Annotated in this window: 55 protein-coding genes and 1 tRNA gene (2 of these 56 only partly in view); 35 read left to right on the top strand and 21 right to left on the bottom strand. The window is 65.9% G+C overall.

Going from position 1 to position 55331, the window contains the following annotated elements; translation table 11 throughout:
* From ACQR1Y_RS25210 to ACQR1Y_RS25200, 3 genes are all read right to left on the bottom strand, one after another.
* Positions 1-525: the 5' end (the start) of a transporter substrate-binding protein gene (locus tag ACQR1Y_RS25210; RefSeq protein WP_434856751.1), read on the bottom strand. Its footprint begins 732 nt before the window's first position; 525 of the gene's 1257 nt are visible here — the first part of the coding sequence; the start codon lies at positions 523-525; the stop codon falls past the left edge of the window.
* 250 nt (positions 526-775) lie between these two features.
* Positions 776-1384, bottom strand: coding sequence for an ANTAR domain-containing response regulator (locus ACQR1Y_RS25205; RefSeq protein WP_434856752.1), 609 nt, complete (start codon positions 1382-1384; stop codon positions 776-778).
* 32 nt (positions 1385-1416) lie between these two features.
* Positions 1417-2583 carry a transporter substrate-binding domain-containing protein gene (locus tag ACQR1Y_RS25200; protein WP_434878693.1) on the bottom strand — a complete coding sequence of 389 codons (1167 nt, stop codon included), beginning with the start codon at positions 2581-2583 and terminating at the stop codon, positions 1417-1419.
* Positions 2584-3026: 443 nt separating this feature from the next.
* Between ACQR1Y_RS25200 and ACQR1Y_RS25195 the strand changes: the two genes are divergently transcribed.
* The gene (locus ACQR1Y_RS25195; protein WP_434878694.1) at positions 3027-3821 is read left to right on the top strand and encodes a Crp/Fnr family transcriptional regulator; all 795 of its coding nucleotides are present in this window, start codon (positions 3027-3029) and stop codon (positions 3819-3821) included.
* On the opposite strand, the gene ACQR1Y_RS25190 is transcribed toward ACQR1Y_RS25195, so the two are convergent.
* Both ACQR1Y_RS25190 and ACQR1Y_RS25185 read right to left on the bottom strand, forming a co-directional pair.
* Complete coding sequence (locus ACQR1Y_RS25190) at positions 3793-4698, bottom strand: hypothetical protein (protein WP_434878695.1); 906 nt, start codon at positions 4696-4698, stop codon at positions 3793-3795. The genes ACQR1Y_RS25195 and ACQR1Y_RS25190 overlap by 29 nt on opposite strands.
* Before the next feature lie 47 nt (positions 4699-4745).
* Positions 4746-5021: a hypothetical protein gene (locus ACQR1Y_RS25185; RefSeq protein ID WP_434856757.1), complete on the bottom strand. Its 276-nt coding sequence runs from the start codon at positions 5019-5021 to the stop codon at positions 4746-4748.
* Positions 5022-5341: 320 nt separating this feature from the next.
* On the opposite strand from ACQR1Y_RS25185, the gene ACQR1Y_RS25180 reads away from it, so the two are divergent.
* The 15 genes from ACQR1Y_RS25180 to ACQR1Y_RS25110 all read left to right on the top strand — a co-directional run bounded on the left by ACQR1Y_RS25180 (position 5342) and on the right by ACQR1Y_RS25110 (position 20979).
* Positions 5342-6451, top strand: a complete 1110-nt coding sequence (locus ACQR1Y_RS25180) for an inositol-3-phosphate synthase (RefSeq protein WP_434878696.1) — start codon at positions 5342-5344, stop codon at positions 6449-6451.
* Between the two features lie 11 nt (positions 6452-6462).
* Positions 6463-7059, top strand: coding sequence for a histidine phosphatase family protein (locus tag ACQR1Y_RS25175; RefSeq protein WP_434878803.1), 597 nt, complete (start codon positions 6463-6465; stop codon positions 7057-7059).
* Positions 7056-8156, top strand: coding sequence for a CgeB family protein (locus tag ACQR1Y_RS25170; protein ID WP_434878697.1), 1101 nt, complete (start codon positions 7056-7058; stop codon positions 8154-8156). The genes ACQR1Y_RS25175 and ACQR1Y_RS25170 overlap by 4 nt, the downstream gene beginning before the upstream one ends.
* Position 8157: 1 nt before the next feature.
* Positions 8158-8958 (top strand): nucleotidyltransferase family protein, encoded by an 801-nt coding sequence (locus ACQR1Y_RS25165; RefSeq protein WP_434878698.1) that lies wholly within the window; start codon positions 8158-8160, stop codon positions 8956-8958.
* Positions 8955-9719, top strand: coding sequence for a TIGR04290 family methyltransferase (locus ACQR1Y_RS25160; protein ID WP_434878699.1), 765 nt, complete (start codon positions 8955-8957; stop codon positions 9717-9719). Before ACQR1Y_RS25165 ends, ACQR1Y_RS25160 begins: the two co-directional genes overlap by 4 nt.
* Complete coding sequence (locus tag ACQR1Y_RS25155; RefSeq protein WP_434878700.1) at positions 9716-10660, top strand: beta-xylosidase; 945 nt, start codon at positions 9716-9718, stop codon at positions 10658-10660. Before ACQR1Y_RS25160 ends, ACQR1Y_RS25155 begins: the two co-directional genes overlap by 4 nt.
* Complete coding sequence (locus ACQR1Y_RS25150; protein WP_434878701.1) at positions 10648-11859, top strand: phosphopentomutase; 1212 nt, start codon at positions 10648-10650, stop codon at positions 11857-11859. Before ACQR1Y_RS25155 ends, ACQR1Y_RS25150 begins: the two co-directional genes overlap by 13 nt.
* A gap of 133 nt (positions 11860-11992) precedes the next feature.
* A complete protein-coding gene (locus ACQR1Y_RS25145; protein WP_434878702.1) occupies positions 11993-13105 on the top strand; it encodes an NAD-dependent epimerase/dehydratase family protein in 1113 nt (370 codons plus the stop codon).
* Entirely contained in the window at positions 13102-14166 is a 1065-nt protein-coding gene (locus ACQR1Y_RS25140; RefSeq protein WP_434878703.1) for an NAD-dependent epimerase/dehydratase family protein, read from the top strand. The genes ACQR1Y_RS25145 and ACQR1Y_RS25140 overlap by 4 nt, the downstream gene beginning before the upstream one ends.
* Positions 14163-15452, top strand: coding sequence for a TIGR04295 family B12-binding domain-containing radical SAM protein (locus tag ACQR1Y_RS25135; RefSeq protein ID WP_434878704.1), 1290 nt, complete (start codon positions 14163-14165; stop codon positions 15450-15452). The genes ACQR1Y_RS25140 and ACQR1Y_RS25135 overlap by 4 nt, the downstream gene beginning before the upstream one ends.
* Entirely contained in the window at positions 15449-16573 is a 1125-nt protein-coding gene (locus tag ACQR1Y_RS25130) for a glycosyltransferase family 4 protein (protein ID WP_434878705.1), read from the top strand. The genes ACQR1Y_RS25135 and ACQR1Y_RS25130 overlap by 4 nt, the downstream gene beginning before the upstream one ends.
* Positions 16570-17697, top strand: coding sequence for a CgeB family protein (locus ACQR1Y_RS25125; RefSeq protein ID WP_434878706.1), 1128 nt, complete (start codon positions 16570-16572; stop codon positions 17695-17697). The genes ACQR1Y_RS25130 and ACQR1Y_RS25125 overlap by 4 nt, the downstream gene beginning before the upstream one ends.
* Positions 17694-18782, top strand: a complete 1089-nt coding sequence (locus ACQR1Y_RS25120; protein ID WP_434878707.1) for a CgeB family protein — start codon at positions 17694-17696, stop codon at positions 18780-18782. The genes ACQR1Y_RS25125 and ACQR1Y_RS25120 overlap by 4 nt, the downstream gene beginning before the upstream one ends.
* On the top strand, positions 18779-19924 hold the full coding sequence (locus ACQR1Y_RS25115) for a CgeB family protein (protein ID WP_434878708.1): 1146 nt from the start codon (positions 18779-18781) through the stop codon (positions 19922-19924). Before ACQR1Y_RS25120 ends, ACQR1Y_RS25115 begins: the two co-directional genes overlap by 4 nt.
* Positions 19921-20979 (top strand): UDP-glucuronic acid decarboxylase family protein, encoded by a 1059-nt coding sequence (locus ACQR1Y_RS25110; protein ID WP_434856771.1) that lies wholly within the window; start codon positions 19921-19923, stop codon positions 20977-20979. Before ACQR1Y_RS25115 ends, ACQR1Y_RS25110 begins: the two co-directional genes overlap by 4 nt.
* Positions 20980-21055: 76 nt before the next feature.
* Here the strand turns inward: ACQR1Y_RS25110 and ACQR1Y_RS25105 are convergent, their stop codons facing one another.
* Together ACQR1Y_RS25105 and ACQR1Y_RS25100 are read right to left on the bottom strand one after the other, a co-directional pair.
* Entirely contained in the window at positions 21056-21223 is a 168-nt protein-coding gene (locus tag ACQR1Y_RS25105; protein WP_434878709.1) for a hypothetical protein, read from the bottom strand.
* A 336-nt stretch (positions 21224-21559) separates the two neighbouring features.
* Positions 21560-21634, bottom strand: a tRNA-Gln gene (locus ACQR1Y_RS25100).
* A 292-nt stretch (positions 21635-21926) separates the two neighbouring features.
* On the opposite strand from ACQR1Y_RS25100, the gene ACQR1Y_RS25095 reads away from it, so the two are divergent.
* The gene (locus tag ACQR1Y_RS25095; protein ID WP_434878710.1) at positions 21927-23705 is read left to right on the top strand and encodes an acyl-CoA dehydrogenase; all 1779 of its coding nucleotides are present in this window, start codon (positions 21927-21929) and stop codon (positions 23703-23705) included.
* Between the two features lie 1033 nt (positions 23706-24738).
* The gene (locus tag ACQR1Y_RS25090) at positions 24739-25032 is read left to right on the top strand and encodes an HdeA/HdeB family chaperone (protein ID WP_434856883.1); all 294 of its coding nucleotides are present in this window, start codon (positions 24739-24741) and stop codon (positions 25030-25032) included.
* A gap of 125 nt (positions 25033-25157) precedes the next feature.
* Here ACQR1Y_RS25090 and ACQR1Y_RS25085 read toward each other — a convergent pair whose 3' ends face one another.
* Positions 25158-25850 carry a phytanoyl-CoA dioxygenase family protein gene (locus tag ACQR1Y_RS25085; RefSeq protein WP_434878711.1) on the bottom strand — a complete coding sequence of 231 codons (693 nt, stop codon included), beginning with the start codon at positions 25848-25850 and terminating at the stop codon, positions 25158-25160.
* A gap of 166 nt (positions 25851-26016) precedes the next feature.
* On the opposite strand from ACQR1Y_RS25085, the gene ACQR1Y_RS25080 reads away from it, so the two are divergent.
* Entirely contained in the window at positions 26017-26382 is a 366-nt protein-coding gene (locus tag ACQR1Y_RS25080) for a hypothetical protein (protein WP_434878712.1), read from the top strand.
* Between the two features lie 200 nt (positions 26383-26582).
* Complete coding sequence (locus tag ACQR1Y_RS25075) at positions 26583-26840, top strand: hypothetical protein (protein ID WP_434878713.1); 258 nt, start codon at positions 26583-26585, stop codon at positions 26838-26840.
* A 342-nt stretch (positions 26841-27182) separates the two neighbouring features.
* On the opposite strand, the gene ACQR1Y_RS25070 is transcribed toward ACQR1Y_RS25075, so the two are convergent.
* The gene (locus tag ACQR1Y_RS25070; protein ID WP_434856887.1) at positions 27183-28451 is read right to left on the bottom strand and encodes a DUF892 family protein; all 1269 of its coding nucleotides are present in this window, start codon (positions 28449-28451) and stop codon (positions 27183-27185) included.
* Positions 28452-28849: 398 nt separating this feature from the next.
* Between ACQR1Y_RS25070 and ACQR1Y_RS25065 the strand changes: the two genes are divergently transcribed.
* Together ACQR1Y_RS25065 and ACQR1Y_RS25060 are read left to right on the top strand one after the other, a co-directional pair.
* The gene (locus ACQR1Y_RS25065) at positions 28850-29257 is read left to right on the top strand and encodes a hypothetical protein (RefSeq protein ID WP_434856888.1); all 408 of its coding nucleotides are present in this window, start codon (positions 28850-28852) and stop codon (positions 29255-29257) included.
* Complete coding sequence (locus ACQR1Y_RS25060) at positions 29257-29628, top strand: hypothetical protein (RefSeq protein WP_434878714.1); 372 nt, start codon at positions 29257-29259, stop codon at positions 29626-29628. The genes ACQR1Y_RS25065 and ACQR1Y_RS25060 overlap by 1 nt, the downstream gene beginning before the upstream one ends.
* A 5-nt stretch (positions 29629-29633) precedes the next feature.
* Here the strand turns inward: ACQR1Y_RS25060 and ACQR1Y_RS25055 are convergent, their stop codons facing one another.
* Entirely contained in the window at positions 29634-30443 is an 810-nt protein-coding gene (locus tag ACQR1Y_RS25055) for a hypothetical protein (RefSeq protein WP_434878715.1), read from the bottom strand.
* Positions 30444-30673: 230 nt separating this feature from the next.
* Between ACQR1Y_RS25055 and ACQR1Y_RS25050 the strand changes: the two genes are divergently transcribed.
* Both ACQR1Y_RS25050 and solA read left to right on the top strand, forming a co-directional pair.
* On the top strand, positions 30674-31438 hold the full coding sequence (locus tag ACQR1Y_RS25050; RefSeq protein WP_434856890.1) for a crotonase/enoyl-CoA hydratase family protein: 765 nt from the start codon (positions 30674-30676) through the stop codon (positions 31436-31438).
* Between the two features lie 21 nt (positions 31439-31459).
* Positions 31460-32641 carry an N-methyl-L-tryptophan oxidase gene (solA, locus tag ACQR1Y_RS25045; RefSeq protein ID WP_434878716.1) on the top strand — a complete coding sequence of 394 codons (1182 nt, stop codon included), beginning with the start codon at positions 31460-31462 and terminating at the stop codon, positions 32639-32641.
* A 3-nt stretch (positions 32642-32644) separates the two neighbouring features.
* On the opposite strand, the gene bla is transcribed toward solA, so the two are convergent.
* Entirely contained in the window at positions 32645-33532 is an 888-nt protein-coding gene (bla, locus tag ACQR1Y_RS25040) for a subclass B3 metallo-beta-lactamase (RefSeq protein WP_434878717.1), read from the bottom strand.
* Between the two features lie 147 nt (positions 33533-33679).
* Between bla and ACQR1Y_RS25035 the strand changes: the two genes are divergently transcribed.
* From ACQR1Y_RS25035 to dxs, 4 genes are all read left to right on the top strand, one after another.
* Complete coding sequence (locus tag ACQR1Y_RS25035) at positions 33680-35356, top strand: bifunctional metallophosphatase/5'-nucleotidase (RefSeq protein ID WP_434878718.1); 1677 nt, start codon at positions 33680-33682, stop codon at positions 35354-35356.
* Between the two features lie 112 nt (positions 35357-35468).
* Complete coding sequence (locus tag ACQR1Y_RS25030) at positions 35469-36398, top strand: histone deacetylase family protein (protein WP_434856894.1); 930 nt, start codon at positions 35469-35471, stop codon at positions 36396-36398.
* Positions 36399-36497: 99 nt separating this feature from the next.
* Positions 36498-36749, top strand: coding sequence for an exodeoxyribonuclease VII small subunit (locus ACQR1Y_RS25025; RefSeq protein ID WP_434856895.1), 252 nt, complete (start codon positions 36498-36500; stop codon positions 36747-36749).
* A 979-nt stretch (positions 36750-37728) separates the two neighbouring features.
* Complete coding sequence (dxs, locus tag ACQR1Y_RS25020; protein WP_434835187.1) at positions 37729-39654, top strand: 1-deoxy-D-xylulose-5-phosphate synthase; 1926 nt, start codon at positions 37729-37731, stop codon at positions 39652-39654.
* Between the two features lie 101 nt (positions 39655-39755).
* On the opposite strand, the gene ACQR1Y_RS25015 is transcribed toward dxs, so the two are convergent.
* The gene (locus tag ACQR1Y_RS25015; protein WP_434878719.1) at positions 39756-40508 is read right to left on the bottom strand and encodes a hypothetical protein; all 753 of its coding nucleotides are present in this window, start codon (positions 40506-40508) and stop codon (positions 39756-39758) included.
* A 62-nt stretch (positions 40509-40570) separates the two neighbouring features.
* On the opposite strand from ACQR1Y_RS25015, the gene ACQR1Y_RS25010 reads away from it, so the two are divergent.
* The 3 genes from ACQR1Y_RS25010 (at position 40571) to ACQR1Y_RS25000 (ending at position 43451) form a co-directional block, all read left to right on the top strand.
* Positions 40571-41128 (top strand): nucleoside 2-deoxyribosyltransferase, encoded by a 558-nt coding sequence (locus ACQR1Y_RS25010; RefSeq protein ID WP_434878720.1) that lies wholly within the window; start codon positions 40571-40573, stop codon positions 41126-41128.
* 357 nt (positions 41129-41485) lie between these two features.
* Positions 41486-42223 carry a TlyA family RNA methyltransferase gene (locus ACQR1Y_RS25005; RefSeq protein ID WP_434878721.1) on the top strand — a complete coding sequence of 246 codons (738 nt, stop codon included), beginning with the start codon at positions 41486-41488 and terminating at the stop codon, positions 42221-42223.
* The gene (locus ACQR1Y_RS25000) at positions 42216-43451 is read left to right on the top strand and encodes a class I SAM-dependent RNA methyltransferase (protein WP_434878722.1); all 1236 of its coding nucleotides are present in this window, start codon (positions 42216-42218) and stop codon (positions 43449-43451) included. Before ACQR1Y_RS25005 ends, ACQR1Y_RS25000 begins: the two co-directional genes overlap by 8 nt.
* Before the next feature lie 210 nt (positions 43452-43661).
* Here ACQR1Y_RS25000 and ACQR1Y_RS24995 read toward each other — a convergent pair whose 3' ends face one another.
* Positions 43662-44153, bottom strand: a complete 492-nt coding sequence (locus tag ACQR1Y_RS24995; RefSeq protein ID WP_434878804.1) for a septal ring lytic transglycosylase RlpA family protein — start codon at positions 44151-44153, stop codon at positions 43662-43664.
* 109 nt (positions 44154-44262) lie between these two features.
* Here ACQR1Y_RS24995 and ACQR1Y_RS24990 point away from each other — a divergent pair, with 109 nt between their 5' ends.
* Complete coding sequence (locus ACQR1Y_RS24990; RefSeq protein ID WP_434878723.1) at positions 44263-45267, top strand: nucleotidyltransferase domain-containing protein; 1005 nt, start codon at positions 44263-44265, stop codon at positions 45265-45267.
* A 22-nt stretch (positions 45268-45289) separates the two neighbouring features.
* On the opposite strand, the gene ACQR1Y_RS24985 is transcribed toward ACQR1Y_RS24990, so the two are convergent.
* A complete protein-coding gene (locus ACQR1Y_RS24985; protein WP_434856902.1) occupies positions 45290-46141 on the bottom strand; it encodes a DUF1194 domain-containing protein in 852 nt (283 codons plus the stop codon).
* Between the two features lie 226 nt (positions 46142-46367).
* On the opposite strand from ACQR1Y_RS24985, the gene clpS reads away from it, so the two are divergent.
* Entirely contained in the window at positions 46368-46673 is a 306-nt protein-coding gene (gene clpS / locus ACQR1Y_RS24980; RefSeq protein ID WP_434856903.1) for an ATP-dependent Clp protease adapter ClpS, read from the top strand.
* On the opposite strand, the gene ACQR1Y_RS24975 is transcribed toward clpS, so the two are convergent.
* From ACQR1Y_RS24975 to fabI, 4 genes are all read right to left on the bottom strand, one after another.
* Entirely contained in the window at positions 46637-47860 is a 1224-nt protein-coding gene (locus tag ACQR1Y_RS24975) for an adenylate/guanylate cyclase domain-containing protein (protein WP_434856904.1), read from the bottom strand. The two genes, clpS and ACQR1Y_RS24975, sit on opposite strands and share 37 nt — an antisense overlap.
* A gap of 70 nt (positions 47861-47930) precedes the next feature.
* Positions 47931-49016 (bottom strand): chorismate synthase, encoded by a 1086-nt coding sequence (aroC, locus tag ACQR1Y_RS24970; RefSeq protein ID WP_434856905.1) that lies wholly within the window; start codon positions 49014-49016, stop codon positions 47931-47933.
* A gap of 208 nt (positions 49017-49224) precedes the next feature.
* Positions 49225-49824, bottom strand: a complete 600-nt coding sequence (locus ACQR1Y_RS24965; RefSeq protein WP_434856906.1) for a histidine phosphatase family protein — start codon at positions 49822-49824, stop codon at positions 49225-49227.
* Positions 49825-49837: 13 nt separating this feature from the next.
* Positions 49838-50671 (bottom strand): enoyl-ACP reductase FabI, encoded by an 834-nt coding sequence (gene fabI, locus ACQR1Y_RS24960; protein WP_434856907.1) that lies wholly within the window; start codon positions 50669-50671, stop codon positions 49838-49840.
* A 219-nt stretch (positions 50672-50890) separates the two neighbouring features.
* Between fabI and ACQR1Y_RS24955 the strand changes: the two genes are divergently transcribed.
* Together ACQR1Y_RS24955 and ACQR1Y_RS24950 are read left to right on the top strand one after the other, a co-directional pair.
* Positions 50891-51379: a sigma-70 family RNA polymerase sigma factor gene (locus tag ACQR1Y_RS24955; protein WP_434856908.1), complete on the top strand. Its 489-nt coding sequence runs from the start codon at positions 50891-50893 to the stop codon at positions 51377-51379.
* 100 nt (positions 51380-51479) lie between these two features.
* Positions 51480-52253 carry an anti-sigma factor family protein gene (locus tag ACQR1Y_RS24950; RefSeq protein ID WP_434878724.1) on the top strand — a complete coding sequence of 258 codons (774 nt, stop codon included), beginning with the start codon at positions 51480-51482 and terminating at the stop codon, positions 52251-52253.
* A 680-nt stretch (positions 52254-52933) separates the two neighbouring features.
* Here ACQR1Y_RS24950 and ACQR1Y_RS24945 read toward each other — a convergent pair.
* The 3 genes from ACQR1Y_RS24945 to ACQR1Y_RS24935 form a co-directional block, all read right to left on the bottom strand.
* On the bottom strand, positions 52934-54061 hold the full coding sequence (locus ACQR1Y_RS24945; protein WP_434862474.1) for an integrase core domain-containing protein: 1128 nt from the start codon (positions 54059-54061) through the stop codon (positions 52934-52936).
* Positions 54062-54252: 191 nt separating this feature from the next.
* Positions 54253-55218 carry a DnaJ C-terminal domain-containing protein gene (locus ACQR1Y_RS24940; protein ID WP_434856910.1) on the bottom strand — a complete coding sequence of 322 codons (966 nt, stop codon included), beginning with the start codon at positions 55216-55218 and terminating at the stop codon, positions 54253-54255.
* Positions 55219-55330: 112 nt separating this feature from the next.
* Position 55331: a 1-nt sliver of an RT0821/Lpp0805 family surface protein gene (locus tag ACQR1Y_RS24935; RefSeq protein WP_434878725.1), read on the bottom strand. It continues 404 nt past the right edge of the window; a 1-nt sliver of its 405-nt coding sequence is all that appears in the window; the start codon falls outside the window, past its right edge — the gene reads right to left on this strand; its stop codon straddles the right edge of the window (only 1 of its three bases is visible, at position 55331).

Below are 55331 nucleotides of genomic sequence, written 5' to 3'. Positions count from 1 at the left end.
GACGATGAAGAACTTCTTCTTGCCGAGCGTCTTGATGATCCAGGGGATGAAGTTGGACAGCTGCTGGTTCGGAACGGCGCCGGTGTAGACGACGTTCTTCGAACACTCGAAGCCTTCATAATAGGTCGGATAGAAATACAGATTGTTGCGCTTCTCGAACACCGGGAGCACGGCCTTGCGGCTGGCCGAGGTGTAGGAGCCGAACACGGTCGGGACCTTGTCCTGGATGACGAGCTTGGAGGCCTTCTCATTGTAGGTCTTGGGATCGGAGGCGCCGTCCTCAGCGATCGCCGAGATCTTCATGCCCTTGACGCCGCCGGCGGCATTGATCTCGCTGATCGCCATCATCGTGGCGTCGTGCAGCGACTTCTCCACGATGGATAGCCCGCCCGTCAGCGAGAACAGCACGCCTACCTTGATCTCACCGGCCGCCTTGGCGCCGGTCGAGAACACCCATGGCGAGGTAATCAGTGCGCCGCCCGCCAGGGCGCCGCTCTTCAAGAATTTGCGTCGATCGACTGCCATACCGCACACTCCCCGTTGTCCAGGCACACGTCCTCGTTCGCGCCGAAGCACGTTGCTTGCTGCCAAAATTCGCCCAGAGCGGTTCGAGCTCCGACGACGCGCGGAGCGCCGGCGGTCAAACTCGAGCCCAAAAACAAAAAAGCCCGACGAACCCTTCACGGGTTCTTCGGGCTACCTAGCCGATGCCAGACCAGCATCCTTGATGGTCCGGCGGCGCTGAGATGGATCTTCTCCCCTCAACTAACAAAAGCTAATCATTCTTCGCGCGGTATTGCAAGAGCTCGTTTGCATGAATGATTGCCGCAGCCATGTCGTCCATCGACAGCCGCTTGGACATCGCCTGCTTGCGAATGCTCTCATAGGCATCAGCCTCGCTCAATCCCTGGCCATCCATCAGGATCGCCTTGGCTTTCTGGATCCGCTGGATGCCGGCGAGCTTGCGCTCCAGCTTGCGGACGCGCTTTTCGGCCTCGCGCCGCTCCAACCACAGGCTGCGCGCAATCGTCAGATTCGTGAGCAATCCGAACGGCCGGATCGGCCGCTCGATGACGGCGACCGCACCGGCCTCAAGTACCAGTTGCAAGGTGGATGGATCCTCATAGGAGACGACGGCGATGAGGGTCGGCCGATGGTTTGCATCCGATTTGAGCAGCCGCTGGATCTCCAACCGCATGTCGTGCTCGATCGCGAGCAAGACGACGTCGGCGCCATCCGCCCATCCATCCGGCACCGGCCACTGGATCTCGACCATGCAGCCGATGCGGCGCAGATGCTCGACGAGCTTGGTCCGCTCGCTGTCCGGCGGGTGCACGACATGGACCCGCAGGCCGCGCAGATCACGAAGAATTTGGATCGCCACGCCCGATTCTCCGCCACGCTACCGCTGGACCATCAGGACCGAATGAGCTGCTGCTCGTCGACCGACCAGTCGTCGAGGCTCTGCACCACGCAATAGGGATCAGGCTTGACGCGCACGCCGGGATTCCAGACGATCTGAAAACGGCCCTGACCATCGACGCGCGCGATCCGCGGCCACAGATAGGTGTGGTTGTTCTCGGGATCGACCCGAACGCGTCCCTGCGGCGCATCGAACTCGAAATCCCGCATGTTGCCGAGCACCTGCTCCGGATCGTCCGAGCCGCATTTGGCGACCGCGCGCATCGCCAGATGCACCTGGAAATAGGCCGCTTCCGCGCAAGCCGTCACCGGCGCATCGTCGCCATATTGCGCCTTGAAGCTCGCAACGAAGCGCCGCGCCGCCTGCGAGGACAAGGTCTCGAAGAACGGTGCCGCGGTAATGTGGCCTTCCGCGACGTCCGCCCCCATGTCGGCAACCTCCGCTTCGCTGGTGCTGAGGCTTGCAATCGGCATTTTCGTCGGATCGAACCCCGCCGCGCGATAGGCGCGATAGAATTCCGCGGTCCCGCTGCCGACCACGGTCGAAAAGATCACGTCCGGCGACGTTTTCTTGATGCGGGCGATGACCTTGTCGAAATCCTTGGCCTGCGCATGCAACGGCACGTAGATCTCGTCCAGCACCTTGCCCTTGCCCTGCACCACGAAATCCGCCATCAGCCGGTTCGACTCGTAGGGAAAGACGTAGTTGGAGCCGACGAACAAGAAGCGGTTGCCGTAGGTCGAGAGCAGGAAGCGCGCGAGCTGCAGCGAATTCTGGTTCGGTGCGGCCCCGGTATAGATGCAATTACGGGAGTACTCGAAGCCCTCATACAGGGTCGGATAGAACAGCAGGCCGCGATGGCCTTCGACCGACGGCAGAACCGCCTTGCGCGTGCTCGACATGTAGCAGCCGAACAGCAGGCGGATGCGGTCGACCTGGAACAGGCGCTCTGCAAACGAGCGAAACTTTTTCGGCTCGGAGCCGGGATCGTAGATGATGGGCTCCACCGGACGCCCGAGGATGCCTCCGGCGGCGTTGATCTCGGCGATCGCAAGCAGGGTTGCGTTCAGTTGTGTCCGTTCGATCCCCGAGGTCACGCCGGTCTGCGAAAACAGCACGCCGACACGCCAGCTTTCGAGCTGCCTTTCTGATGATCCCATCTGACGACTGCACCACGCCCCGATTGACCGTCTCCCGACACCGCTGATCGGCATCGGAGACAACCGCCTCTCGCATTCTGTGTAGGATGACTGTTCGCGTGGCGTCAACTCATCGGCCACGTCGCTGCCGACGGGCGGGCCGTCAACCGGCGCTCGAAATTGCCCCCGGATCGGTTTCGACGATGTCGGAATGGTGGGTCAGGCGGTCCAGCACTGTGCTGACCGATGGCCTGCCGGCGGTCGAGGCCGCCTGCACCGAGGCGATCGCCGCGGGCGTTGACGCTAGCGCAAACGCAGGCGCGAGCGCGATCGTTTCCGCGCGGGGAACACGCACAGACACCCGCACCTGGAACCATAGGAACGATTCGCCGTGCCGATCTTGAGTTGATTGCAGAAGGAGACCGGGCTCGCCGGCGACGGATGGCCCATGAGGACGAGAGCGGATGCAGGCAGGTTTTGCGTTTACGAAGCTGGTTGACCGCCTGACGAGTCTGACGGAATTGTCGATCGATGATCTCGAGCTCCTCAGGCGAATGCCAAGCACGATACGAAGCTTCGCCCCGCATGAGGAGGTCTGGCGCAAAAGCGAGGAGCCTTCGACCTGCTGCTTGCTGCTGCAGGGCTATCTCTGCTGGAAGGATGTCGATGCGGGCGCTGGCCAGATCACCGCAATCTACGTTCCGGGGGATGTGCCGGATCTGTACACGACCATCGTCCCGCAAGTCGCGGGACACCTCTGCGCTCTGACTCCGGCCGTCGCGGCCTTCGTGCCGCATGCCTTCTTTCGCGACGTGCGCGCTCACTCCGAACGGCTGGCAACGGCCCTCTCGCTGCTGATGCTGGCCGACGCGGCGGCGCTACGAACCTGGCTGACCAATCTGGGGAGCCGGGACTCGCTGAGCCGCGTGGCGCACCTGATCTGCGAGATCACCGTGCGGCTGCGGGCCGTCGGGCTCGGGCACGAGTTGCGTTTCCCGTCGCCGTTCACCCAATCGGATCTCGCGGCGATCTGCGGCATCTCCCCTGTGCATGCCAACCGGACCATCCAGGACCTCCGCCGCCGGGCCCTGCTGCATTGGCATTCGCGGACGATCACGGTCACGGATTGGAAGGGGCTGACGCGACTGGCTGGCTTTCGGCCGGATTATCTGATGCTGCGCCAACCGCCAGCACTTCACCCTGCCACGGCTGGGCCGCTGGGCCCGGAGCCTAGGCTGGGCCTGGACGCGGCGAGCTGATCGCGGCGACCCGGTCGCACAGGGCTTGCCTCACCTGGGCGACGACACCGATCCAGTCTCCCGGCGACTGCTGGTGAAACAACCTTGTTCGCGGATACCAATAGGTTCGCGTTCCGGCCGCGGGCCAACGCCAGTCGGGGTCTGCGTGCAACATGATCCAGGTTTTGCAACCGAGCGCACCGGCCAGATGCCCCACCATCGTATCCACGGTGATGACGAGATCGAGAGCGATCAGCGTGTTCGCAAGCACATCCATGTCGCCCGAGCTGATGTCTCGGGCACCGATTTCGGCGACCTCCGCCGGGCGGAGGTCGGCTTGCAGCGAGAATGCAGCGATGCGCGGGATCAGCAGCGTTCGAACGAGGTCGGCGGGCAGCTCCCGCCGCTTGTCCCAATTTCCGACGCGCCACACCAATCCGACCGTGAGGCCGTCATGCGCCGGCAGCGCCACCGGCGGCCCTGCGGGCGCGAGATAAGGCGTTCTCATGCCGGCATCGTCGCCATCAACCCGCAGCGCATGCGCGATCTCCATGATCTCGATATCCACCTCGAAGGCCACATCCGGGGTACCGTCATGCAAAGGAAGCACATGCCGGACGCCCGGCACCCGCGCGATCAGGCCGCACAGCGCCGGCTGGCACCACACGATCACGTCGCGGGCGATGCGGGCAAGCGCCGGCAGGAACCGGGCAAACTGGATCGTGTCGCCGAGCCCATGATAGCAGCGCACCAGCACGACCCTGCCGCCGAGGTCCTCGCCACGCCAGATCTTCTGCAAGTGACGCGGGCCCTCATGTTTCGCGGGGCCGGTCGACCGTACCGTCAACAGGTCGCGGTCGGCGATCGTCCAGGCGCGCGCGAAATCCTGCGCGCGCATCGCGGCGACCCAGTCGGTTTGCTCGCTGCTTTGGCCGCCCTCTCCGCTCACGCGTCGCGGCGGACGAATTTGTGGAAGCGGCTGATCTTCCCGTCCTTGGTGCGGTCCTGATACAGGAACGCGAGTTCGGCCTCGTCGAACTTGCGGAAGAACTCGTCCCAATCGATCTCGTCCAGGGACTTCTCCTTCGGCCCGAAGTCGATGCGCAGGATGCCTGCGTGCCCCTCCTGCTCCGTCGACGCGACGGTGGACGGACGACCGTCGCGCTCTTCGGCCCATTTGCGGATCTTGCCATGATCGGTGGTGGTTGCGCTCTCGCTCATCGCGGACCTCCTCACAAGACGGACGAGACGGATCGTGCCTCGCTGCTGCGATCAAACGCGAGAGCACCCGATTCGTTCGTAAAACGGGCCGGGACAGGTGTGCTGCCAGGCTTCTTGTTCTTCATCATTGAAGAAGATCGTTCCTGCCCTCCGAGCACGGAATCTAATCTAGATCAGCCTTTCCCGCCTTTTCAGGCGAAAACGACTGGGGCCGCAGCGTCGCCGGAGGCTCCAACAGGAACGAACATATCCCGGGCACGTTCGCCGACGTACTTAGGTTTCGCTCATGCCGCGTGGCCAATTCCGGAGGACGACACTCGATGCACTCCCGTCTTCAAGACCGACATCGTGTTCGTGTCGGAGTCGTCGGAGTCGGCAATTGCGCCAGCTCCTTCATCCAGGGCCTCAGCTACTATCGTGATGCGAAGTCCAACGAGCCCGTCCCGGGGCTGATGAACGCGGACATCGGCGGCTATCACATCGGCGACGTCGAGATCGCCTCCGCCTTCGACGTACATGCCGACAAGGTCGGTCGCGATGTCGCCGACGCGATCTGGACCCGGCCGAACAACACTTTCCGATTCGCGCCGGTCGAGGAAACCGGGGTCATCGTCGCGCGCGGGCCGGCGCTCGACGGCATCGGAAGATATCTCGAGGACGACGTGCCGCTGGCACCGGGACCGGAAGCAGACGTGACCGATGTCCTGAAGCGGTCGCGCACGGACATCGTCGTCTCCTATCTGCCCGTCGGCGCGCAGAAAGCAACGGAGTACTATGCCGCCCGCGCCATCGAGGCCGGCTGCGGCTTCGTCAACTGCATCCCGGTCTTCATCGCGTCCGATACGTCCTGGCGCAAACGCTTCGAGGACGCGGGTCTGCCGATCGTCGGCGACGACATCAAGAGCCAGGTCGGAGCCACCATCATTCACCGCATGTTGGCCAACCTGTTCCGCGAGCGCGGCGTCCGGCTCGACCGCACCTATCAGCTCAACGTCGGCGGCAACACCGACTTCAAGAACATGCTGGAACGTGAGCGGCTGAGCTCCAAGAAGATCTCCAAGACCCAGGCGGTGACCAGCCAGTTCGACGTGCCGCTGCCCGTCGACGACGTGCACGTCGGCCCGAGCGACCACGTGCCGTGGCTCACCGACCGCAAGCTCGCCTACATTCGCCTCGAGGGCACGACCTTCGGCGGCGTACCATTGAGCGCCGAGCTGAAGCTCGAGGTGTGGGATTCGCCGAACTCCGCAGGCGTGGTGATCGACGCCGTGCGCTGCGCCAAGCTGGCCATGGACCGCGGCATCGGGGGGGCCCTGACCGGGCCGTCCGGCTATTTCATGAAATCGCCGCCCCGGCAGTTCACCGACGAGGAGGCCCGACGCAGAACGCGCGCCTTCATCGACGACGTGCCGCTCGACGACGCCGGCTGAAGGCCTTGATGATGACCATCACGATTCACCTGATCCGGCACGGGCATCATCCCCTGCTCGGCCGCACCCTCTGCGGCCGCATGGCCGGCGTCGCGCTCGATGACGAGGGACGCCGCGAGGCCGAAATCTGCGCCCGGCTGATCGATCCCATTCCGACGCTGATCCAGTCGAGCCCGCAACAGCGGGCGCTGCAGACAGCCGACATCATCGCGCGCCAGCACGAGCTACCAGTCGAGATCGTGCCGGCCTTGGACGAGCTGGATGCCGGCGACTGGACTGGCTGTAGCTTCGCCGAGCTCGATGCCGATCCGGCGTGGCAGCAATGGAACGCCAAACGTGCCTCGTCCGCGCCGCCCCATGGCGAGAGCATGTCCGCGGTGCAGCAGCGGATGATGTCGCACGTGGCCCAACTCTGCCGAACCCATGGCAGCGCCAGCATCGTGCTCGTCAGCCATGCCGAGCCGATCCGGGCCGCCATCATGCAGGTCGCGAGGATCGCCCTCGATGAGTTCGCTTCGGTCGATGTCGCGCCAGCCAGCATCAGCACGCTGGTCGCGGATTCCACCGGCTTGAAGCTGATCCAGGCCAACATGAAGGTGCCGGCGTGAAGATCGTCATTTTCGGGCTGACCATCTCGTCGTCCTGGGGCAATGGCCATGCCACGCTGTGGCGTGGGCTGTGCAAGAACCTCATCCGTGCTGGCCATAGCGTGGTGTTCTTCGAGCGCGACGTGCCCTATTACGCCGACAATCGCGACATGGCCGAGCTCGCAGGCGGTCATCTGATTCTCTACGGTGGCTGGCAGGATGTCGCGAGGCAGGCCAAGGCCGCCTTGGCCGACGCGGATGCCGCCATCCTGACGTCCTATTGTCCCGATGGACATGACGCCACGACGTTGATTCTCGACAGCCGCTGCGGATTGAAGGTGTTCTACGACCTCGATACGCCGGTCACGCTGGAGCGGCTGCGAAGCGGCGAGCCACTTTCCTACATCGGCCCCCGCGGGCTCGTCGATTTCGACCTCGTGCTCAGTTTCACCGGCGGGCCGCGCCTGTTCGACGAATACCGCAATCAGCTCGGGGCGCGCATGATCGCGCCGCTTTACGGCCATGTCGATCCCGACGTGCATCGGCCGGTCGCGCCGCAGTCGCAATATCGGGCCGCGCTGTCATATCTCGGGACCTATTCGGCGGATCGCCAGGCCGCGCTCCAAGACTTGTTCGTCGAGCCGGCGCGCGGCCGTCATGACCTGCGCTTCCTGATCGGCGGCGCGCAATATCCGCGGGATTTTCCCTGGTCGTCGAACATCTACTTCGTGCGCCATCTGCCGCCGGCAGAGCACGCCGCCTTCTTCGCCTCGTCGCGACTGACCCTGAACGTCACGCGCCGCGCGATGGCCGAGATGGGCTGGTGTCCCTCGGGACGGCTATTCGAGGCGGCCGCCTGCGGCGTCCCCCTGCTCAGTGACACCTGGGACGGGATCGCGGATTTCTTCGCGCCCAATGAGGAGATCATCCTGGTCAATCGCTCCGAGGATACGCTTGCGGCATTCGCCCGCGACGACGGCGAACTGGCGCGCATTGCGGCCAGCGCCCGACAGCGCGCGCTCGACGAACACAGCTCGCAGACGCGTGCGAACGAGATGATCGGTCTGTTCGAACGGTCGATCCGGCGCACACCGACGCTGACGACACAGGAGGCCTGACATGTGGGGCATCGTGCCAGCCGCCGGCCGCGGGAGCCGCATTCAACCGCTGGCGTTTTCCAAGGAGCTGCTCCCGGTCGGCAGCCGCAGCGACGGTGGCGTCGAGCGGCCATGCGCCGTGTCGGAATATCTCGTCGAGCGGCTGATCCTCGGCGGCGCCGACAGGATCTGCTTCGTCATCTCGCCGGGAAAATCGGACATCCTCGAATATTTCGGCGATCGCTACGGCGGCGCTCGCCTTGCTTATGTCGTCCAGCCCGAGGCCGCTGGCCTGTGCGACGCCGTCTTCCGCGCCTCGACCGTGATCGGCGACCACCAGGACGTGCTGGTCGGGCTGCCGGATACCGTGTGGTTTCCGAAGGCGGGGCTCGCCCGGCTGCCCGCTGCCGATCTGTCGTTTCTGCTGTTTCCCGTCGAACATCCCGAATTCTTCGACGCGGTCGTGCTGGACGGCGACGCCGTCAAGGAAATCCAGGTCAAGCAGCGCGACGCAACCTCGAACTGGATCTGGGGCGCATTTCGCATGTCGGCGCGAGGCTTCCATGACCTCAACACCCTGTGGGAGGCCCGTGGCCGCAGCGACGAATACTTCGGCACGCTGGTGAACGGCTATCTCGCCGCCGGAGGCGCTTGTGTCGGCGTCAAGGCCGGCGAGGCCTATGTCGATGTCGGCACCATCAACGGCTACCGCACGGCGATCGCGCTGCTCGCGGCCTCGCAGGACGGCCACGAGCCGCGTCCCATGTTGCGCGCGGCCGCCGGCGCTTGCGTCGCCGCGCCTTTCCCGGGAGGACGCGCATGACCGGCGCCCTGTTGTCCCGGGACGAGATCCGCCGCCGCGTCGATGCACTCGGCCCGTGGTTTCACAACCTCGACCTCAACGGCGTCGCGACTGCGCCGACGCATTTCCTCGGCGACTATCCCGCCGTGAAGTGGCGAGGCTTCGCCGACATCGTTCCGGATGACCTCACCGGAAAGTCCGTGCTCGACATCGGCTGCAACGCCGGCTTCTACGCCATGGAGATGAAGCGGCGCGGCGCCGATCGCGTGCTCGGCCTGGATACGGATGACGACTATCTGGCACAGGCGCGCTTTGCTGCCGACGTCAACGGGCTCGACATCGAGTTTCGAAAGCTCTCGACCTACGATGTCGGGCAGCTCGGTGAGACCTTCGATCTCGTGATCTTCATGGGCGTACTCTATCATCTACGTCATCCGCTTCTGGCGCTCGACCTCATTCGCGAGCATGTCGTCGGCGATCAACTGCTGTTCCAGTCGATGCAGCGCGGCTCCCAGGAAGTCGACGAAATCGCCCGCAACTATGATTTCTGGACGACCAGTCCGTTCGACAGCCCGGGCTATCCCAGGATGCATTTCATCGAGCACAGCTATGTCGATGATCCCACGAACTGGTGGGCGCCGAACCGTGCCTGCGTCGAGGCCATGCTGCGCAGCGCCGGCTTCGTGATCGTCGCGCATCCCGAAGCCGAGGTCTATCTGTGCCGCAAGGCGCAGCGCCCCCAACCGGACGGCCCGGTGTATCCGGCGCGAGGTGTGCGATGATCGAGGCTGCCAAGATCTGGAACGAGCCGAACAACAAGTCGCATTGGGACCTTCAGCTCGATCCCGACTGGGCGCGCTTCGCGGACACCGCGATCGCGGCCGGCAAGGCAATTCGCTCGGTGCACACGACGTTGCCGCGGGTGCTCGGCGGCATCTCGCCGATCGATCCCGCCTTCATCAACAACATGAAGGCGCGCGGCGTGCTGGATCACGTCGATGCCGTCGCAGTGCACGGCTTTCCGCTGGATTGGAATCTCTGGAAGATCGACGAATGGCCGGCCAGGCTTGCCGAGATCCAGGCGCTCGTCTCTGTGCCGGTCTGGGTCACCGAGGTCGGGGTGTCCTCGTTCGGCGCCGACGAGGTGCAGGCCTGGGGCTTGCAGCGCACCGCCGAGCTGCTCAACGGGCGCGCGCCGCGCATCCACTGGTACAGTCTGTACGATCTGCCGATGGCATGGGAGGCGACGACCCGGCACAAGGAGGCCGAAGGCTCGTCCTACTATCGACACTTCCACATGGGTCTGCTGCGCGAGGATGGCGCGCCGAAGCTGGCGGCGGAGCTGTTTCCGGAGCATGCCCACGGCATGGGCCTGTGCCAATGGTTTCATTTCGAGGACCATCGCCTGAATGATACGGTGCTGTGGTTGCGCCGGCTCGGCGTCCGCCACGTCCGCACCGGGCTGTCCTGGGCCGACAGCTTCCGTCCCGGCGCGCTCGACTGGTTCGATCGCCAGATGGAGGCGCTGGCCGAGTTCGACGTCACCGTCACATTCTGCTTTACGCCGGAGCATCGCGGCCTTGCCGCGCACCACACCAGCCCGCCGCTCGACGCCAACGAGTTCGCCGACTTCTGCGCCAGCATGATCATGCGCTATTGCGCACGGACAGGGTCTGCGGCCGCTCGGTCCGACCTGCCGGAGCCGTTGCCATGCGTGCCCTGATCCTGGTGTTGGATTCCGTCGGCGTCGGCGGCGCCCCCGATGCCGCCGATTACGGCGATGCCGGCGCCGACACGGTCGGCCATATCGCCGAGGCGTGTGCAGCCGGCCGCGCCGATACCGACCGGCGCGAGGGACCGCTGCGTCTCCCCTATCTGGTGGCGCTCGGCCTCGGCGAGGCGTGCGAGCTTGCGACCGGCCGGCGGCCGCCCGGCTTGGATGGCCCGGCGAGCGCGGGCGCGGCGTTCGGCTGTGCCAGCGAGCGATCGCGCGGCAAGGACACACCGTCGGGACATTGGGAGATCGCCGGCGTGCCCGTGTTGTTCGACTGGGGCTACTTTCCAAGGAGCAGTCCCGCCTTTCCGCCGGACCTCATTCGGCAGCTCTGCGCGACGGCGGACCTGTCCGGCATTCTTGGCGATCGTCACGCCTCTGGCACCGAGATCATCGCCGAGCTGGGCGAGACCCATATGCGGACCGGACAGCCGATCTGCTACACGTCCGCGGACTCGGTGTTCCAGATCGCGGCCCACGAAGGGACCTTCGGCCTCGACCGGCTCTATCGCCTGTGCGAAGCAGCGCGGCTCCTGACGGATCCCTTCAACATCGGACGTGTGATCGCACGTCCCTTCGTCGGCGACACCGCCACCACATTCCGCCGTACCGCCCATCGCCGCGACTACGCCGTCCCACCGCCGGAGGCGACCATCCTCGATGTCGCGACCGCGGACCGGCGGCCGGTTCTGTCGATCGGCAAGATCGACGATATCTTCGCGCACCGCGGCACGGGCCGGAATCTGAAGGGCGACGACAACGATGCGCTGTTCACCCGAACGCTCGATGCTCTCGACGTCCTCGGCGACGGCGGCCTGCTGTTCGCCAACTTCGTGGACTTCGATACGCTCTACGGTCATCGTCGCGATGTCGCCGGCTATGCGCGCGCGCTCGAAGCCTTTGACGCGCGCCTGCCCGAGCTGTTGGGCCGGCTCCGCAATGACGACCTCCTGGTGCTGACCGCCGATCACGGCTGCGATCCGACCTGGAAGGGAAGCGACCATACGCGCGAGCGCGTGCCGATTCTGGTCGCCAACGGCGCCAGCGCCGGCCCCATCGGCCAGCGCGCGAGCTTCGCTGATGTGGGCGCCACCGTCGCACGACATCTTCAGCTTGCTCCAGGGCCCAACGGTGCACCCTTCTGGTAAACCGCAACTAGATGTGGGTTATTGATCCAAATTAGGGAAATTATTGTTTGTACGTCGCGGAGGAACGAACATTCGTTGCGCTGCTTCTCACCTCCAGAAGTTCATTCACGACGCTGCGATGGAGTAGCCTGGCATGACACGTGTCCTTATCACCGGAGGCGCAGGCTTCATCGGCTCGCACACGGCCGACGCACTGATCTCCGCAGGCCACGAGGTCCGGCTGCTCGATTCGCTCTCTCCCCAGGTGCACGGCCCGCACCGTCAACGCCCTTCCTACTTGAACGCGGATGCCGAACTGATGGTCGGCGAGATCACCGACGCCGTCATGGTCGAGCGCGCGCTGCGCGGCGTCGACAAGGTGCTGCATCTGGCCTCCAGCGTCGGCGTCGGCCAGAGCATGTACGACATCGAGCCCTATGTCCGCACCAATGAGCTCGGGACCGCTGTGCTGCTGCAGGCTTTGGCCAATCGCCCGGTGACGCGGCTGGTGGTCGCGTCATCGATGAGCGTCTATGGCGAGGGCGCCTGCCGGACCGCGGACGGCGCAGCGGTCGCACCTGAGGAGCGTTCGCTCGCGCAGCTCCGGCGCGGCGACTGGGAGCTTGCGGATTCGGAGGATCGCCCGCTCGAGCCCATCCCAACGCCGGAAACCAAGCAGCCCACGCTGAGCTCGATCTACGCGCTGAACAAATATGCCCAGGAGCGGATGTGCCTGATCACCGGCAAGGCGTATGGCATCCCGACCCTGGCGCTGCGGTTCTTCAACGTGTTCGGGCCGCGCCAGGCGCTCTCCAATCCTTACACCGGCGTGCTCGCGATCTTCGCAGCCCGCCTCCTGAACGAGCGTCCGCCGCTCGTCTTCGAGGACGGCCTGCAGCGCCGCGACTTCGTCCACGTTCATGACGTCGCGCGCGCCTGCGTGCTCGCGCTCGACGGCGACCAGGCCGATGACGTCCTCAACGTCGGCTCCGGCCAGAGCCGCACGATCGTCTCTGTCGCGGAAGATCTCGCCCGCGTCATGAGCCGGTCGCAGATGACGCCGTCGATCACCGGCAAATACCGCGCCGGAGACATCCGGCACTGCTTCGCCGACATCACCAAGAGCGAGCGCCTGCTCGGCTTCAGACCGCAGGTCCGGTTCGAGGATGGGCTTGCCGATCTGGCGGGCTATCTCGCCGGCCAGATCGCCGAGGACCGGGCTGAGAAGGCCAACGATGAGTTGTTGCGGCGTGGGCTTGTGGCATGACGGATTTGGCTTCCTCCTCCGCCCCGATCGTGATCACCGGCGGCTGCGGCTTCATCGGCTGCAATCTCGCCGATCGGCTCGCGACACGCGGCGACAACGTTCTGATCCTGGACAGCCTGATCCGCGCCGGCGTGCGCGAAAATGCGCAATGGCTGAAGTCCAGGCACGGCGACCGGATCACGATCGCGGTCGGTGACATCAGGGATCCCATCATCGTCATCGACAGCATCAAGCCGGCAAAAGCCGTGCTGCACCTCGCCGCGCAGGTCGCAGTGACGTCGAGCATCGACAGCCCGATGGACGATTTCGAGATCAACGCCCGCGGCACGCTGAACGTGCTCGAGGCCGTCCGGCTGCACAACCCCTCTGCGGCCATGCTGTTCGCGTCGACGAACAAGGTGTACGGCCGCCTGATCGGCAATGACCAGATCGCGCGCAACGGCCAGCGCTATCAGCCGATCGATCCTGCCATGAGGCCGGGCGTCTCCGAGGCCGCGCCGCTCGATCTCTATAGTCCGTATGGCTGCTCGAAGGGCGCCGCCGATCAATATGTCCACGACTACGCGCGGGTTTATGGGCTGAAGACCGCCGTGCTGCGGATGAGCTGCATCTACGGCCCGCGCCAGTTCGGCACCGAGGATCAGGGTTGGATCGCGCATTTCGTGCTCTCGGCCTTGCGCGGCACGCCGTTGACGATCTATGGCGACGGCTGCCAGGTCCGCGACGCGCTCTACGTGGCCGATGCGGTCGATGCGTGGCTCGCAGTGCTCGACGGGATCGACGCGGCGCGAGGCCGCGTCTTCAACCTCGGCGGCGGCCCGTCGAATGCGATCAGCCTGCTGGAGCTGATCGATCTGATCACGCCGCTGGCCGGCCCTGTCTCCTTCGGCTTCGCGGATTGGCGTCCGGGCGATCAGCCTTGGTACGTCTCGGACATCACGGCGCTGAACCGCGCCACCGGCTGGCAGCCAAGAACGACATTTGCGGACGGCCTGCGCAGCCTGCACGGCTGGCTCGCAGAGCGGTTTGCGCAAGCCTCCGGCCGGGAGGCGCTGGCATGACCCGCGTCGCCCTGATCAATCCGAACTGGACGTTCGACGGCAGCATCTATTTCGGCTGCCGCAGCCCGCATCTGCCGCTCGAGCTCGGCATCTCCGAACACCTGCTGCGCGAGGCCGGCCACGCGACGCTGCTGCTCGACGCCCACATGTTCGACCTGACGCCGTCCGACATCCTGGCCGAGCTCGTGACGTTCCGCCCTGACATGATCGTGCTGACGACAGCTCCCACCTATCTGTTCTGGCGCTGTGCGCCGCCCGAGTTGCGGGTGCCGCAGGAGCTGGTGTCGACCCTGCGCGAGAGCGGAGCGACCCTCATCGCGGTCGGCCCGCACGGCTCGACCACGCCGCGGGCCACCTTGCGAAAGCTCGGGGTCGACATCGTCGTCATGGGCGAATGCGAACAGGCCGTGAGACGGCTGGCCGCTGGCGAGCGCGGCTTCAGCGGTCTCTGCTTTGCGGATGCCGACGGCGCGATCCGCATCCATGGCGGACCGCTGGCCGCCAGCTTCATCGACCAGCCGGCGCTGCAATGGCCGGCCGAGATGATCCGCCGGCATGAGCACCACCATCATCGCTTCGAGGCCAGCCCCGCCGGGCCCGGTGCGGAGATCGAGGCATCGCGCGGCTGTCCGTATCACTGCACGTTCTGCGCAAAGGACAATTTCCGCAACGCCTACCGCAAGCGCCCCGCTGCCGTGATCCTCCACGAGATCGATGACCTGCTGACGCAGGGGGTCGAGTATGTCTATTTCGTCGACGAGATCTTCCTGCCCAATCCCGAGCTGCTGCAGGGTCTCGTGGGCCGCGGGCTCAAATTCGGTGTGCAGACCCGGATCGACCTGTGGAAGCCCGAGATGCTGGCCCTGCTCGGGCGTGCCGGCTGCGTGTCGATCGAGGCTGGCATCGAGAGCCTGTCGCCTGAAGGCCGCGCCGCGCTGGCCAAGAACTGCCGCATGACCACCGAGCAGCTCGCTGAGCGCCTGGTCGAGGCGCGGCGCCACGTTCCGTTCGTACAGGCCAATCTGATCGAAATGCCGCAGGACGACGACCCCGTCGTGCAGCGCTGGCGACAGCGCATGCAGGATGCCGGCGTCTGGGCCAACGATCCCGTGCCGCTGTACCCGTACCCGGGCTCGCCGGACTATCAGAAGCTGTGGGGCACGCCCGACGACCAGGCGTGGGAGCGGGCTCATGCCCACTACCTGACGCTCTTCAGCCAGTTCAGCGATGTTCAGAACGAGCGGCCTGTGCCGCTGGTCGCGCTCGAGATGCAGGTGGCGCGATGAGCACGGCCCACCGCCAGCGCGTCATGATGACCACCGACACCGTGGGCGGCGTGTGGAGATACGCGACCACTCTTGCGATCGCGCTGGGCGACCTTGGCGTGGAGGTTCACCTCGTCACGCTGGGGCCCCGGATGAGCTCCGATCAGCGCGCCGACATCGCGGGCGCCGGAATCCGACTGTTCGAAACTGATCTGGCCCTGGAGTGGCAGGATCCGGAAGGGCGCGACATCGATCACGCGAGGCGCGTGCTGCATGCCATCGCGTGCGACGTTCAGCCCGATCTCGTCCATCTCAACAGCTTCCGCGAGGCGACGTTCGCCTGGCAAGCGCCGGTTCTCGTCGTCGCCCACTCCTGCGTTCGATCGTGGGGACTGGCCTGCGACGAGACGCACTTCCTGCAGGAACCGCGGTGGCAGTGCTACAGCGCGCGTGTGGCCGAGGGATTGCGCAGCGCCGCCGCATGGGTCGCGCCAAGCCGTGCCTTCGGCGAGACTGTGGGCCGGCTCTATGATCCGCCACGCCCGGGACGGCTGATCTGGAACGGCATCGCCTCACGCTTCGACATCCCGGCGAACAAACAGATGGTCGTGCTCGCGGCCGGACGCATGTGGGACAGGGCCAAGAACATGCGCGCGCTCGCCGAGATCGCGGCCGGATGTCCCTGCCCGATCCATGTTGCAGGGTCCGGCGCCGACCAGGACGGCCTGCCGCGAGATCTGCATCCGCTGGGCGAGCTCGGCCATGCCGAGCTGCAGCAGTGGATGAGCCGCGCCGCGATCTTCGTGAGCCCGGCGCTGTACGAGCCGTTCGGCTTGTCGGTGCTGGAGGCCGCCACCGCCGGCTGCGCGCTAGTGCTCTCGGACATTCCGACGTTTCGAGAGCTCTGGCAGGATGCCGCCGTCTTCGTGCCCCCCGGCGACATCAGCGCGCTGCGGAGCACCCTGAACTGGCTTGTCGCCGATCAGGCCGCGCGGATCGTGCTGCAGGACGCCGCACGCCAAAGGGCTCGCCGCTATACGCTCTGCCGGACGGCGAAAGCCTATGCCGATTTCTACGGCGAGCTGCTGGCCCCGGCGTCGCCGCCTCACCACTCCAACATCCCCGCCGAGGCGTTTGCATGAAGTGCGTGCTCTTCTACCATGCGTTCTCGTCGTGCTGGAACAATGGCAATGCGCATTTCCTGCGCGGTGTCGCGCGCGAGCTTCATGCCCTCGGACATGAGGTCATCGTCCATGAGCCAGCCGATGGCTGGAGCCGTCTCAATGCGATCAAGGACGGTGGCGAGGCACGCCTGCGCGAGGTGCCCGAGTTGTTTCGTGGCGTCGATGTCAGGCCTTACGACGGTACGCTCGACCTGTCCCGTGCGCTCGACGACGCCGATCTGGTCGTCGTGCACGAGTGGAACGCGCCCGATCTGGTCAAGGCGATCGGCCGTCACCGCATCGCCGGCGGCCGCTACGCCCTGTTGTTCCACGATACGCATCATCGCGCCGTCACGGCGCCGCGGGAGCTCGCGCGCTTCGATCTCGCCGGCTATGACGGTGTGCTCGCCTTTGGCGAGGTGCTGCGCCAGATCTATCTGAAGCTCGGCTGGACCCGACACGCGTTCACGTGGCACGAGGCTGCGGACACCGCCCTGTACCGTCCATTGCCTGACGCCGCTCCGCAACACGACCTCGTCTGGGTCGGCAATTGGGGCGACAACGAGCGCAGCGCCGAGCTGCGCGAATATCTCATCGAGCCCATCACCGCTCTCCGGCTCGACGCAACGATCTACGGCGTGCGTTATCCGGACGACGCGCTGTCGGCGATGCAGCGGGCGGGCATCCGCTACGGCGGCTGGCTACCGGCACACCGTGTTCCAGAAGCGTTTGCTGCCGCCCGCGCCACGGTTCATGTCCCTCGTGCGCCCTATGCGCAATCGCTGCCGGGCATTCCCACCATTCGCATGTTCGAGGCCATGGCCTGCGGCATCCCGGTCGTCTCGGCGCCTTGGAGCGATGTCGAGAGCCTGTTCCCGGACGGCACCTATCTGCGCGCGGCCAATGGCGACGACATGCGTCGGGCGCTCAGGAGCCTGTTGAGTGATCCGGAGTTGGCCGGAGCTGTCGCCGACAAGGCGCGCCGCACGGTGCTGGCTCGTCACACCTGCCGCCATCGCGCGCAGCAACTGCTCGACATCGCCGGGACGTTGAGCCGCGGCGAGACTCGGATGTCGACCGCATTCGCAGGAGCCGCCTCATGAACATCTGCTTTTTCGGCTCCAGCCTCGTCTCCTCCTACTGGAACGGTGCAGCGACCTACTACCGCGGCATGCTCAAGGAGATCGCCAAGCTCGGTCACGACATCACCTTCTACGAGCCGGACGCCTTCGAGCGGCAGGCCCATCGCGATATCGCGGATCCGCCCTGGGCCCGCGTCGTGGTCTATCCTGCAACGCCGGATGGTTGGCAACGCTCGCTCGATGCCGCGGTCGGATCGGCGGATCTTCTGATCAAGGCCAGTGGCGTCGGCGTGTTCGATGCCGAGCTCGAGGACGCCGTATCAGCCATCGAAGGCCGCGCGCTGCGGTTCTACTGGGACGTCGACGCGCCAGCCACCCTGGATGCGATCGCGGCCGATCCCCAGCATCATCTGCGCCGTACCATCCCGCGCTACGATGCGGTCCTGACCTATGGCGGCGGCGATCCGGTCGTGACAGCCTATCGCGACGTCGGCGCGCGCGATTGCGTGCCGATCTACAATGCGCTCGATCCCGACACCCATCATCCGGCAGCGTCCCGCGCGGACTTCGACTCCGACCTCAATCTGCTCGCCAACCGCCTGCCCGACCGCGAGGCCCGCATCGAGCGTTTTTTCATCGACGCCGCCAGCCGGCTGCCGGGCAAGCGCTTCGTGCTCGGCGGCTCCGGCTGGCACGACAAGCCGATGCCAGCGAACATTCGCGCCGTCGGCCATGTCGGCACGGCCGACCACAACGCCTTCTTCGGCTCGGCGCGCGCGACGTTGAACGTCAACCGCGACAGCATGGCGGCTTACGGCTTCTCGCCACCGACCCGGGTGTTCGAGGCGGCGGGCGCGGGCGCCTGCCTCATCACGGACCAGTGGGACGGCATCGGACTCTTCCTCGAACCAGACCGCGAGATCCTGGTGGCCGCCGATGGCGCCGGCGTCGCAGCGCATCTCGATACGCTCTCACCCGCGCGCGCACGCGCCATCGGTGAACGCGGCCGCGCGCGCGTCATGGCGCATCACACCTATCGTCACCGCGCGCGGCAATTCCACGCCCTGCTTCAAGGCAGAAGCCCCCGTATCGAGGCTGCAGAATGAACCTGAATATCGTCGTCATCGGATTATCGGTCACTTCGTCCTGGGGCAACGGTCACGCCACCACCTACCGCGCGCTGCTCGCGGCGCTGGCACGTCGCGGCCACACCGTGACATTCCTGGAGCGTGACGTGCCGTGGTACCGCGATCATCGCGATCTGACCGATCCCCGCGACTGGCGCATCCATCTCTACAAGGAGCTTCCGGAGCTGCCGCGCCGATTCGGCGCGCTGATCCGCGATGCCGACCTGGTCATCATCGGGTCCTACGTGCCGGACGGCATCGCCATCGCCGACTGGGTCACCTCGCAGGCCCAGGGCGTCACGGCATTCTACGACATCGACACGCCGGTGACGCTCGCCGGACTCGAGCAAGGGCATGGACTGGCCTATCTGTCGGCGTCGATCATTCCGCGCTTCGATCTCTATCTGTCGTTCTCCGGCGGGCCTGCATTGGCCATGGTCCAGGATCTCTACGGCAGCCCGATGGCGCGCGTGCTCTACTGCAGCGCCGACATGGAGCTGTATCGGCCGCGCGATGTTCCGGATCGCTGGTCGCTCGGTTATCTCGGCACCTACAGCGTTGACCGTCAGCCTCAGCTCGAGAACCTGCTGCTCGCGCCGGCGCGCGCCATGCCCGATGCGCGCTTCGCCATCGTCGGCGCGCAATATCCGGACGACATCGTCTGGCCCGCCAATGTCGAGCGGATGACGCATCTCCCACCGCACCAGCATGCCGATTTTTTTGCCGCCCAGCGCTTCACCCTGAACGTCACCCGCGCCGACATGCGCAATCTCGGCTATTCGCCGAGCGTCCGGTTGTTCGAAGCCGCCGCCTGCGCCGCGCCGGTGCTGTCCGATGCCTGGCCCGGGCTGGAGACGGTCTTCACGCCGAACAGCGAAATTCTCGTGGTGTCCTCGCCGCGGGACGTGACCACGATCCTGCGCGACATGCCGGAGTACACCCGCCGGGCGATCGGCGACCGCGCCCGCCGCCGCGTGCTGCGTGATCACACGCCCGATCACCGGGCGCGGCAGGTCGAAGACTATCACCGCGAGGCACTTGCCCGGCGCGCACGGATCGCGCGGCGCTCCGCCGTCTCTGCGACCTCTGACGCCGTCGAACTCAAGCTGGGACTGTCATGACCATTCGTTCCTCGATTTCATCGCGTCCGTCGCACCGAACGCTCGTCGCGGGCGGCGCTGGCTTCATCGGCTCGCACGTTTGCGACACGTTGTTGCGACGTGGCGATACCGTGATCTGTGTCGACAATCTGCACACCGGATCGCAACGCAACATCCGTCCCCTGCTCAATCATCCCAATTTCAGCTTCCTTGCCCATGATGTGCGCGAGCCGCTGGAGATCGAGGGAGAGCTCGACCGGATCTACAATCTGGCCTGCCCGGCGTCGCCGCCGCACTATCAGCAGGATCCGATCGGCACGATGAAGACCTGCGTGCTCGGGATGCTCCATCTGCTGGAGCTCGCACGGGAAAAGTCCGCGCGCATCCTGCAGGCCTCGACCAGCGAAGTCTATGGCGACCCCGAGATACATCCCCAGCCGGAGAGCTATGTCGGCCACGTCAACACGATCGGACCGCGCGCCTGCTATGATGAAGGCAAGCGTGCCGCGGAAACCTTGATGTTCGACGCGCAGCGCATGCACGGACTGGAGATCAAGGTTGCCCGCATCTTCAACACCTATGGCCCGCGCATGCACGAGAACGATGGCCGGGTGGTCTCGAACTTCATCGTTCAGGCGCTGCGTGGCGCGCCGATCACGATCTACGGATCCGGCAACCAGACGCGCAGCTTCTGCTTCGTCGACGATCTCGTCCGCGGACTGGAAAAGCTGATGGAAAGTCCGGCGGAGGTGACGGGTCCGGTGAATCTCGGCAATCCGCATGAGATGACCATCGAGGCGATCGCCCGGGAGGTTCTGACCTGCACCCGCTCGGCCTCCACCTTGGAATTCAAGCCTCTTCCAGTCGACGATCCCAAGCGGCGCAAGCCGGTCATTTCAACGGCGGAACATCTCCTTGATTGGCGCCCGCGGGTTGCCCTGCGAGAAGGGCTGGAATCCACCATCGCCTATTTCGCCCTCGAGGTGGCCGGCCGTGAGCCGCCCGCGGACAGCCACACCGCCGGAACGGTACGACGAGAACGCTCCGTAAGGCTCACACTCGCACGATCTAAATGAACTGCCTTTCTTCCGCGCACTCATGTCGGGTAACGCAGGCGTGCTCTTACCGACAACAATCTGGCGTAACCAAGTTTCAGAGCCCGGCGGTATGGGCGATCGTCACCAGCGTGGTCGGCTCCTGCTCGACCAGGAAGCGCAAGGTCCCGCCGCGCGACACATCCGCCTGGGCCGCAACCGGCAGCGTGAGCAGGAGTGCCATCGCAAGACCGCGCGCATGTCGACCGAACGCACGATAGCTCATGGACTGCTCCCTCCTGACGAACACCGAGACGCGAGACGTCCCAACCTGATCTGCCGGATCCACAACAGAAGCCCCATCGAATATTTTCTGATGAAGGCCGGGGACGCGGAATGATCGTAGCGACTTGTTTGTCGGTTGGAGAATGGGCACCGCGAAGCCCTCCGCCGTTGCAGCCGCCTCGCGCCATTCGAGCAGCAAGAGACCGGCTCGCGCACCATTGCTCGCGCCAGCGACGCGCGCTGCAACACAAGGTGCAATAGCGACATTTCGTAGAGCCGTGCAGCAGAGCTCCAGCCAGGCCGAATTCATCAGCAATTTCAGGGACAGCGGGGCCGCTGGCTGGGGCGGGAGGGATCGAACCTCCGAATGGCGGAATCAAAATCCGCTGCCTTACCGCTTGGCTACGCCCCATCAGGCCATCCGGATCGGCGGGGCGCACGGGCCTGCGCGATTCCGGGGTCGGCGACCGTGGTCTACAGAGCGCGACCGTCCATTTCAACCGCCGCGCCGCAGGAAATTTACAGGCTGGCCCGGTGATCCGCCGCCGCGGCCAATTCGTCAATCCTGGCAAGCCCTTATCCCGACCTGCCCGGGCCGTCGCGGCGCCTGCGCGTGAGCCCACGCGAAAAAGTTGAGGACTGGGCGGTTTCATGGGATGACGGCGGCCAAACCGGCAACCGTTCAAAGCCCCCGAGGACACGCCATGACCTATCGCGCCCCGCTCAACGACATGCTGCTCGCCCTCAACCATGGCGCCGGGCTGAAGGCGGCGGTCGAGGCCGGCCATTACGGCGATTTCGATCCCGACATCACCACAGCCGTGCTCGAGGAGGCCGGCAAATTTGCCACCGACGTGCTCGCGCCGCTCAACAAGATCGGCGACAAGCATGGCGTCAAGCTCGCCGACAAGAAGGTCACCACCGCGCCGGGCTGGCCCGACGCCTACAAGCGCTGGACCGAGGCCGGCTGGAACGCCGTCTCCGGTCCCGAGGCGCATGGCGGCCAGGGCCTGCCGCTTGCGATCAACGCCGCCTGCACCGAGATCTGGAGCGCGTCCAACGTCGCCTTCGGCCTGTGCCCGCTGCTCACCTTGTCCGCCATCGAGGCGCTGGACGCCCATGGCAGCCAGGAACTGAAGGACATCTATCTCGGCAAGCTGATCTCCGGCGAATGGACCGGCACGATGCAGCTCACCGAGCCGCAGGCCGGCTCCGACGTCGGTGCGCTCAGAACCCGCGCCGAGCGCGCCGGCGACGGCACCTACCGCATCAGCGGCGCCAAGATCTTCATCACCTATGGCGAGCACGACATGACCGACAACATCGTGCATTTCGTGCTCGCGCGGCTGCCGGATGCGCCGGCCGGCACCAAGGGCATTTCGCTCTTCCTGATCCCGAAATTCCTCGTCAACAAGGACGGCTCGCTTGGCGCACGTAACGACATCTACGCCACCGGCGTCGAGCATAAGCTCGGCATGCACGCCTCGCCGACCTGCACCATGACGATGGGCGACAATGGCGGCGCCATCGGCTATCTCATCGGCGAAGAGAATGCCGGCATGCGCTGCATGTTCACGATGATGAACCAGGCCCGGCTCGGCGTCGGCCTCGAAGGCGTCGGCGTCGCCGATCGCGCCTATCAGCAGGCCCTGAGCTACGCGCAGGAGCGCAAGCAGGGCCGCGCCGTCGGCAGCAAGGCGACCGGCTCCGACGCGATCATCGCCCATCCCGACGTCAAGCGCATGCTGATGCAGATGCGCGTTCTCACCGCCGCCGCGCGCTCGATCTGCTACGCAACGGCCGTGGCGCTCGACGTGTCCGTGCGCGCCAAGGATCCTGCGGTGCGCAGCGAGGCCGCCGCGCGCGGCGCGCTGCTGACGCCGATTGCGAAAGCCTTCTCCACCGACATCGGCAACGAGGTCGCCTATCTCGGCGTGCAGATCCATGGCGGCATGGGCTTCATCGAGGAGACCGGCGCCGCGCAGCATTATCGCGACGCCCGCATCACCGCGATCTATGAGGGCACCAACGGCATCCAGGCGATCGACCTCGTCACCCGCAAGCTGGGCGCCAACGGCGGCGCCTCGGTGTTCAAGCTGCTCGATGAACTCACCGACATCGTTCGCCGCGTCGAGGCCTCGAACGATCCGGCGTTCGGCACCACCGGCGCCAAGCTCCGCGAAGCCCTGGGCGCGCTCGACCGCTCCAGCCGCTGGCTGCTGGAGAAGCTCGGCACAGCCCCGAACGACGCGCTCGCCGGCGCCACGCCGTATCTGCGCCTGTTCGGCTCCGCGCTCGGCGGCTGCATGCTGGCCAACGAGGCGCTGGCCGCGCGCAGCGAGAACGAGACGGCAGGCGCCCGTCATGTCGCGCTGGCGCGGTTCTTCGCCGAGACCTTCGCCGTGCAGGCACCGTCCCTGGAAAAGACCGTCACCGACGGCGCTGACGCGGTGCTCGGCGCGGACGCCGTGCTGGTGGCGTGAGAGGCGCATTGACGTAGCGTCATGGAGCGTGCCTGTTCGAGACCGTTGTGGTCACGCGCCGCTCTTTCCAAATCGTCATTCCGGGGCGCCCGCAGGGCGAGCCCGGAATCCATTCCGCATCTTGCGCATCGGGCCGATGGATTCCGGGCTCGCCGCGCTTCGCGCGCCGCCCCGGAATGACAGCTGAGTTTGTAGCGCGCGCCCTACCCCACATTCCGTCATTGCAATCGCAGCGAAGCAATCCAGAGTCTTCGCTCCGTCCTGGATTGTTTCGCTGCGCTCGCAATGACGCAAACGGCAAAGTCCCAATCCACTCTATCAAACAGCCCGTCGCGATCAGATGAGCGTCCGCGCTCTCGCGACGCATTCCGCGCCCGAGCTATGCTCTCGAGTCTCGCCCTCTCCAAGTGGAGGGCGCGAGGAAGGCCGGGCCTCGGCTGAGGCCCGTGGCCCGCCTGCAGAAAACAAAGCAGGCGGCAGTCACCACAGGTCCAGCCGGACAGACCCGGCCTTCCCCGCGCGATGGTTTTAACAGGCTATAGCGCGCTCTTCCTGGTGCACCGGGCTTTCTGGCCACCATGTCGCGCAATGCGCTTTCGCGCATTACGCTGGATACTAGCATCGGAGTATCAGAACCACACGCCTTCACCGTCCGCGAGCCGACGTTCGTCCGTGCCCGAAAGCACTGCGCCGCCCGCGTCCACCGCATCCCGCTGCCAACGTCCGTGACGACCGCGAACCGTCCCCTACCGTGCAACGGGATATGCGGACCATACTGCTGATTTGGGGAGGCGGCCAAGCGATTTATGTTTTTCCGAATATCTTGACAGGTTTGCTTCGGATGATCGTGATTTGCCCGTCGGGCACGCATTGCCGCACACGGGGCTCCGTCCCTTGACTTCCCGGAGCGCTCCAGCCAGTGCTAGCCGGACTGCTCCGTCGCATCGGGCCAATTCATTCATGGCCTCCGCGAAGGGGACGGTCACGCTCCGCATAGTTCATTGCTTTTCATCACATCGTTTGGAGACCATCCATGAAATCGCTCGTCGCCGCGCTGTTTGCCGCCGCCTTCATGCTGTCGTCCGCTCCGGCCTCCGCCGTCGTTCTCGATCTGTCGACCATGAGCTGCAAGCAGTTCGTCGAGAGCGGCGACGACACCATCAAGATGGTGCTGATCTGGCTGGACGGCTGGTACAAGGGCGACCAGGACGAAGCGCTGTTCGACACCGAGGAGTTCGTCGCCAACGCCAAGAAGTTCGGCAAATATTGCGCCGAGCATCCGACGGTCAGCATCGTGACGGCGGCGGAGAAGATCCTCGGCAAGTAACAGACCACCGACCTATTGCTGAACCAGGCTGCGAATGGCGGGTTAGCGCCAGCGTAACCCGCCGTCTCACCGCTCCTCGAACGACTGATGACGCTGCGCCTATCCCGCTAATCCGTCCGGCCGGCTCATACGCCCAACCACATCAGCCCACCCGGCAACTCGTCCGCCGCAAAGTCGACCTGCAGCACGCGGCGATGCCCGGGCTGCGACGACGGCTCCGAGGCGTGCAGGATCGGCGTCGCATACAGCCAGATGTCGCCCGGCTCGGCGCGGCACACAGCGGTGCCGCAGCGTGCGACGACGTTGGGCACATCAGCCTCCGCGATGCGGCCGAGCCGGTGCGAGCCGGGGGCGATCAGGAGTGGAGCATTGCCGGCCGGCACGGCGTCGAGATGGACGCGCAGGGTGACCATGCGCGCCAGCACCTCGTAGGGCGGCGCGACATGCTGCAGGCCGCCTTTTATCGTCCAAGGGCCGAAGCCTACGACTTCGATGCGGTCACGGACCACGATGGTGCGGTCCTGATGCCATGGCACGGCCCAGTTGGCCTGAGCCGTCTTATCGAAGTAAACGGCGCGAACCGGGCGCGTCGCGTCCCCGAGAACGGCGGCGGCGGCGCGACCGATCGGGCCGTCATTGGCGAGAAACGGTGTCAACGCTGCCACGCCGTGCAGACGCGTGCCGGCCTGCGCTGGTGCGTAGCCGGACAAGGCGGCGAAAAGTCCGTGCAAGGCCGACGCATCGAGCGATGCCGGGACATGCACCGAACCGGCATCAGCAAAGCGGGACTTGCGGAGAGAGGAGAACTCGACGGTCATGCGCGATTGAGATTAGAGCGCATCCAAGACGTTTGGCAATCGTCCGCTCGGCGACAGCGCAGCGTTGCACGGACACAATCAGACGCAAGTCGTCACGCCAGCTCCGCGCTCCCGTGGCGGTGAACAAACGAACCGCGCGGTTCGTCCCTCTTCACGCGAGAGTCCCATGTCGATCAGCTCCGTCAGTTCTCCTCTGTCCACGGTCTCGGCCCAGGCCACCACCGCCACATCGACCACCACCGCCACCTCGTCGACGACCGCCGCGTCATCGGCCACGAGCTCGGCCGGCAGCAGTTCGGAAAGCTCCTCCGACAGCGGCGGCTCGTCCTCGAGCAAGACCGTGGTCAGCGAGGTCTCGATCACGCTCGACGGCGTCACCACCACGACCATCACCTACTCCGACGGATCGACGGAGGTGACGAAGACCGCGGCCGCATCGGACAGCAGCGGCAAGGGCGCGCAGGGCTACAATGCCCAAAGCGCCTCCGGCAACAGCGGCACCGGCGCGTCGAACCAGAGCGTGACGGTCTGAGTCCTCGTCAACGGCAATCATGATCGCCCGACTCACAGTTCCCGGATGGGAACCGTTGCGTACCGGCATCCGCCCGTGACACTGCGGTGACGCCGCCAAGCAACACTGCGCGTCAGACTTCGCGGGCGGGCGATTGTTAATTTGCGCCGCCGACACGATTCACCGCTGTTAGCAGGCCATGCGATCAGGGGAGAATGTCGATGTTGCGGGGCGTGATGGCTGCGGGGCTGCTGATCCTGGCGATGGGATCTGAGCTTCAGGCGGCGAGCGAGTCCGGTGCGGAGACGCGGATGTCGTGCTCGGATGTCCGCTACTACGTCGAGAAGTACACCGCCGAAGTCGCCGAGATGTATGCGCGCAGCCGCGGCGCGACCGACGCGCAGATCAACCGCGCCCGGCGCTGCCTGACGCCGGTGCATGTCCGGCGCGTGGAGCGGTGGCGGAACTACACAGCATAGATCCGCAGGACGCGACAGACGATAGCACCTCAAATGTCGTGGCGGCGCACAGCCGCCGCGCGCGTTTGCCCGAGCGGCTTGCTTCACCTCGCCTGCCCCGTCGAAAGCAACTCAATGCGGCGGAGGCACGACTCCGTATCACACCCCATGCCGATGGACGTCGATGGCCGGGACGAGGGCCATACGACGCTGGATGGTCGGGGCAATGCGTCACAGCCCCCCTCCAGGGGAGGGTGGAAGCGTGCCTCGCGCGACGGTGTCTCGGGCGTGTGGTCGACGGCGTAACCCGCCGCTTTGTTTGGGAAGGCGGCGGATGACGCTCCGTCATCCGCCCTCCTCCAATCATGCCTGCTCGATCGCGGCCGGCATCTTGGCGACCGACATCAGCGATCTTGCGACCTGGTTGAGGAGCTGGTCGGCGTTTTCCTCCTCGGCCAGCGACTTCGACAGCAGCGCGACGACGGCGCTGTGGCGGAGCTGCGAGGCGAGGTTGCGAGCGGTCGTGTAGCCGGACATCTCGTAATGCTCGACCCGCTGCGCGGCGCCGATCAGCGCGAGATCGGCGGCGGCATCCTCCTTCTCCTCGCCTTGCGCGATGATCTCCTGGCCTTCCTCGACCAGGCCCATCATGCCCTTGCAGGGTTTGGCCTTCGGCGTCGTGCCGAGCAGCTCGAAGCACTCGTTGATGCGCTCGATCTGGGCCTCGGTCTCGACCAGGTGCTGCTCGAACAATTCGCGCAACTGATCGAACCGTGCGGCCTCCGCCATCTTCGGCAGCGCCTTGGTGAGCTGCTTCTCGGCGTGCAGGATGTCGCGCAGTTCCTCGATCAGGAGCTCGCCGAGGCCGGCCTCGTCGGCCGGAGGCGAACTCTCGGTGACGATCGCGCTGGACGCACCGTTCTCGCCGGCCTGGATCGCCGGCGATTCGGTGAAGACCCAGTCGCCGCCCTCGTTCCAGGGGCCGCGGGTGTCGATCTCGCCGTGATCGCCGGAGCCGGTGGAATCGTTGAAGAACTGATCGACGAGGCCCGGCGTCGGCGCGATGCGGCCGACGCTGAAGGCCGGCTTGTTCATGCTCTCCAGCGCCAGCGCGAACGCCTTCATGTGCGTGATCTCGCGCGTCATCAGGAACTGCAGCGCGTCCTTGGTGCCGGCATCGTCGGTGAAGTTGATCAGCCGCTCATAGACGATCTTGGCGCGGGCCTCAGCCGCGATGTTGCTGCGCAGGTCGACGTCGAGCTCACCGGTGATCTTGAGATAGTCGGCGGTCCAAGCGCTGCCCTGCGAGTTGAACAGGTTGACGCCGCCACCGCCGGCAATCGCGATCAGCGGATCGGCCTCGGCCGCCTCGCGGTCGAATTTGGCGGGCTTCAGATGCATGCGAGCGAGCGTGCCGACCACTTCGAGATGGCTCAGCTCCTCGGTGCCGATGTCCATCAGCAGGTCCTTGCGATCGGGATCCTCGCAATTGAGGCCCTGGATCGAGTACTGCATGGCGGCGGCGAGCTCGCCATTGGCGCCGCCGAACTGCTCCAGCAGCATGTTGCCGAAACGCGGATCGGGCTCGTCGACACGGACGGTGAACATCAGCTTCTTGACATGGTGATACATGGAAGGCCTCGGACGTTGGCGGGGGGACGCATTGTCCGAACGGCGCGGTCCCATGGTTGTTCCTTACCTCTCGGCCCGGAACTTGGCCGCTCGCGACAGCCCGGGTCACGTCATATGCACCCTGGGTCGCACTCGGCGGTTCATGCGAATGTTGTCGCGCCCCCTGTCGCAATCCACACGGCCGGCCTAAAATGCGGTGACTTTGCGACGACATCCTGTTGGCAGTTGGGCCGCCGCCCTTGCTAAGCTTTTCCCTGCTCGCCTAAGCTGTTGTGCTGGAGAGTGAGATGTTGATGCGGACACCAGCCAGGGAGAAACCCGGTCTCGGCGAACGACTTCGCCGCGTCATCGGACGTCTCCGTGCGCACGCATCCTCCCTCGCCCCGCCATCGCTGACGATGACGGCGTCTGCACGGCAGCCGTCCTATCACGTCGTCGACGACGAACCCGACGACAGCAACATGGACCTCGCGCTGGCGGCGCTGATCGACCAGATCGAGCGGCCGGCGCAAGCGCCGCCGTCGCGATTTCCGTCGCTGGGGCGCGTCACCTCCGCGCGCCAGGCTCCGCACATCCCGGTGTATGAGCGGCCGCCCTATTTCGACATCACGCCGCGCGACGTGGCGCCGCGTCCCGTCGAGGTGGAGCCGCGGCGGGCGCCGTATGACGAACCCGCCGAGCGGGTCACGCCGGAGGAGGAACTGTCGGAGCTGCGAAAGGATCTCATGAGCGCGATCTCGGCGCGGCTCGGAACGCCCGAGGATCATCTCGCCACGATCCGGACGCTGCTGAGGTCGGTGAAGTAATGTGGGGCCGCAGCAACATCGGCAAGACGGTCGAGGAACTGACCGATCATCTGCGGCTGGTCGATCACGTCCGCGCGCTGCAGGACGGCCAGAAGGAGATCGCCGAGGCGATCCGGGCGGTCAATCAGCGGCTCACCTCGATGGAGGCCGAGTTCAAGATCCTCAAGGCGGAAACGCAGCGCGACGCGCTGCGCGAGGTGCAGCACGCGGTCACCGCCGTGCAGGGCTCGATGCATGACGAACTGACGCGCATGGCGACACGGCTCGCGGTGCTCGAGCAGGCGTTGCGGCGCGAGGCCGCGCGGCAGCAGGCGCCAGGCGGCGCGCCGCGCCCGCCCGCCGCGCCGCCGCGCTCCGACGGATCGCGCTAGCTAGCTCAGCGCAGTTTGGCCGTGCGGCTCTCGATGTCGATGATGACGCTGCCGGTCTTAGCATAGCCTTCCGGAACATAGGCTTCGCCTGGCGCGAGTTCGCGCAGTTCCTCCGCATCCTTCGGCTTCGGAAAACCCTTGCCGCACGCCGTGGCGATCGTCTCGCTGTCGGCATAGCTGACGGCGGCGACGACGGTGCCGGGGCTCGACCCGGCGGTGAGCTTCGACAGGTCGAAATATTTCAAGCGCTCCGAGCAGGTCACGACGTTGGCCACATAGGCGCCCGTCGTATCCTCGGCCTGCAGCAGAAAGTCGTAGGACATTCTGATCGGCTCGCCGCCGCCCCCGCCGAAGCTGACGCGCGCCACGCCGGTCTCGACAATGCCCTGCCCCATGCCTCCGACCAGGCAGACCAGCACGTCGAGGCCCTCGGCCTTGCCGGCGATGAGACACTGATCCACCAGCATGCCCGGCTGGTAGCCACGGAAGACGTAGCCGGCGCCCGTCTGCTCGAACAGCACCGAGCCGCCGAAATTGTTCACATGCGCCTCGCACGCGCTGCCATAGCTCACGATCAGCAGCGGATGTCCGGAGGCGACGAAACGTCCCTCGTGACGCTGATCGCTCAGCTTGACGTCGCAACGACGGCCCTCGGCGTCGGGATAGGATTTGGCCCGCTTGCAGGTGGAGCCGGCGATCGCCTTGGGCGCGCAGAACAGCGACAGCAGCGCGCGGTCGGTCGCGGCGGCCTCGGCGCCGTCAGCGAAGACGCAGCACAGCAGCAGCGACAGCAGCACGACAAACAATTGCGTCATCCGATCGGCCTTCCAGGTGGGCTTGGAACGCGGAGACTTTAGCCGCGATACCGTCGCAAACCAATCATTAACCCGCGCGTGTGGTCGCGGCAGAGCACACGCGGACCCTGACCACATGGGCCGCTTCAGCCTTTGGCACCGTCGGCGGATGATGTAGGCTGAAGCGGTCGCAACGACTCGACACACGACCGGCGGCGATGCAGCCGCCGGCGCACAGGCGCGAGGAGCCCATGACCGACCATCTGATCGTCACCGACGAGGGCGAGACGCGGACGATCAAGCTTCGCCGCCCGGAAAAGAAGAACGCGATCACCCAGGCCATGTATCTCGGCATGAGCGACGCGATCGACACCGCGCAGAACAATCCGCTGGTGCGATGCATCATCATCACCGGCGGCTCGGGCGTGTTCACGGCCGGCAACGATCTCGAGGATTTTCTGCACGCCGGCCATGCGGGGAGCGAGGCGGTGCGCACATCGGCCGCGACCAAATTCCTCTACTCGCTGGCGCACAACGCCAAGCCGATCATCGCCGCCGTCGACGGCGTCGCGATCGGCATCGGCACCACGATGCTGTTCCATTGCGACTACGTGCTGGCTTCGACCACGGCGACATTCTCCACACCGTTCATCCATCTCGGCCTGGTGCCGGAAGGCGCATCGAGCCTGTTGATGCCGCAGACCATGGGCTATCAGCGGGCGTTCGCGATGCTGGTGATGGGGCGTACCATGACCGCGGCGGATGCGCAGATCGCCGGCTTCGTCAACACGGTGGTGGCGCCGGGACATACCGAGGTCGAGGCGCACAAGGTGGCACGCGACATCTGCCGGCTGCCGGCCGAGGCGGTGGCGATCGGCCGCAAGCTGATCCGGACCGCGCCGGACGAACTGACCCGCCGCATCGACCAGGAGGCCTATCTGTTCGCCGAGCGCATGACCTCGGAGGAAGCGATCGGCGCGTTCAAGGCGTTCCTGTCGCGCAAGAAGAAAAAGTGACGCCGGGACCGTCGGACGCGCATGCCCAGTTTTGATGTCATCGTGATCGGCTGCGGCGCGGTCGGCAGCGCCGCGCTGCTGCATCTCGCCAGAGCGGAAAAGCGGGTGCTCGGCATCGACCGTTTCCAGCCGCCACATGTGTTCGGCTCGACCCATGGCGAGACCCGCATCACCCGCGCGGCGATCGGCGAAGGCGTCGACTACACGCCGCTGGCGCAGCGCTCGCACCAGATCTGGCGCGAACTGGAGCGCGAAACGGCTGCGCATCTGTTCGAGCAATGCGGCTGCCTGTTCATTCCGGCCCGCGACGGCGGCGAGGTGCATGGTGTCAGCAGCGCGCAGTTCTTCGCCAATATCGAGACCGCTGCGCGGCTGCACGGCGTGGACGGTGAAACGATTTCCCCGGAGCGGCTGCGGACCGATTATCCGGGCTTCGCCACCCTGCCCGGCGATCGCGCATTTCTCGACCGCGAGGGCGGCTACCTGCTGGTCGAGGACTGCGTGCGCGCCGAGCTTGCCGTCGCCGCGCGGCTCGGCGCCGAGCTGCTGACCGGCCGGCGGGTGACGTCGTTCCGCCGTGCCGGCGGCGAGCTCATGGTGACCATGGACGACGGCACGACCGCGTCGGCGACGACGCTGATCGTGACCACCGGCCCGTGGATCACCGAGCTGATCGCGCCGCTGCAGCGACGCGTGACGATCACGCGGCAGGTGCTGTACTGGTTCGAGGTGCTGTCCAACCCGCAACGCTTCGGCAACGGCGCGCCGGTCTTCATCTGGGACGTGACGGGGCGCGAGCGCACCGCCTCCGACATCTACGGCTTTCCCTGGCTCGGCTCGCCCGACAACGGCGTCAAGATCGCCAACGAAGTCCTGACCGGAGAGACCGATCCGGATCACGTGCCGCGCGAGGTCACGGCGGACGAGATCGAAGCGACCTACGAGACCTATGTCCGGCCGTTTGTGCCGGATCTCGGACCAACATGCCTGCGCAGCGCGGTCTGCCTGTACACCAATGCGCCCGGCGGCCGCTTCGTCATCGACCGTGATCCCGGCGATGACAACGTCATCTACGCCTCGCCTTGCTCCGGCCACGGCTTCAAGCACTCGCCGGCGGTCGGCGAGGCGCTCGCGGCGATGGCGCTCGGCCAAACGCCGCGAGTCGATGTCTCCGGTTTCACGCTGGACCGGCTGCCGTCGTGACGGCTACTTGCCGGACGACAGCGCCGCGGTCTGCTTGGCGAGGCCCTCGTTGAACTGCACCTCGAGCTTGTCGAGATAGGCGTTGAACTCGCCCGGCTTGACGAACGGGTTCGGCGCGCCGTCGGCGATCTTCGCCCGCTTGCCGGCCATGTCGTACATTTCCGGATGCGGCGCCAGCAGGATATCCGGATACACATTCTTGGCCCAGGCGAAGGTCTTCTTGTAGTCGTCGACGATGCCGGGATAGGTCGGCCGCCCAACCAGCTGGTTCAGCGCCACCGTGGCGCTGCAGAAGAACAGGACGCTGCGCGTCGTATCGCCGTCCTTCACATTGGTGGTCCAGCTGGTGCAGCCCGGTGAATGGCCCGGCGTCTCGTGCGCCGTCAGCGTGACGCTGCCGAGCGTGACCGTGTCTCCCTCCTTCACCGCCCGGTCGACCTTGACCGGCGGGAAGTTCAGATGGGTCTGCTCCTCGCGGCCCGGATAGAATCCGCCTTCGAGCAGCGGCACGTCCTTGGCGCCGGCCACCATCTGCGCGCCGGTCTCCTGCTTGATCTGCGCGAGCCCGCCGGTGTGGTCGATATGGGCATGGGTGTTGATGATGTATTTGATGTCGGCGACCTTGAAGCCGAGCTTGCCGACGCTGTTTTCGATCTGCGCGGTCGATTCCGGCATCACCGTATCGATCAGGATGTGCCCCTGCGGCGTCGTGATCAAGTAGGAGGCAAGGCCGTTGGTGCCGACATAGTAGATGTTGTCGATCACCTTGAACGGCTCGGTCGGCTTATTCCAGCCGGCGATCACCTGCTTCATGAAGTCAGGCATTGTTTGCGCTGCAGCAGGACCGGCCGCCAGCGTCACCGCGGCGGCGAACAGCATCATTCTTTTCATCACGGCCTCTCGATTCACGATAAAGTTGTTATGACGTCGTCTTATGTCATCGCTCCGTAAGGGAGCCATGTTTCTCCGCCGCCCTGCATCACACGTACCGTTGAACACGTACCGTTGACCTCGCGAACGATCTTGAATGATTTTGCCATGAGCCGACTCAGCCGCGTCTTCGCCGCCTGCCTTCTTGCCGCGCTCAGCGCCGCTGCTCTTGCCGCCCTGCCCGTCCATGCCGAGGACGAGCCGGTGTCCTTGCGCATCCTTGCCATCAACGACTTCCACGGCAACCTCAAGCCGCCGGCCTCCGGCATCCGGATCGCCGATCCGGCGGACCCGACCAAGAGCACGGTCGTTCCGGCCGGCGGCGCCGAGCACATGGCGAGCCTGATCAAGCTGCTGTCGGATGGGCAGCCCAACACGATCTTCGTGGCGGCGGGCGACCTGATCGGCGCAAGCCCGTTCCTGTCGGCGATGTTCCACGACGAGCCGACGATCCAGTCGATGTCGAAAATGGGCCTCGCGCTGTCGGCGGTCGGCAATCACGAGTTCGACGAGGGCAAGGCCGAGCTCTTGCGCATGCAGAACGGCGGCTGCCATCCGACCGACGGCTGCCGCGGCCCCGAGCCGTTCTCCGGCGCCCAATTCCACTACCTCGCGGCGTCCACCTTCATCGCGGGCACCGACAAGACGATTTTTCCGCCCTATGAAATTCGCACCTTCGAGGATATTCCCGTCGCCTTTATCGGCCTGACCCTGAAGGGCACCGCGGGCATCATCTCGCCGGCGAGCGCCGCCGGCCTCGAATTCCGCAACGAGGCCGAGAGCATCAACGCGCTGATCCCGGAATTGAAGGCGAAGGGCGTCCAGGCGATCGTCGTGCTGATCCATGAGGGCGGCTGGCCCTCCGGCGGCATGAACGAATGCCCGGGCCTGTCCGGCCCGATCGTCGACATCGTCAAGGATCTCGACAGCGCGGTCGACATCGTCATTTCCGGCCACACCCACCAGGCCTATGTCTGCACCATCGACAAGCGGCTGGTTACCTCGGGCGACAAGTTCGGCACGCTGGTGACCGCGATCGACGTCAAGCTCGACCGCACGACGCGCGACGTGATCAGCGCCACCGCGACCAACATGGTCGTCGACGGCAGCCTGCCGAAGGACGGCGCGCAGACGGCGCTGATCGAGGCCTATGAAAAGGTGGCGGCCCCGATCGCCAACCGGCCCGCGGGCACTATCACGCAGGTGCTGTCGCGCCTGCCGAATGCCGCCGGCGAGAGCGTGCTCGGCGACGTCATCGCCGATGCCCAGCTCGCGGCGACCTCGGCCGCCGACAAGGGCGGCGCGGTCATCGCGATGACCAATCCCGGCGGCATCCGCACCGATCTCGCGCGCCGTGACGACGGCACGGTCACCTTTGCCGACGTGTTCGCCAGCCAGCCGTTTCGTAATCAGCTCACGACGGTCACCCTGACCGGTGCCGAGATCAAGGCGGCGCTGGAGCAGCAATGGCTCGATCCGGCGCGGCCGCGCATCCTGCAAATCTCTCGCGGGTTCAGCTATGCGTTCGATCCGAAACAGCCTGCCGGATCACGCGTCGATGCCGCGTCCATGACGCTGAACGGCACGGCGATCGATCCGGCGGCGTCCTATCGCGTGACCCTCAACAACTATCTCGCCTTGGGTGGCGACGGCTTCACCGCGTTCAAGAGCGGCCGCGATCCGCTCACCGGCGTCTATGACGACGAGGCCCTGTTCGCCTATCTCAAGGCCAACAGCCCGCTCGGCCCGCCACCGCGCGACCGCATCGTCAACAAGGCCCAGTGATCCCTGGCCTCACTGGGCGGAAAGCCGGTCATATCGCCGTCGAGGCTCTTTCCGAGGCTGCGCTCAGCGCATAGATTGGGCACTCCCGCAACGCGCGAGTGGCAGAGCCCTGATGTCGACGCTGTATCTTTCTCACGAAGCCTGCCTCGATCACGCCACACCGTCCGGACACCCCGAGCGTGCCGACCGCCTGCGCGCCGTCGAGGAGGCGCTGACCGAGGAACGCTTCGCGCTGCTCGATCGCGACGAGGCGCCCGAGGCGGATATCGAGCTGGCGCTGCTCTGCCACAACGAGCACTACGTCACCGAACTGCGCCAGATGGCGCCGACCTCCGGCATCATCTATCTCGACGGCGACACCTCGATGTCGCCCGGCACCTGGGAAGCCGTGATGCGAGGCGTCGGCGGCGCCGTCGCGGCCACCGAGTCCGTGATGTCCGGCAAGCACAAGAACGCCTTCGTGGCGGTGCGCCCGCCGGGCCACCATGCCGAGATCGCCAAGCCGATGGGCTTCTGCTTCTTCGACAATGTCGCGATCGCGGCCCGCTACGCCCAGCGCACCTTCGGCATCGAGCGCGCGGCCATCATCGATTTCGACGTCCACCACGGCAACGGGACACAGGACATCTTCTGGGCCGACAAGAGCGTGATGTACTGCTCCACCCACCAGATGCCGCTGTTCCCCGGCACCGGCGCCCGCGGCGAGCGCGGCGAGCACGACACCATCGTCAACGCGCCGCTGGCCTCGGAGGACGGCAGCCTGGAGTTCCGATCCGCCTTCGAGAACCTGATCCTGCCGCAGCTGACCAAGTTCAGCCCGGAGCTCGTGATCATCTCGGCTGGCTTCGACGCGCATTATCGCGACCCGCTCGCATCCTTGAATCTGCGCGCGGAAGATTTCGGCTGGGTGACCCGAAAGCTGATGGATCTCGCCGAGAAGACCGCCGGCGGCCGCGTCGTTTCGGTCCTGGAGGGCGGCTATGACCTTCAGGGACTGAAAGAATCCGTCTCGGCCCACGTCGCGGCCCTGACCGGGGCGTAATCCCCAGGTTCCGGCCGATCTGCCCGGTCGGGACCTGACAGAGCCCTGGACGGAGTGTAAAAGCACGGCCCCGGAGTTGTGTATCTGCAGGGAACCCGCATGGCGGACACCACTGTCACCGACGTCAAGAAGCTGTCGTTCGAGCGCGCGATCGAGGAGCTGGAATCGATCGTGAAACGGCTCGAGGACGGCAAGGTGCCGCTGGAGGAGTCGGTGGCGATCTACGAGCGCGGCGAGGCGCTGAAGCGTCGTTGCGAGGAATTGCTGCGCCAGGCCGAGGCCCGGGTCGAGAAAATCACCACCGACGCCAGCGGCCGGGCGACCGGGACCGCGCCGCTCGACGTGCAGTAGTCCGCTCACGGCCGCCCCGCACGTGGCCGGGATCCCGCCTGGAATTTTTTTCGTAGCGCAGGCCGCGGCGATGCAGTTCGGGCACGTGCCGCCTCCCGATCGTGCAGATCAGCCGAAACGCGATGCAGGCGGCTCGAACCCAATCGTCGCCGGCGGGCGTGGGGCATCTCTTCCATTAACGCTAACGCGCGAAGTTAGGCCCAACGGTCGAGCGCCCTGTTCTCGGTCACGGCCCCAGCAGCACCGTTCCGCCGGGGGTGGTCTGGGCAGACAGTAGAGGGGCGACAGGGTCCGGCGTTCGATCCGCGAGCGTCAGGCGCCAGAACCGCAAGGTGTTACGCTCGCGGTTCTTTTACGTTTCGGTGACGATGGATCAATGAAACACCGCAGGCGTATGACGTCTTCATGATCGCTTGCGGACCGGTCCCCATCCGCCAGCGCATGGCTCCGCCTGCGGCCGCACGCGCGATCGTCAGGACAGCCCGTCCCGCACTGCAGGAAAAAGGCTGGACCGTGGGCACTTCTCCGGTTTATCCCGGAGACGCTTCTGCTGCCGATTTGAGCAGCCCGATGGAACAAACCGCCTGTCGCTGCGGTTGTGTTGTCGCGCGAAGGTACCGTTTGCGGGCTTGCCATCTTGCGCCGGGTTGGCTTTAAGACGCGCTTTGGTGTAAAGCTTCTCGGAACTGCGGGTTTTTGGAAATGCTCTTTCCCTTCAGAGGGATGGAACTAAGCATTTGCAAAAGCTAGCAAAACTGACTTGGCTGAACGACTTGGCGATCTTGGGCGACAAACGAGGACGGCAAGGCAACCAAGAGTGACTTACATCACTGAGATCGATCCAAAAGCCGGCTAGTGTCCGGTCGGCGGCCTCGATCCGCGCGGATGTAATCTTCGAGACCCCAGGTTTCGCCGCCCGTTACGATGAACCTCTCAGACGTCGGCCCTTGAACCCGACCTGCAAAATTGGAATGTCACCGTGACCACATTTAGTAAAACGCCGCTTCTCGACACCATCAAGACTCCGGAAGATCTGCGCCGGCTGAAGGTCGAGCAGGTCCGGCAGGTCGCCGACGAACTGCGCCAGGAGACCATCGACGCGGTCTCGGTGACCGGCGGCCATTTTGGCGCGGGTCTCGGCGTGGTCGAGCTGACCACGGCCATCCATTACGTGTTCGACACGCCGCGCGACCGTCTGATCTGGGACGTCGGCCACCAGGCCTATCCGCACAAGATCCTGACCGGGCGCCGCGACCGCATCCGCACCTTGCGCACCGGCGGCGGCCTCTCCGGCTTCACCAAGCGCGCCGAGAGCGACTACGATCCGTTCGGCGCCGCGCACTCTTCGACCTCGATCTCCGCCGGCCTCGGCATGGCGGTCGCCCGCGACCTTTCGGGCGGCAAGAACAACGTCATCGCCGTGATCGGCGACGGCGCGATGTCCGCCGGCATGGCCTATGAAGCCATGAACAATGCCGGCGCGATGAACTCGCGCCTGATCGTGATCCTCAACGACAACGACATGTCGATCGCCCCGCCGGTCGGCGCGATGTCGGCCTATCTGTCGCGCCTGTACTCGGGCAAGACCTACCGCACGCTGCGCGATGCGGCGAAGCAGCTCGGCCAGCATCTGCCGAAGGTGATCGCCAACCGCGCCAGCCGCGTCGAGGAATATTCCCGCGGCTTCATGATGGACGGCGGCACGCTGTTCGAGGAGCTCGGCTTCTATTATGTCGGCCCGATCGACGGTCATAACCTCGACCATCTTCTGCCGGTCCTGAAGAACGTCCGCGACATGGAGACCGGCCCGATCCTGGTCCACGTCGTGACCCAGAAGGGCAAGGGCTACTCGCCGGCGGAAGCCGCCGCCGACAAATATCACGCGGTCGCCAAGTTCGACATCGCAACCGGCACCCAGGCCAAGGCCAAGCCGAACGCGCCGGCCTATCAGAACGTGTTCGGCCAGAGCCTGGTCAAGGAAGCCGAGAAGGACGACAAGGTCGTCGGCATCACCGCCGCGATGCCCTCGGGCACCGGCATCGACATCTTCGCCAAGGCGTTCCCGAAGCGCACCTTCGACGTCGGCATTGCCGAGCAGCACGCGGTCACCTTCGCCGCGGGCCTCGCCGCCGAGGGCTACAAGCCGTTCTGCGCGATCTACTCGACCTTCCTGCAGCGCGGCTATGACCAGATCGTCCACGACGTCTGCATCCAGTCGCTCCCGGTCCGCTTCGCCATCGACCGCGCCGGACTGGTCGGCGCCGACGGCGCCACTCATGCCGGCTCGTTCGACAACGCCTATCTCGGCTGCCTGCCGAACATGGTCATCATGGCCGCGTCCGACGAGGCCGAGCTGGTGCACATGGTGGCGACGCAGGTCGCGATCGACGACCGTCCGAGCTCGGTGCGCTATCCGCGCGGCGAAGGCCGCGGCGTCGAGATGCCGGAAGTCGGCGTCGCCCTGCCGATCGGCAAGGGCCGCATGATCCGCCAGGGCAAGCAGATCGCCCTGCTCTCGTTCGGCACCCGTCTCGCCGAGTGCGAGAAGGCGGCCGATGAGCTCGCTGCGCACGGTCTGTCCGCCTCGATCGCCGATGCGCGCTTCATGAAGCCGCTCGACGAGGAGCTGGTGCTGAAGCTCGCCCGCGAGCACGACATCCTGATCACGATCGAGGAAGGCTCGATCGGCGGCTTCGGCTCGCACGTGATGCAGTACCTGGCCGACCAGGGCATGCTCGACGGCGGCCTGAAGATGCGCACGATGGTGCTGCCCGACGAGTTCCAGGACCACGACACGCCGGCGGCGATGTACGCCCGCGCCGGCCTCGACGCCAAGGGCATCGTCCGCAAGGTGTTCGAGGTGCTCGGCAAGGACTACACCGCCGAGGTCGTCAAGCTCGCCTGAGGCGAGCTTGCACTCCCATCTGAAGTCCCCAAGCCCGCAGGCTTCGGGCCGGGACTTCAGCTTGATGGCCTTGTGAACGCTTCGATCGCGCACCTGATGCGCTAGACGACAGCCGGCGCTGGTGGCGCCGGCATCGAAGCTACTCGCTGCTTCCAGCGCGCCCGCCGCTCCTCATCGTCATCCGGAGACGGAAGCGGCCAGACATGCTCCCGCCACCATGGTGGCTTCCGCGCGGGCAGCACAGCCCAGAGATCCGGATAGAGATCCTGGATGATCTTGCGCAGAGATGGCCAGGCTCTGCTCGTGACCTCGCCGACGATGACCGCGAGCAGGTGAATTTCCGTCAGCGTCTTGATGCCCCGCGGGACCGGTCCAAGATCGATCGAGAACGGCTGCAGCACGAAAACGGCCGAGATCGCCAGCATGATCCAGAACTGCATGCGGTAGAACCATGACAGGCCGCTGGTGATATCGAGATTGGCTATGAACAGGCTCGAACGCAGTTGGGGAAGATCCGGGTGCTTGAGCTCCAGGAACAGCCCGTAAGCAAAGGCCGAATGCAGCAGCCGCTGATACACCCGCTGGTCGATGAACCAGAACGCGAAAACGCCTGCGCTGCCGATCATGCAGACGAGCGCGCGCAGATAGGCGAGATGCTCGGCACGGCTCGTGATATCGACGGCGGGCGGCGGCGTGAAGGCGTTGACGGTAATCAGCCCGATGGCGCCGAGCACGGCCGCTGTCCAGGCCGAGCAGATCGAGCGGATCTGACTCTGCGACTTGTCAAAGTCGCTTTCGAACGTGCGCAGATGGGTATAGATCGAAAGCCGTTCTGCAGAAGTGAATCCGGTCATCGACGACCTCGGACTGCAAGCTTTCACGATACGCCGCGATACTAACCTGAGCTGGACGCGAAATGAAGATTTACCTCGCAGGACCGGAGGTTTTTCTGTCCGACCCGATCGCGATCGGCCGACGGAAGGTCAGCATCTGTGAAAGCCACGGCCTCGCCGGGCTTTACCCGATGGACAATACCGTCGATCTACACGCCGCCGACGCCTCGCTCGCGATCTTTCGCGGCAACGAGGCGATGATGGACATGTCCGATGCCATCATCGCCAATCTCACGCCGTTCCGCGGCCCCGGCGCCGATGCCGGCACGGTCTATGAACTCGGCTACATGGCCGGCCGCGGCAAGCTGTGTTTCGGCTACTGCAATGACCCGGGCCTCTATTCCGAGCGGGTCGGACGCTTCTCGACGATCACGAAGCAGGACGGCCGGCTGGTCGATGCCGAAGGCCTGACGGTGGAGGATTTCGGCCTGCCCGACAATCTGATGATGATCCATGCCCTCGATCTGCACGGCCATCCGCTGGTGCTGCCGCGCGACCGGCCGGCGGATGTCTGGCATGATCTCACGGCGTTCGAGGAATGCGTGAGGCTGGCCGCCCAGCGGCTGGGCGCGGAGTCGTAGGGTAGGCAAAGCGGCGCCGACGGCGACGCGTGCCCACCATCCATCCGCAGCCTCGGTCAACATGGTGGGCACGGCGCGTCGATTGCGATACGAGCTTGTTGCGAGAGCGGTGCACGCGCCTTTGCCCACCCTACGAGGCTCGTTGTGTGGCACGATCTTGCGGCACCCTCAGCCGGGACCCATAACCACAGGACGTCGTGTTGAGCACATGCGTAGTTGCCAGCTTCCTACGAACTACGTCCTGTGGTTATGAATCCCGGATCGGCGCTTCCCACGCGCGATGCGCATTGGAGCTTGCCCGGGACGACACTGAATTTGACGCGCCGCCTTCACAACTCATGACCATCGATCAGACAAATGCCCCCTGCCCGCAAACGCGCTGACATCCTCCTGGTCGAACGCGGCCTGTTCGAGAGCCGCGCGCGGGCGCAGGCGGCGATCGAGGCGGGGCTGGTGTTTGCCAATGACAAGCAGGTGGTGAAAGCGTCCGAGACCGTTCCGATCGATGCCGTCGTTCAGGCCGAGCCGGCGCATCCCTGGGTGTCGCGCGGCGGCGTCAAACTGGCGGCGGCGCTGGAGCATTATGGCATCGAGGTCGAGGACCATGTCTGCCTCGATGTCGGCGCCTCCACCGGCGGATTCACCGAGGTGCTGCTCGCCAATGGCGCGGCGGTCGTGTTCGCGATCGATGTCGGCCGCGACCAGCTGCATCCGTCGCTGCGCAACCATCCGAAGATCGTCTCGATGGAGCAGACCGACATCCGCAGCTACGAGGGCAAGCGGCTGCCGCAGCGTCCGGACGTGGTCGTGATCGATTGCAGCTTCATCTCGCTGAAGGCCGTGCTGCCGGTGGCGCTGACGCTCGCGGCATCGCCGATGAGCCTGCTGGCACTGATCAAGCCGCAATTCGAGGCCAAGGGCGCGCACGGCAAAGGCGGCATCATCAAGGATGCCGGCGTGCATCAAACCGTGTGCGACGACATCGCCGCGTACGCGGCCTCGCTCGGCTGCAGCGACATCGAGATCTTCCCATCCTCCATCAAGGGCGGCGACGGCAACGCCGAATTCTTCCTGGGAGCGCGCCGCCATGGTTGAGCGTCTCGTCATCGACCATGTCGGCCATCGCGGCGACGGCGTGTCGCTGTCATCGGGCGAGGCGCTGTACGTGCCGTACACGCTGGCCGGCGAGACGGTGGAGGCTGCCGCCATTGCCGGCCATCCGGACCGCCGCAAGCTGCTGGCGGTGGAGACAGAGAGCGCCGACCGGATCGCCCCGTTCTGCGCGCATTTCGGCGTGTGCGGCGGCTGTGCCATCCAGCACTGGGCGCCGGAGCCCTACCGGCAATGGAAGCGCAACATCGTCGTCGAGACCTTGCGCGCGGCCAAGGTCGATTGCGAGGTCGCCGATCTCATCGACGCGCACGGCGCCGGCCGGCGGCGCGCGACGTTTCACGCGCGCATGGGCACCCACGACATTCTCCGGGTCGGCTTCTCGGCGGCAAACAGCCACGAGATCGTCCCGATCGACCGCTGCCCCATCCTCGATCCGGCGCTCGACGGCGCGCTGGAAGCGGCATGGGCGCTCGCGGAGGCGCTGAAGCCCACGGGCAAGCCGCTCGACATCCAGGCGACCGCGACGATCAATGGCCTCGACGTCGACATCCGCGGCTCCGGGCCACTGCCGCCGCCGCGCATCGCGTCGCTGTCGCTCATCGCGGAGAAGCACCGGCTGGCGCGGCTCACGCGCCATGGCGAGCTGGTGCTGATGCGCAATCCGCCTGTGGTGACGATGGGCACGACGCAGGTGACCCTGCCGCCCGGCTCGTTCCTGCAGGCCACCGTACAGGGCGAGGAGACGCTGGCGCAGCTGGTGCTGGAGCGCATCGGCAAGACCAAGCATGTCGCCGACCTGTTCTGCGGCGTCGGCCCGTTCGCGCTGCGGATCGCCGCGCGCGCGCGCGTCATCGCGATGGACAATGACGCCGGCTCGATCGCAGCGCTGCAGAAGGCCGCCGGCACGCCCGGCCTGAAGCCGATCAAGGCCGAGGCGCGCGACCTGTTCCGCCGCCCGCTGATGCCGCCCGAATTGCGCGATATCGACGCCGTCGTATTCGATCCGCCACGCCAGGGCGCGCAGGCCCAGGCGAAGCAGCTTGCATCAAGCAAGGTGCCGGTGATCGTCGCGGTGTCCTGCAACGTCACGACGTTCGCGCGGGATGTGCGGATGCTGATCGACGGCGGCTACAGGCTGGAGACGGTGGTGCCGGTCGACCAGTTCAGACATACGCCGCATGTGGAGCTGGTGGCGAAGCTGGTGCGGTGAGGCGGATATCATCATTAGTTGAGCGACAGAGGTGCCTCGTCGCGCACGCTGCGCTCCCTCTCCCCGTGAAGAACGGGGAGAGGGAGCGCAGCGTCGCTCGTGATGGAGAACTCGGCTCATCGCCAGAGCTGAGCCATCCATCGGCCAACGTGATCGCCAACCCGCAGATCTTTTTCTGTTCTGACCGCGCTGGCCACCGCCTGCGAACGGCTACCTCACCACACTCACCTTCACCGGCGCGACACCCGTGTTGATCATGCCGAGCGCCTGGGCGGCCGAGTAGGACACGTCGACCACGCGCCCGTGCACGAAAGGGCCGCGATCGTTGACGCGCACCACCACCGAGCGGCCGGTCTTGACGTTGGTGACCTGGAGACGCGTGCCGAACGGCAGGCTGCGATGCGCGGCCGTGAGCTCGGAGGGATCGAAGCGCTCGCCGCTCGCAGTCTTGCGGCCCTCCGAATAATAGCTGGCGAGACCCGACGACGCCGTGCGTTCCGGCGACGAAGCGGGCTCGGCATGCCGGACCCGAACCACCGAGGCCGGCGCGGTCTCCGCCCGTTCCGCCGGGCGCGGGAGTTCGACGGCGGCCTGCCTGGCCGGCGCAGCGAAGCGGGCCTGCCGCACCGCCGGCGACTGCGCGCAGGCGGCGAGGGACGCCGCCGCCGCAGATACGAACGCGAGCCGCGCCCACAGGCGCATGTACTCCGCGCGGCTGCCCCGAAGCGCTGCATCGCGCCTGTCGTGCTTGCCAGGACCTTCTGTCCGGTCGTTGATACGCATGTTCTGTGCGCCTCCGCCTTACCCGGTCATGGTCGCGGCCCAATCGCGGCGGCACGGTGGCAAGGAGAGCTTTGGCGATCTGCAACTCCTGGTTTTTGCCTGGCTGTGGCCCAACAGCCACAGGCGAGCTGTGGTGGAGTGCTTGCGGCGTTGTCCACACAATATCGAGCTACCTTCAGGACCGGAGGCGCGCATGCAGGAGCCGTTGCTCACACGGATCGTCGACGCACTGGCCGCTGTGCCGGGTCTGGGCGCCATCGCGCTTGGCGGCTCGCGCGCACGCGGCACGGCAGGCGCCGGCTCCGACTACGACATCGGGCTGTACATCGCCCCCGGCGCGGCGCTCGATGTCACCGCCCTGCGCACGGCCGTGCGGCGCCTCGTTGGCCAATCCCGGCCGGTCGAGCTGACGGAGGTCGGCGGCTGGGGGCCATGGATCGTCGGCGGCGGCTGGCTCCAGATCGACGGAGTGAAGGTCGACCTGCTGTATCGGCCGATCGACGCGGTCGATCGGGTCATCGACGACTGCCGGAACGGACGGATCGAGATCGACTATCAGCCCGGCCATCCGCATGGCTTCGTGTCGGCGATCTGGATGGGCGAGGTCGCGCTGTGCCGCGTGCTGCACGACCCGTCGCGACGGTTGGCCGTGCTGAAGACACGCTGCACGCCCTATCCGTCCCGTCTGGCCGCCGCGATCATTGGGCGCTTCCAATGGGAGATCGGCTTCAGCATCGACAATGCGGCACTGGCCGTCGCGCGCGGCGATCGCACCCATGTCGCCGGATGCGCCTATCGTGCGCTCGCCTGCGCCGCCCAGGTGCTGTTTGCCCGCAATGCGCGCTATCTGATCAATGAAAAAGCCGCGCTCGCGGAAGCCGCGACGCTGCCTCTGACGGTGACTGATCTGATGGCGCGTGTGGAGCTGATCTGGCAGGCGATCGGCAGCGGCGCCCTGAGCGCCGCGATCGACGGCCTACGCGCGCTCGAAACCGACCTGATGAGGCTCACGCCCCGGGACGCGCCGGACTGACGGCGCGACCTGCGGGAGCCGCTCACCGTCCCCAGCGATCCTGCCAGATCTTCTCGCCGATCAGGCAGGAGACGCGCGGCTGCTCCTTGGGGTCGTCGGCGATGGGAACGATGCGCGGCGGCGGCTGGCGGCCGGCGACCTCCATCAAGAGCTTGGTGCGGATGGCGTCCTTGAACTCGTCGCGGCTCTTGATCGTGACCACGAACGAGCCGCGGCCGCCGGTGACGCAATCCTTGTAGTAGAGATCGAGGTTCTCGATATCCATCGTCGAGTAGGATGGCTCCTTGACCATGATCGGCAGGCCGTTGATGGTGATACCCTTGTTGACCGCCTCGTCACGGGCGATCGTGACCGGCGGACCGTTGTTGTTGGGACCGTCGCCGGAGATGTCGATGACGCGGCGCAGGCCACGATACGGATTGTCGTCGAACATCGGCATCGCGAAGTAGATCGCCCCAGAGATCGAGGTGCGCGACGCGCGCCGGATCGGCGTCTTCATGATCTCGGCGGCGACGGCATCGGCGGTTTCCGGTCCGTCGATCAGCCGCCAGGGAATGATGATCTTCTGGTCGCTCGAGGCGGCCCATTCGAAATAGGTGACGGCAATGCGGCCGTGCACGCCGTTCTTCAGCGCTTGCAGGAACTCGCGGGAGCTCAGCGCCTGGGCGTAGCCTTCACGCTGGATCGCGAGCTCGTCGAGGTCCATCGAGTAGGAGACGTCGACGGCCAGGATCAGCTCGACGTCGACGGAGGCTTCCTTCTCGCTCAGTTGCTGAGCGGACTTGCCGCCCGGTGCCGCCGCGACAGTGGCGACATCGCCGCTCGCCAACGCGCCCGCCAGACACGCCACACCGATCGAGATCCACCAGCGCATGAGCTGCCCTCCAATCGCGTGACATGATGGTGACATGCAATCCGCGTCGCGCAAAGCGCGAACGCGTGCATCCATTCACATTCCGGTTAGTCCCCGGAGTTGCCCGGATGTTAGCCAAGCGGCGTGCGCCCTTCGCCCAAAGACCCTGCGGCCCGTGGTTTCCCGGAACGGCGGGAGGCTGTATTGTGGCGGCACTGCCGCATCAGGAACACAGGCGCGACCGTCCATGAACGATGCCGTCACCAAGCCGAAGACGAGAACGCGCACCAAGACCGAGCGTCCGCGGCTCTACAAGGTCATCCTCGTCAACGACGACTTCACGCCGCGCGATTTCGTGGTGATGATCCTGAAGGCCGAATTCCGCATGACCGAGGACCAGGCCTACAAGGTCATGATCACGGCGCATAAGCTCGGCGTCTGCGTGGTTGCCGTGTTCACCCGGGACGTCGCCGAGACCAAGGCGACCCGTGCCACCGATGCCGGCCGCGCCAAGGGCTATCCGCTGCTGTTCACCACCGAGCCCGAGACCTGAGCATCTTCTTCGCGCAACCCGAACACGCGTTGTTCGGTCGAGAAGCCCGCGATCGGGAATTCGCCGAGATCGGTCCAGAGATCGGACTTGGGCGCGGGACTGGCGCCGGCAAAGGCCTCGGAGGCGACCACCGTGCGCTTCAGCCTTGCCGCGATCTTCTCCAGGCGCGCCGCGAGATTGACGGCGGGGCCGATGCAGGTGAAGTCGAGCCGGTTGCCGCCGCCAATATTGCCATAGAGCAGCGGGCCGACATGCAGCGCCACGCCAAAGCGGAAGTGTTCGGCGGCCTCAGCCGTGCGATATTCCAGGGCGTCGACGCGCTGGCGCGCAGTACGGGCCGCCTCGAGCACCCGGGTGCAGACCTCCGTCGGATCGCCGCCCTGCTTGCGGATCGGGAACACGGCGAGCAGGCCGTCGCCCATGAACTTCAGCACCTCGCCGCCCTGCTCCCGGATCGGCTCGACCTGGCAGTCGAAATAGCGGTTGAGTATCTCGACGACGTCCTCGGCCGGCAGCCGGTCCGACAGCGCCGTGAAGCCGCGCAGGTCCGACAGCCAGATCGCCGCATCCAGCGTATCGGTGTGACCGCGGCGGATCTGGCCGCCGAGGATGAGCTCGCCGGCGCTGTTGCCGACATAGGTGTCGAGCAGCATGGAGGCGGTCCGGCGCAGCGTGACGATCTCGGTGTAGCGCGCCAAGGCCGGGATCAGCGACCGGATGGCGCCGAGATGCTCCTCGGCGAAACCGTCAGGATCCCTGGTGGTCCAGCTCGCTGCATGGATCGCCCGGTCGATGAAGGTCAGCGGCAGGCTGACATAGTCGGTGACCCCTTCGGCGCGCAGATCCATCAGGATCGGGAAACGCTCAGCTTGCGGATCACGGGGATCGGCCCTGAACTCGACCCCGTTCTCGAACACGAGCGCCAGCGGACTGTTGAGATAAGTCGGGCTGCTTTCGAAACCGAACGCGACGGTGCCCATCTCGACCTCCGCCCCCGGACGCCAGATGAAGCTCCGGCCGGCGATGTCGGGATGCAGGGTGCGGACGAACACACCGACCCGCCACAAGGGAATGCCGAGGTCCACCAGCCGCGTGCAGAACTGGTCCATCATCTCGCTCGGCGTCGCCGTGGAGCGCGCGCCGTCGACCAGCCATTCCCGGATGTCCTGCAGCTTCGAATAGTCCATGGCTCAGCTTAGGCGAGCCGTGTGACAACAGCAAACAGGCGCAGCGACAAATTGCGACCGGCTCGAGCCGCTACCCGACCTGGCCGCGATGGCGCAGCAGGTGGTCGGCGAGCACGCAGGCCATCATCGCCTCGCCCACCGGCACGGCGCGGATGCCGACGCAGGGGTCGTGACGGCCCTTGGTCAGGATCTCCGTCTCGTGGCCGGCGCGGTCGACGGTCTGGCGCGGGGTCAGGATCGACGAGGTCGGCTTGACCGCGAAGCGCACCACGATCGGCTGTCCGGTGGCGATGCCGCCGAGGATGCCGCCGGCATGGTTGGACAGGAACCGCGTGCCGTCATTGGCCGAGCGCATCTCGTCGGCATTCTCCTCGCCGGTGAGTTCGGCAGCCGCGAAGCCGGCGCCGATCTCGACGCCCTTGACCGCGTTGATGCTCATCATCGCCGCGGCGAGATCGGCATCGAGCTTGCCGTAGAGCGGCGCGCCGAGCCCGGCCGGCACGCCCTCGGCGGTGATCTCCAGCACCGCGCCGATCGACGAGCCTGACTTTCGGATACCGTCGAGATAGTCCTCGAAGAACGCCGCCTTGTCCTTGTCCGGGCAGAAGAACGGATTGCGCGCGATCTCGTCCCAGTCCCAATTGTCACGGTTGATCTTGTGCGGCCCCATCTGCACCAGCGCGCCGCGGACCTTGACGCCGGCGATGATCTTGCGCGCGATGGCGCCGGCCGCAACGCGCGTGGCGGTCTCGCGCGCCGAGGAACGGCCGCCGCCGCGATAGTCGCGCAGGCCGTACTTCGCCTCATAGGTGAAGTCGGCATGGCCCGGGCGAAACTTGTCCTTGATCTCGGAATAGTCCTTGGAGCGCTGGTCGGTATTCTCGATCAACAGCGCGACCGGCGTGCCCGTGGTGACCTGCGCGCCCGTGTCGGGATCGGCCATCACGCCAGACAGGATCTTCACCTGGTCCGGTTCCTGGCGCTGGGTGGTGAAGCGCGACTGGCCCGGGCGGCGGCGGTCGAGATCGGTCTGGATCTCGGCGGCCTCCAGCGGAATCCGCGGCGGGCAGCCATCGACCACGCAGCCGATGGCCACGCCATGGCTCTCGCCGAAGGTGGTGACGCGGAACATGTGGCCGAAGGTGTTGAAGGACATGAGCTGCGAGCCGCCGAAGATGAACTGTTAACGCGGATGTTGATGGCCAACGTGGTATCTCGGCAGGCGCAGGGGGTCAAACCAGACAGTCCTGCGTCATTCCGGGGCGATGCGATAGCATCGAACCCGGGATCTCAGGCTTGTCGGACTCACCTCGAGATTCCGGGTTCAGCCCTGCGGGCTGCCCCGGAATGACGCAAGCCAGCAATCAGCTGAACTTTTCGAACCCGCTCTCGCCGAACACATAGACCGCGCCCTGCTGGATCGGCAGGTCAACGGCGCGGCTGGGCGTTTCGAAGCCGAGGGCGACCATCAGCGCCCGCGCGGTGCCGCCATGGGCCACCGCGACGATATCGCCGGTCAGGCCGTCATACCACTCGCGCACCCGGCGCTCGACATCGGCATAGGTCTCGCCGCCCTCCGGTGCCAGGGTCCATTTCTCGGTCAGGCGCCTGGCGTAGAACACGGGGTCAGCGGCCTGCATCTCCGGCAGGGTCGCCCCCTCCCATTTGCCGTAGCCGATCTCGCGCAGCCGCGCGTCGAGCGCATAATCGGCCACCGGCAGCTTCAAGGCCCCGCGCACCAGCTCCATCGTCGCGCGGGCGCGGATCAGGGGGCTTGCAACGTAAGGCAGGCGTCCTGCGTCATGGCCGTTCCGCGCCACCAGTTCGCTGAGGATATTGCCGGCCTGGACGGCCTGCACGCGCCCGAGCGCGTTCAGCGGAATGTCCTGCGTGCCCTGCAGCCTTCCGAGCGCGTTCCATTCCGTCTCGCCGTGGCGGATGTAGTAGATCGTGGGCCGGGGCATCGCAGGTAAAATTCTATTCCTTGCCGCCGGCGGAGTTGCTGAGCGAGATGTCGGGGGCGTCGGGCCGCTTCATGCCGACCACGTGATAGCCGGAATCGACGTGGTGCACCTCGCCGGTGACGCCACGCGACAGGTCGGACAACAGATACAGCGCGCTGTCGCCGACCTCGTCGATGGTCACGGTCCGCCGCAGCGGCGCGTTGTACTCGTTCCACTTCAGGATATAGCGGAAATCGCCGATGCCCGACGCCGCCAGCGTCTTGATCGGACCGGCCGAGACCGCGTTGACGCGGATGTTCTTCTCGCCGAGATCGGCGGCGAGGTAGCGCACGCTGGCCTCCAACGCAGCCTTGGCCACGCCCATCACGTTGTAATGCGGCATCCACTTCTCGGCGCCGTAATAGGTGAGCGTGATGATCGAGCCGCCGTCGGTCATCAGCTTCTCGGCGCGCTGCGCGACCGCGGTCAGCGAGTAGCAGCTGATCAGCATGCTCTTGGAGAAATTGTCCTGCGTGGTCTCGATATAGCGGCCGTCGAGCTGGTCCTTGTCGGAGAACGCGATGGCATGGACGACGAAATCGATCTTGCCCCACTTCTCCTTGAGCACGTCGAACACGGCGTCGATGGTCGCGGGATCGGTCACGTCGCAATGGCCGAGCACGAGGCCGCCGAGCTCGGCGGCGAGCGGCTCGACGCGCTTCTTCAGCGCGTCGCCCTGGTAGGTCAGCGCAATCTCTGCGCCGGCGGCGCGCGCAGCCTTGGCGATGCCCCAGGCGATCGAGCGGTTGTTGGCCACGCCGAGGACGACCCCGCGCTTGCCCTGCATCAAACCTGAAATCTGCGCCATGCGGCTTCCCATCGAACTGATTATTAAGGACTGGACGTACACCACCGGTCTGGCCCGGTACAGCCCCATTCGCCCCGCTCTGTGGCAAACTCCGGGCAGGCTCGGCCGGCGCCGGAATAGGCGCGTCATCATGGTGTTATGGTCTGTGCAGGGCGCGGTTGCGGCCCCGGTTCCTGCCTGAACGTCGAACGTCCGCAAGGCAAGTCCGCAAGGCAATCCATGAACGCGTTCCGCCAGAGCGTCGAAGCCATGATTCCGGCACTACGTCGCTACGCCCGGGCGCTGACGCGCGACATCGACGCGGCCGACGAACTGGTTCAGGACACCCTGGTACGGGCGCTGCGCTCCGAACGACTGTTCCTGGGCGGCGATCTCCGCAGCTGGCTGTACACGATCCTGACCAACCTGAACAAGAACCGCCGGCGCTCGCTGGCCCGGCGGCCGCACTTCATGCCGCTGCAGGACGACAATCCCGACGCCAGCGGCACCGAGGCCGAGGGCCGCGACATCGCACGCGCGCTCGCCACGCTGGTCGAGGAGCAGCGCGCCGTGCTGCTCCTGGTGGTGCTCGAAGGCATGAGCTACCGCGAGGTGGCGGACATTCAGGGCGTGCCGATCGGCACCGTGATGTCGCGCCTCGCGCGTGCCCGAGCCCATGTCCGCGCCGTGCTCGAAGGCGAGCGCCCGGCGCTGCGGAGGGTGAAATGACCGCTGAAATCACCGCACAAAAGCCGCGCGACCGCGTTCGCCTGCGAACCGCCGCGGCGGCCGCGCTTCTGGGTGGTCGCACGACTGCAACGAGATCACGATGATGACCGAGCCGACCATTCCCGTCACCGAAGACGAGCTGCACGCCTATGTCGACAACGAGTTGCCGGCGGAGCGCCGCAGCGACGTCGAGCGCTGGCTGGCCACGCATCCGGCGGACGCCGAGCGGGTGGCCTCCTGGCGCGGCATGGCCGAGGCGCTGCATGCCCGCTATGATGCGGTCGTCAACGAGCCGGTGCCGCCGCGGCTCGATCTCGACCGCCTCGACCGGCGGCCGCGGCGCTGGATCATCGGGGCGATGGCGGCGAGTGTCGCAGCCTTTGCGGTCGGCGGCGCGGTCGGCTGGTTCGCTCGCGGGGCGGCGTCCTCGCCCGCTCTGCTGCAGAACCTTGCGGGCGAAGCGCTGGATGCGCACCGGCTCTACGTGGTGGAAGTGCGCCATCCGGTCGAGGTTCCCGGCGACGAGAAGGCCCACCTACAACAATGGCTGACGCGCCGCTGCGGCCGCACCGTGCAGGCGCCGGAGCTGGAGGCCACCGGCTTGAGGCTGGTCGGTGGCCGGCTGTTGCCGGGCCCGAGCGGTCCGGCCTCGTTCCTGATGTACGAGAGCCCGTCCGGCGAACGCTTCACGATCTACGCAACCAAGGTCGGCATCGAGGCGGCCCAGATGCGCTACACGGCACAGGGCAATATGTCCGCGCTCGCCTGGGCGGAGCGCGGCGTCAGCTATGTCGTCAGCGGCAGCAGCGACCGGACCCGTCTCACACAGGTTGCACGCCTTGTTTATGACCAGTCCGAACGGGCGGGCGGCTAGCGGCGGCGCCGTATCCGATCACCGCGGTGTTGGCGGCGGGAGCAATTTGTATGATCTTGTCAGGCGATTACCGAGATGATCGCGCCCGGTCACAGAGCGCGCGCGCACTCGCCTCAATTGGACACATGACACGCTGAAGTAGCAGCCCCAATTCCGTCACCGAAAATCTGGAATCGGGCCACTGCTGCGTCTCATTATCGCTCCGAAACTTCACGAAAAAATGAGGAGTGTTCGATCCGCCGATCGACACGGAAGCGGCCTCGACTGGGGTTTTGTACCGCGCTGGTCCCCCTTTCGAGGCCGCACTTTTTTCCGACGTCATCATCGCCGTCTCTGCCACATGGGCGCATCCGCCGCCCTGCCGGAAGCACACAACCTGCCCGTCCGATGGACTCGCGATCCGGGCTGCTCTCGTGCCATGCCCCTCGCCCGGATGGTTGCGCCATCCGACCTCTCCCCGCAAAGAGCGGGGAGAGTTGCACCGTCCGTGCTGAATGAGATTGCCCAAATCATTCGTTGGTGGGGGCCCCACCATGGACGTGACGCGGGGCGTCACCACGAGCACGCTGCGCTCCCTCTCCCCGTTCTTCACGGGGAGAGGGCTGGGGTGAGGGGCGGCCGCTGTCCGACCGGGCTGATCCCTGACATTTTAGACCGGGCTGATTCCTGACAATATTCCATCATTGGTGGGATGTCTCCGCCGTTTCCTGCGCGACGCGGAGCCGCGCACGCGGCGGAGCAAAGCGCAGGAAACGGCGGTCGCGATCGATAATCCCGAGGTCGCGGGCCGAGAAGCGGACAATGTGGCCGCCGGTCTCGTGCTTGGTAAGGCCGATGAGTTCGCCAGCGAGCGCCTCGCCGACGAAGACGAACTCACCGCGCCATTTGATGACGCCGTTGGGACGCACGCGGCGGACTTGGTGATCGGCGTCGTACCAGGGGTCATCGAGGCGGCTCGGCATGGAGCGCTGTGGCGAGCGCCAGAGCTTGATGGGTGCCACTTGGCCGAGCGCCTCGTGCGGCCGCTCCTCGTTGAAATGGCGCCGAAAGGCGTCGAAGCGACGCTGCTGCTCGGCAGCGGTGCCTGCCGGCGGCTTCGATGTCTCGGCCTTCAGCGTACGATGCATGCGCTCGTGCCGGCCGTTGTCCTGCGGGCTGGATGGTGGGATGTAGCGCGGCTCGATGCCGAGCTTGAGCCACCAGACCGAGAGCGTCGAGAGGCCGCCGGCGCCCGTCGATCCGAACGGTACGCCATTGTCGGAGCGGATCGCGCGCGGAAGTCCGATCTCCTTGAAAACAAGCTCCATCGCGTTCTTCACACCGGTCGCGGTCGGATCAACAATGCGCACCTCGATCAGGTAACGGCTCGCCGCGTCGGTGATTGTCAGTGGATCACAGCGTGTTCCATCCCGGGTGCGAAACCAGCCCTTGAAGTCGATCGCCCATTCGTCATTGGGACCTTCCGCCGGCGTCACCAGTTCGCCTTGCGCAATCGCCCGACGCCGGCGCGGTCGCGCTTGGACCAAGCCTTCGCGCTTGAGAATGTCGCCGATCGTCGAGGCCGCCGGCCAGCCGACCTGGGGCCGCTCGGACCCCAGCCAGGCCTTGATCTTCTTCGGGCCAAAATGCGGAAACCGTTGCCGGGCTGCGATGATCTGCTGGACCAGCCGGTCCTCTGTCGCATGCGGACAGTTCTGCACCGCATGGCTCTTCTCCTCGAACCACTGCGGATCCCCGCTCGCGCGGCGGCGCTCCCATACGTAGAACGTCTCCCGGCTGACGCCGTGCCGCGCACACAGCTCCGTCACCGTAAAGACCCCCGTGTCGTACTCCCGAAACAACCCAATACGCTGCTCCACAGGACTGCTCTCCCTGAAAGGCATCGTCCGATTCTCCTTCGAATCAGACGAAATTGGCCTGTCAGGAATCAACCCGGTCTAAAACGTCAGGAATCAGCCCGGTTCATACCCGCACGGGAGGTGCAGCTCTTCTACGACCGTTACGACAGATTGCTACGCGGATTGTAGGGGTGCTTGTCGCGCCACTTGGTCATCAGCGCCTCAAGCTCGGCGTCGTTGCCGTCGGGCAGCACGATCCGGGTGGTGATGAAGAGATCGCCCGCCGAGCCGTCAGCCTTCGGCAGGCCCTTGCCCTTCAGCCGGAAGGTCCGGCCGCTGGAGGTGTTCTTCGGGATCGAAAGCTCGACCGCACTGCCGAGAGTCGGCGCGCGCACCTTGGCGCCCAGCACGGCCTCATACAGCGTGATCGGCAGATCGAGCCTGACGTCGCTGCCCTCGACCTTGAAGAACGGATGCGGCGCGATCTGGATCGTGATCAAGAGATCGCCGGGCCGATGACCCGGTGCGCTCTCGCCCTGCCCCTTCAGCCGGATCTGCTGGCCCGCGGTGACGCCGGCCGGAACCTTGACGTTGAGCTCCTTGCCCGACGGCAGGCGCACGCGCTTCTCGCCGCCCTTGACGGATTCCTCCAGCGACACCGACATCTGGACCTTCAGGTCCAGATCGACGCCGACACCGCCGCTGTCGAAATCGAACGGGCTGCCGCCGCCGCGCGCACCGCGAGCACCGGCACCGCCGAACATGCTGTTCAGAATGTCCTCGAAGCCACCGCCGCCGCCGAAGCCGCCACCAGGGCCGCCGCCGCTCCGGAAGGTGTAATTCTCGAAGCCGCCGCCCGGACCGCCACGGCCGGCGCCGCCGCCCGGAAAGCCCTGGAAGCGCGGCTTGCCCTCGGCGTCGATCTCCCCGCGATCGAACTGCTTGCGCTTGTCCTCATCGCCCAGGATCTCGTTGGCCGAATTGATCTCGGCAAACCTGGCCGATGCCTTCGGGTCATCCTTGTTGCTGTCGGGATGATGCTTCTTGGCGAGCTTGCGATAGGCGCTCTTGATGGCCGCAGCGCTGGCGCTTCGCGGCACCCCCAAGACCTCATAGGGGTCGCGCATCCGTCACGTCTCCTTACAGAAAGTCAGATACTAACCTATGGGCTCCCCGCCCGCTTTGCATTTCATCTGGGGAGTCCGTTGTATTTTTGCAACGGGTTCTGGCGTGGTCCCGC

The organism is Bradyrhizobium sp. HKCCYLRH3099, assembly GCF_051167855.1.
GTDB lineage: Bacteria > Pseudomonadota > Alphaproteobacteria > Rhizobiales > Xanthobacteraceae > Bradyrhizobium.
This window is presented reverse-complemented; position numbering and strand designations above follow the sequence as displayed.

Excerpts from the sequence above, each read along its gene's own strand:
- aroC (WP_434856905.1), bottom strand. The coding sequence starts at position 49,016 with ATGTCCTTCAACACCTTCGGCCACATGTTCCGCGTCACCACCTTCGGC.
- ACQR1Y_RS25140 (WP_434878703.1), top strand. The coding sequence starts at position 13,102 with ATGACGGATTTGGCTTCCTCCTCCGCCCCGATCGTGATCACCGGCGGC.
- ACQR1Y_RS25105 (WP_434878709.1), bottom strand. The coding sequence starts at position 21,223 with ATGAGCTATCGTGCGTTCGGTCGACATGCGCGCGGTCTTGCGATGGCA.
- ACQR1Y_RS25005 (WP_434878721.1), top strand. The coding sequence starts at position 41,486 with ATGCCCCCTGCCCGCAAACGCGCTGACATCCTCCTGGTCGAACGCGGC.
- ACQR1Y_RS24975 (WP_434856904.1), bottom strand. The coding sequence starts at position 47,860 with ATGGACTATTCGAAGCTGCAGGACATCCGGGAATGGCTGGTCGACGGC.
- ACQR1Y_RS25085 (WP_434878711.1), bottom strand. The coding sequence starts at position 25,850 with ATGACCGTCGAGTTCTCCTCTCTCCGCAAGTCCCGCTTTGCTGATGCC.
- ACQR1Y_RS25070 (WP_434856887.1), bottom strand. The coding sequence starts at position 28,451 with ATGTATCACCATGTCAAGAAGCTGATGTTCACCGTCCGTGTCGACGAG.
- ACQR1Y_RS25160 (WP_434878699.1), top strand. The coding sequence starts at position 8,955 with ATGACCGGCGCCCTGTTGTCCCGGGACGAGATCCGCCGCCGCGTCGAT.
- ACQR1Y_RS25125 (WP_434878706.1), top strand. The coding sequence starts at position 16,570 with ATGAAGTGCGTGCTCTTCTACCATGCGTTCTCGTCGTGCTGGAACAAT.
- ACQR1Y_RS25155 (WP_434878700.1), top strand. The coding sequence starts at position 9,716 with ATGATCGAGGCTGCCAAGATCTGGAACGAGCCGAACAACAAGTCGCAT.
- ACQR1Y_RS24940 (WP_434856910.1), bottom strand. The coding sequence starts at position 55,218 with ATGCGCGACCCCTATGAGGTCTTGGGGGTGCCGCGAAGCGCCAGCGCT.
- ACQR1Y_RS25110 (WP_434856771.1), top strand. The coding sequence starts at position 19,921 with ATGACCATTCGTTCCTCGATTTCATCGCGTCCGTCGCACCGAACGCTC.
- ACQR1Y_RS24990 (WP_434878723.1), top strand. The coding sequence starts at position 44,263 with ATGGTCGCGGCCCAATCGCGGCGGCACGGTGGCAAGGAGAGCTTTGGC.
- ACQR1Y_RS24985 (WP_434856902.1), bottom strand. The coding sequence starts at position 46,141 with ATGCGCTGGTGGATCTCGATCGGTGTGGCGTGTCTGGCGGGCGCGTTG.
- ACQR1Y_RS25115 (WP_434878708.1), top strand. The coding sequence starts at position 18,779 with ATGAACCTGAATATCGTCGTCATCGGATTATCGGTCACTTCGTCCTGG.
- ACQR1Y_RS25050 (WP_434856890.1), top strand. The coding sequence starts at position 30,674 with ATGACCGACCATCTGATCGTCACCGACGAGGGCGAGACGCGGACGATC.
- ACQR1Y_RS25120 (WP_434878707.1), top strand. The coding sequence starts at position 17,694 with ATGAACATCTGCTTTTTCGGCTCCAGCCTCGTCTCCTCCTACTGGAAC.
- ACQR1Y_RS24955 (WP_434856908.1), top strand. The coding sequence starts at position 50,891 with ATGAACGCGTTCCGCCAGAGCGTCGAAGCCATGATTCCGGCACTACGT.
- ACQR1Y_RS25135 (WP_434878704.1), top strand. The coding sequence starts at position 14,163 with ATGACCCGCGTCGCCCTGATCAATCCGAACTGGACGTTCGACGGCAGC.
- fabI (WP_434856907.1), bottom strand. The coding sequence starts at position 50,671 with ATGGCGCAGATTTCAGGTTTGATGCAGGGCAAGCGCGGGGTCGTCCTC.
- ACQR1Y_RS24950 (WP_434878724.1), top strand. The coding sequence starts at position 51,480 with ATGATGACCGAGCCGACCATTCCCGTCACCGAAGACGAGCTGCACGCC.
- ACQR1Y_RS25195 (WP_434878694.1), top strand. The coding sequence starts at position 3,027 with ATGCAGGCAGGTTTTGCGTTTACGAAGCTGGTTGACCGCCTGACGAGT.
- ACQR1Y_RS25015 (WP_434878719.1), bottom strand. The coding sequence starts at position 40,508 with ATGACCGGATTCACTTCTGCAGAACGGCTTTCGATCTATACCCATCTG.
- ACQR1Y_RS25150 (WP_434878701.1), top strand. The coding sequence starts at position 10,648 with ATGCGTGCCCTGATCCTGGTGTTGGATTCCGTCGGCGTCGGCGGCGCC.
- ACQR1Y_RS24965 (WP_434856906.1), bottom strand. The coding sequence starts at position 49,824 with ATGCCCCGGCCCACGATCTACTACATCCGCCACGGCGAGACGGAATGG.
- clpS (WP_434856903.1), top strand. The coding sequence starts at position 46,368 with ATGAACGATGCCGTCACCAAGCCGAAGACGAGAACGCGCACCAAGACC.
- ACQR1Y_RS25165 (WP_434878698.1), top strand. The coding sequence starts at position 8,158 with ATGTGGGGCATCGTGCCAGCCGCCGGCCGCGGGAGCCGCATTCAACCG.
- ACQR1Y_RS25035 (WP_434878718.1), top strand. The coding sequence starts at position 33,680 with ATGAGCCGACTCAGCCGCGTCTTCGCCGCCTGCCTTCTTGCCGCGCTC.
- ACQR1Y_RS25180 (WP_434878696.1), top strand. The coding sequence starts at position 5,342 with ATGCACTCCCGTCTTCAAGACCGACATCGTGTTCGTGTCGGAGTCGTC.
- solA (WP_434878716.1), top strand. The coding sequence starts at position 31,460 with ATGCCCAGTTTTGATGTCATCGTGATCGGCTGCGGCGCGGTCGGCAGC.
- ACQR1Y_RS25010 (WP_434878720.1), top strand. The coding sequence starts at position 40,571 with ATGAAGATTTACCTCGCAGGACCGGAGGTTTTTCTGTCCGACCCGATC.
- ACQR1Y_RS25000 (WP_434878722.1), top strand. The coding sequence starts at position 42,216 with ATGGTTGAGCGTCTCGTCATCGACCATGTCGGCCATCGCGGCGACGGC.
- ACQR1Y_RS24995 (WP_434878804.1), bottom strand. The coding sequence starts at position 44,153 with ATGCGCCTGTGGGCGCGGCTCGCGTTCGTATCTGCGGCGGCGGCGTCC.
- ACQR1Y_RS25190 (WP_434878695.1), bottom strand. The coding sequence starts at position 4,698 with ATGCGCGCGCAGGATTTCGCGCGCGCCTGGACGATCGCCGACCGCGAC.
- ACQR1Y_RS25090 (WP_434856883.1), top strand. The coding sequence starts at position 24,739 with ATGAAATCGCTCGTCGCCGCGCTGTTTGCCGCCGCCTTCATGCTGTCG.
- ACQR1Y_RS25075 (WP_434878713.1), top strand. The coding sequence starts at position 26,583 with ATGTTGCGGGGCGTGATGGCTGCGGGGCTGCTGATCCTGGCGATGGGA.
- ACQR1Y_RS25030 (WP_434856894.1), top strand. The coding sequence starts at position 35,469 with ATGTCGACGCTGTATCTTTCTCACGAAGCCTGCCTCGATCACGCCACA.
- ACQR1Y_RS25060 (WP_434878714.1), top strand. The coding sequence starts at position 29,257 with ATGTGGGGCCGCAGCAACATCGGCAAGACGGTCGAGGAACTGACCGAT.
- ACQR1Y_RS25065 (WP_434856888.1), top strand. The coding sequence starts at position 28,850 with ATGACGGCGTCTGCACGGCAGCCGTCCTATCACGTCGTCGACGACGAA.
- ACQR1Y_RS25130 (WP_434878705.1), top strand. The coding sequence starts at position 15,449 with ATGAGCACGGCCCACCGCCAGCGCGTCATGATGACCACCGACACCGTG.
- ACQR1Y_RS25185 (WP_434856757.1), bottom strand. The coding sequence starts at position 5,021 with ATGAGCGAGAGCGCAACCACCACCGATCATGGCAAGATCCGCAAATGG.
- ACQR1Y_RS25200 (WP_434878693.1), bottom strand. The coding sequence starts at position 2,583 with ATGGGATCATCAGAAAGGCAGCTCGAAAGCTGGCGTGTCGGCGTGCTG.
- bla (WP_434878717.1), bottom strand. The coding sequence starts at position 33,532 with ATGAAAAGAATGATGCTGTTCGCCGCCGCGGTGACGCTGGCGGCCGGT.
- ACQR1Y_RS25145 (WP_434878702.1), top strand. The coding sequence starts at position 11,993 with ATGACACGTGTCCTTATCACCGGAGGCGCAGGCTTCATCGGCTCGCAC.
- ACQR1Y_RS25025 (WP_434856895.1), top strand. The coding sequence starts at position 36,498 with ATGGCGGACACCACTGTCACCGACGTCAAGAAGCTGTCGTTCGAGCGC.
- ACQR1Y_RS25080 (WP_434878712.1), top strand. The coding sequence starts at position 26,017 with ATGTCGATCAGCTCCGTCAGTTCTCCTCTGTCCACGGTCTCGGCCCAG.
- ACQR1Y_RS25055 (WP_434878715.1), bottom strand. The coding sequence starts at position 30,443 with ATGACGCAATTGTTTGTCGTGCTGCTGTCGCTGCTGCTGTGCTGCGTC.
- ACQR1Y_RS25095 (WP_434878710.1), top strand. The coding sequence starts at position 21,927 with ATGACCTATCGCGCCCCGCTCAACGACATGCTGCTCGCCCTCAACCAT.
- ACQR1Y_RS25175 (WP_434878803.1), top strand. The coding sequence starts at position 6,463 with ATGACCATCACGATTCACCTGATCCGGCACGGGCATCATCCCCTGCTC.